This is a genomic window from Enterobacter sp. BIDMC92, assembly GCF_001030225.1.
Classification (GTDB): domain Bacteria; phylum Pseudomonadota; class Gammaproteobacteria; order Enterobacterales; family Enterobacteriaceae; genus Enterobacter; species Enterobacter sichuanensis.
Genome location: NZ_KQ087598.1, coordinates 1665006 through 1720522, shown reverse-complemented (window position 1 = coordinate 1720522; position 55517 = coordinate 1665006). Strand labels below are relative to the sequence as shown.

The window sequence follows — 55517 nt, the reverse complement described above, 5'->3', positions numbered from 1 at the left end:
TGGTAGCTGGTACCAAAGCTGACCACCAGAAGCGCCTTTTTCATCACTATCTCCTTAAGCAACGGCCATCCAACGCGCTAAACGCCCGGCGAATGCGGCCTGACTTTCCAGTAACTCGTCTCCCGTCACCAGCGGTGCCGGGCGTGTAATCACGATGCAGGGAATGCCCGCATCCAGACAGGGTTGAACCTTTTCCCGATAACCGCCTTCCGCACCGGACGCTTTGGTTATCATCACGTCAGCCCGGCACTGGCGATAAAACGCCGCGTTAAACTCAGCGCTGAATGGTCCGCACAGGGCGAAAATCTCGGTAACACCAAAGCCAAGCCCGACGCATTGCTCAAGGACCTCGGGCACCGGCAGTACCCGGGCCAGCAGCGTTTTCTCCGGCAGCGCGGTACGCCAGCGCGCCAGATCTTTACTCCCGGTTGTCAACAGCACGCGTTCGCCAAGACGCCGCGCGATGTCGCAGGCCTCTTCAATTCCCGGCACGCTGTAGAGCAGCGGATGCGTCAGTTCACTGAGCTGTTCGGGGCGCTGATAGCGGCTAAGCAACACGCCCACCGTCTCACAGGCCGTCAGGATGTTGCGGCTGACCACTTCAGCGTAGGGATGCGAAGCGTCAATCACCCAACGGGTCCTGTTTTCCGTAAGCCAGTCAACCATCTGTTGCGGCTCCAGACGACCACAGCGCACGCGCCCCTTAATGTCGCCCGCCAGCCGCTGCCCGGTGGGCGTCGCCACCGACAGGGTGTAGGCCACGTCAGCCGCATCCAGCTGGTGGCAGATCGCGCGGGCATCGCTGGTGCCCCCCAAGACCAGCACGTCGCCATATTTCACAGCACATAACCCCGCGGTGTGATCATCAGCCCCTCCTGCACATACGTGGCTTTATTTCCGACAATCACCAGACTCGTCATATCGACCGGCTCAAAGTCCATGTCACCCAGCGTGGTTAGCCACTTCTCCTGCTTTTTACGCCCGGCAGATTTCACTACCCCTACCGGCGTTTGCGGACTTTTACTGGCGCGCAGCAGCTCAAATGCGCGTGCCAGATGGCCCTCGCGACCCCGGCTGCGCGGGTTATAGAAACAGATGACAAAGTCCGCTTCTGCCGCGGCGACAATGCGTTTTTCGATCAGGGGCCACGGCGTCAGCAGATCGCTTAAGCTGATGTGGCAAAAATCGTGCATCAGCGGTGCGCCAAGCAGAGAGGCGGCGGCGATACTGGCCGTCATCCCGGGGATCAGGCGAACCTCAACGTCCAGTTTCTGTTTGCTGACCAGCTCCAGCACCAGCCCCGCCATGCCATAAATACCGGCGTCGCCGCTGCTGATAAGCGCGACATTATGCCCGGCCTGCGCCAGCTCAATCGCCGCCTGGCAGCGTTCAATCTCCTTACACATACCGGTTTTGATGACCTGTTTGTCGCCCGTGAACGCCTTCACCAGATGGGTGTAGGTTTTGTAGCCAACGATGATTTCTGCCGCCTGTAACGCGTCTACGGCCTCCATAGTCATCATGGCCTGCGAGCCCGGGCCGATTCCAATTACGGTTAACATCAGTGTGAAACTCCCAAAGTGATAGTGACGCCCTGTTCGCGCAGGGTTTCTCCTCGTAGTTGCCCATGGCTCAGCAGCCACGCTGCCGGACCCGAGACGCTCCCCACCCCAACCGTCTGGCGTACAAAGGATGAGGCCGCAAAGCGATGTTCGTGCTCACGCAGCGCGTCAGCGGTAAAGGTTTCAAAAGGAACACGCCAGCAGGCGGCAAGCTGAAGCAGGCCCGCTTCGTCTTTTTTAAGGGAGACGCTGCCAATCGCTTTCAGCGCCAGCGGATCGAACTGCTGCGCCTCAAGCTGACGCGACAGCAGCGTCGCCAGTAGCGAATACGGCGTGTTGCGTCGACAGCCGATGCCTGCCACAACCCGCTGCGGGACCAGCTTCCAGTGCGGCAGCGGCAGTTCCGGCAACGTATTTCGCAACGTAATACACACCAGCGCATCCAGTTCAGGGAGGTGCTGCAGGTCGCTCACGGTAATAAATCCGCGCCGATCGCACTGACTGACGTCGCTATCGAGTTCGACATCCCACCACAGCCCTACCCGCTGGTGGCTCACCAGCATCTGGTTGACGATTTTTACCGTCGTTCGGAAATCGCGCATTCGGGCATTGAGCTGAATGGCAAGGGTATCCAGCGCGGCCATCTCGTTGACGTCCGTGGCGGTGGTTATCACCGGGTCAGCCCCCAGTATTCCCGCCAGGTAGCGAGTCAGCGCATTCGCGCCGCCAGCATGGCCGGAAAGCAGGCTAATCACGTGCTGCCCACGCTCATCGATCACTACCACCGCCGGGTCGCTCAGTTTGTCGTCGATCAAAGGCGCCAGGACGCGAACCGCAATGCCGGTTGCGCCGATAAAAATCAGCGCCGGGTAGTGCGTGAACGCTTCGCGAAGCGCCGGGGCAAAGCCGCCGTTGAAGGAGACAAAGCCCTCTTCCTGCAAATGCTCGCTGGCAAAGCAGGTTACCGGCAGCATCAATGCCAGGCGTTTCGCCAGCTGCACGCCACCCGGCGTCAGGCAAAACAGCGCGATGGACTCAGGCCTGGCGGTATTCATGGCTAAAATCCGCAGCATAGAGTTTTGAGTAGTGATACTCCTCGCCCAGGAACTTCCCGACCAGAATGAGCGCCGTTTTGCGGATCCCCGCCTCGCGTACCTTGTCGGCGATATCCGCCAGCGTGCCGCGTACGGTGTGGCTTTCTGGCCAGGTCGCTTTATAAATGACGGCTACGGGCGTGGTGTCCGGGTATCCACCTTCTATCAGACGTTCCGCCACCCGGTGAATACGCTGGACCGAGAGATAAATCGCCATAGATGTCTGATGGCTGGCAAATGACTCCAGCTGTTCACGCGCCGGTACCGGCGTACGGCCTTCGAGGCGGGTAATAATCAGGCTTTGTGAGACTTCAGGAACGGTGTATTCGACCCCAAGCTCCGCCGCGGCGCCGAGGAAGGCGCTGACGCCGGGCACCACCTGCCAGGCAATGCCGCGTTTGGTCAGCTCTTCGCCCTGCTCACGGACGGAACCGTAGAGCGAGACATCACCGGTTTGTAAACGTACCACCGTTTTTCCGGCCTTCACGCCTGCCGCCATCAGGTCAAGGATCTGTTCTAAATGGAGTTCCGCGCTGTCGTGGCATTCGGCCTCCTGCGGGCAATAGGCCAACAGTTCGGTATTGATAAGCGAACCGGCATAGATAACCACCTGCGCCTGCTGCAGCAGCCGATAACCCTTGAGCGTGATGAGCTCACGATCGCCGGGACCTGCACCGACAAACCACACACAACGGGAATCAAACGTCTCAGACATGGTGTTCTTCCTTCTGACAGGCGATAACATAAACAGGATTATTCGGTTTGAAATAGTGGCCGCTGCCGAGCGAGGTCAGCGCGGAGCTCTGCATTTGCAGGCAATCAATGTCCTGCACGCCGATCTGCTGCAAATGGGTCAGCGCGGTGGTGAGGTTTTCCATCAGGATAAAGGTCATGACCAGACGTCCGCCTGGATGTAACTGGCGCATGGACCAGTCAATAAGCGATGTCAGATGGCCACCGCTGCCGCCCATAAATACCGCATCGGCCTTATCCGCCACCGGTAACGGTGCAACGCCCGGCAAAATCGTGATATTGCGACAGGCAAAATGCTGGCAATTTTCCGCAAGCAGTTGCAGAGCCGCAGGGTTACGCTCAATGGCCGTTACGCGCAGAGAGGGAAACAGCAGCGCAGCCTCTATCGACACGCTCCCGGTCCCCGCGCCTACATCAATCAGATGGCTGACGCGGTGCAGCTCCAGTTTCGCGAGGGCAAGCGCGCGTACCGCCTCTTTGGTCATCGGCACCGTTTCGCCGCGCAGAAACAGTTCATCTTTCATCGAGTATCACCAGGGCATTCATTTCATAGTCAGCGCTGACCTCACTGACGGTAAGCCAGTGGATCCGTTCGTTTTCCATCGCCAGGTTTTCACCAATCACCATCCAGCGATGCCCCTTACCGCGTGCGATCAGCTGCGCGGCAATCTCTTTCGGCCCACACTGGCTATCGGTAACCATCGCCACTTTGCGATGCCGTACCAGTTCATCAATATTCACGCTGCGACCATGGCTGCTGGTGAGCCATATCTCATTCATATCAATGCCCGCCTGCGCGCACAGGTACTGCACCGCGCTGATGCCGGGAATCACGCGCACGCGCGCAATACCAAAATGCGCCACCATCCGCGATCCGATGCCGTAAAACAGCGGATCGCCGGAGGCGACAATCACCACCTTTTTCTCCTGACGCGCCTCAACCCAGGCCAGCAGCTCCGGAATGTTGGCGCCGAGGACAAACGTCTCGCCGCCAAACGCCGGAAACGCCTGCAGGTGGCGTTTTCCGCCAACCAGCGCATCGGCGTGCTCAACGGCGTCTCGCGCAGCGGGCGTCATCAGGGACAGTCCCGCTGGCCCCATTCCCACGACCGTTAACATTGCAGCTCCCGGGCTATCGCCTCGACCGGGCGGTTGCTGCCCAGCACCTGGTTATCAAAGGAAAACAGAATGGCGTCACAGGCCGGCGGATTTTTGGTAAAGCGCAGCATCTGCATCACGCGCAGGCAGATACGTTCGGCAAGGTGGCTGTAAAGAACCTGAAAACCCCAGGTTTCGATATGTTCCATCGCCGCTTCGGTGGTATCGCAATCGCTGACGGCGGTCAGTAATTCCAGCGGCGCGCCGAGTAGCGCCAGATGCGCCACCAGCGTTTCCATGCGCGCATCAGCGATATGGCTGTGGGTGTGGAAAATCCCGGCGGCAACTTTGATCAGTTTGCCAGGATGGCCGACCAGCACTATCTGGCGAAATCCCAGCCGCACCGCCTCTTCGATCATGTAGCCGACAAAATTGCTCATGGTGACCACGACATCTTCATCGATGCCCATCTGCTCACGCACAAAACGCTCGCCATGATTGCCCGGTACCAGCACGACCCGTTCCAGCCCGGCCGCGCGTTTAATCTCCAGATCAAGAGAAAGCGATCGTTTCCAGCTCTCCTCTGACATCGGAGTCACAATGCCAGTTGTGCCGATGATCGAAATGCCGCCCAGGATCCCGAGGCGTGAGTTGTAGGTTTTCCGGGCCCGCTCTTCCCCTTCAGGCGCAAAAATTGTTATGTCGGCCCCGCGGGTCGGGCCAATCGCCTCACGCACCGCAGTTTCAATGGTGTGACGCGGTGTGCGGTTGATCGCCGCGCTGCCGAGGGGCAGGCCAATTCCTTTGCGCGTCACGGTCCCTACGCCTTCGCCGCCCGACAGCGTAATCTCGCCGCTGTCGTTGAGCGTCACGCGAGCAAAAATCAGCATGCCGTGCGTGGCGTCGACGTCATCACCGCCGTCTTTGCGGATGGCGGCAATCGCCTGCTGTCCTTCAATGTGCGGCGATTCCACGTTCAGACACAGCGTAACGCCGGAGGGCGTGACAATGGAGACCTGATGAATGAGGTGCTGGCGCAGCACCATCAGCGCGGCGACTTTCGCTGCCGCGGTCGCGCAGGAACCGGTGGTGTAGCCTTTGCGTAACGCCTTCCCGTTATGCCATACCGGGGCATCGTAGGTTGAATCGCTCATCGCGCCCCCTGCAGGTAATAGAGCATGGCGTTCACAATCGCTGCTGCCACATTGCTGCCGCCTTTGCGCCCGAGTGCCGCAATAGCGGGCAAATGGCTGTGCGTCAGCGCCTCTTTCGACTCCGCCGCCCCCACAAACCCCACCGGGACGCCCACCACGCCGCTGACGGCAACATCATGCTCAAGCAGGCGAAACAGTGCCGTTGGCGCATTGCCAAAGACGAAGATCTTCTCACTCCCTTCCGTCACCGCGATATCAACGGCCGCCATCGAGCGGGTTATTCCCTGTGCTTTTGCCTGTGCTACCACCCGCGGGTCGCTGATATAGCAACGACATTCGCCCCCGAATGTGGCCAGCAGCGTTTTGTTGATCCCGGAGAGCGCCATCGTGGTATCGGTATAGATGACGGAGGGGCGACGGAGCGCCGCGCAAAGCTGCTCTATGGCGTCATCTGAAAACCAGAGAATATCCAGCCAGTCAAAATCTGCAGTGGTATGGATTACCCGCTTGACGATCGCCTCATGCAGCGGGCTGGCGAACCGGTACTCCGGCCGCGTTTCGCGAATGATCTCGCCAATGATGTCGAAACTTTTGGCTTCAATCGCCTGGGGGTGCTGGATGTATTGCATTGTCTCTTGTCCTCAGGCCACGCCAACCGTCAGCCAGCGTGCTGCGATAAACAGCACCAGCGCCAGGGTGGAGGAAACCCACATCAGTCGAATCGTTCGGGAAATGTCGTCTACCGCAATCGGGCGCAGCGCGTCGCCAATCCAGGGCTTTTCCACGCGCTGGCCAAAATAGGTGTTGGGTCCGCCAAGCCGGACGCCCAGCGCACCGGCAACCGTCGCTTCAGCCCACGCGCAGTTGGGGCTGCTGTGGTTGTAGCGGTCGCGCCAGCCGACGCGCAGCGCGCGGGAGGATCCCTCGCGGCATAGCCATGCCGCAATGCTCAGCAAGAGCCAGCTCAGGCGCGCGGGAATTGCGTTCGCCACGTCATCCATACGGGCGCTGACCATGCCGATCGCGCGGTATTTTTCGTGCCTGTAGCCCACCATTGAATCGAGGGTATTCACCGCTTTATAGGCCATCGCCAGCGGCGCACCGCCCAGCAGAAGGAAAAACAGCGGGGCGATAATGCCGTCGACCGTGTTCTCCGCGACGGTCTCTACCACCGCCCGGTTGATCTGTTCCGGCTGAAGCTGAGAGGTATCGCGCCCCACTATCCAGGAGAGTTTTTCGCGGCTTTCATCAAGGTCGCCCGCTTGCAAAGGGCGTTGAACGTCCCGTGCGGCATTTGCCAGACTGCGTCCGGCCAGCACGGTAAAAATCATCCACACCTCAATGGCCCAGCCCAGCCAGGGATGCACCATCCGTCCGAGCGTCAGCACGCCCCAGGCCACGCCCCAGGTCAGCCCCACCACCGCCAGCCACATTACGCCGCCGCCAATGCGTAACGCCGCGTCACTATGGCAGCAGTGGCGTATGCCGCGCTGCACCGCATTAATCAGGTTGCCTATCCAGCGCACCGGGTGCGGCCAGTTTTGTGGGTCGCCGATGATGACATCAAGCAGCCACGCGACGCACCATGCCAGCAGAGTCATCGCGCCCCCCTCGCCGCCGCCAGCCAGCGGCTGAGCATCATGGGACGTTGGGCAAAGTGGAGGTGAAGGTAGCTTGCGAACGTGTTGCCAACCTGCCAGCCGCCCGCCCATTCCTGCATCGTCACGCCATCGCGCACTTTTCGGCACGCCAGCACCGCTGGGGTATCGGGGAAGAAGTCGGAATAGTGGAATTCATGCCCACGCAGCACCTCCCCGCCATCGGCCAGCAGCGTGGGCTGGCGCGCCTGCGCCTCACAATAGCCAAAACGGGTCAGCCGTTTACCCATCCGGCTGTAGCCGGGGAGAATGTCGGCCATCCGGTGGGTCACCCCTTCGCTATCTTCCAGCGCGCTGCCGAGATACATCAGCCCGCCACATTCGGCGTAGATCGCCACGCCGCGCCGGTGCGCCTCCTGCAGGCTGGCGAGCATTGTGGTGTTTTCCGCAAGCCGTGCCGCATAAAGCTCCGGGTAACCGCCCCCGAGCCAGACCATCTGGCAGTCAGGTAAACGGCTCTCCCGGAGCGGACTAAAGCGGATTATCTCGACCCCGGTACGTTCGAGCAGCATGATGTTATCCGGATAATAGAAGTTGAAGGCGTCGTCGTCAGCCATCGCGAGCGTTAACCCGCGCCCGGCGTCCCCATCAGGCAGCGCAGGCCAGGCGCCCTGCGGCAGCGACGCCATCTGGCTGAGCGCGAGAAGTTGTTCGATATCCAGCGTACGTTCGAGAATGGCGGCAAAATTCTGCCAGGTCTGCGAGTCCGCAACCGACTCCCGGGCAGTGACCAATCCCAGATGGCGCTCGGGTAAACTGACACCCTCAACGCGAGGCACATAACCCAGGACGGGTACCGTGCAGTAGTGTTCAATTGCCGCTTTGAGCAACTGATAATGTGATTCGCTGTTAACTCGATTAACAATCACCCCGGCAATATTGAGGGTGGGATCGAATCGCTGAAAACCCATTACGGTCGCGGCAATCGACGTAGAAACCGCCTTGCCGTCTACCAGCAGAATCACCGGACAGCCCAGCTGTTTTGCCATCGCGGCGGTGCTGCAATAATTCGGATCGGTGCCGTAGCCATCATACAGCCCCATCACGCCTTCAATGACCGCGATATCCGCCTGCTGCATATGCTCGCAAAACAGCGTGTTGAGGATCGGTTCAGGTAGCATGAAGCTGTCGAGGTTGCGGGAGGCGGTACCGCTGACTTTGGTATGCCAGCCGGTATCAAGATAGTCAGGGCCCACTTTGTACGGCTGGACGCGTAACCCACGCTGTTTTAACAGACTCAACAGGCCAAGCGTCACCGTGGTTTTACCACAACCGCTTCCTGTACCTGCCAGAACAAACGCGTACTGCTTTGGCTCCATGACCCTGATCCTGTTCAGGGTGGATGAGTGGTATAGATACACGTAGCCCCAGTCTTTCGACTGTATGCATCAGTACAACCCACTTCCCACCGAAGTTGTTGAACGTTCCCGACAGGCAGGTCTTCTGGCTTAGCGTCCTCCTCGCCCGTCCTTCCCAATCTCACGATCAGTGGTCATTACGGGGTCGTCAGCATCACAGCAGCGGGGGCTGCGGGGGATTGTCACCCCCTTCCCTGCCACAAATGTGGCAAACCTGTCGGCTTACATTATGAGAAAAAAAACAGCAATGCTATTTACGGCGTTTCAATTCACCTTAGGTAATTACTTAACCGTAAGAAAAATACCTGCTGAGTAAAACGTGGCATCAGAGTAATTGACGCCTTTCTCAATAACTCAACGTTTTATCACAAAAAATAAAAAGCAAAGATAATTACGCTTAAAATCTCGATATTTATTGCGCTACGACAAGTTATTGCATCACTTGATATTTTTTCATTTTATCGTGATCAAAATTCATTAAGATATTAAAAACTGGCAATACCATAATATGGCTATTAAACGTAAGCCCGTACGATTTTATTGATGCATTACGCGTTCAGCGGGATCGCAGAATAATATGTAGGTTATCCAGAAAGGGAATTTGCGGTATATCAAGGTAAGAGGAATATCCTCATGACACTATGTTTCAGAAATGACTGACCAGAAAGGTGAGAACGTGGCTGTTGCGCAATGCCCCGCGTCGTGCGGTGAGCTTATCCAGGGCTGGATTTTGGGCAGTGAAAAGCTGGTCTCCTGCCCTGTCGAATGGTACAGCACTGTTGAGGTGAGCCACGGCTCACCTCTGGCGGATGAACGCCCGCTGTCGCGCGCGATGGTTGAACGGTTATTGCAGTACTGGCACTACCCGGCGCAGTTGAGCCAGGAGATTCGCATTGATGTGCATTCGACCATCCCGATTGCCAAAGGGATGGCCAGCAGCACCGCAGATATTGCCGCCACCGCCGTCGCCACCGCCCACCATCTGGGGCATCAGCTCGACGAAAGCACGCTGGCAACGCTTTGCGTTTCGCTCGAACCCACCGACAGTACCGTGTTTCGCCAGTTAACCCTTTTCGATCATAACGACGCCTCTACCCAAATTCCCTGTGACGCCCACCCCACTCTCGACCTGCTTGTTCTGGAAAGTCCGCAAACGCTGCGCACGGCCGATTACCACCGCATCCCGCGTCAGGCGGGGCTACATGCCGGTGCGCCAGCGCTGAAACGCGCATGGGAAAAAGTACAGGAAGCCTGTATGACGCAAAACCCTTACCGGCTGGGCGAAGCGGCCACCCTCAGCGCCATCGCCAGCCAGACGCTGTTGCCAAAACCGGATTTTGACGCTCTGCTCTCACTGGTGGAGGAGTGCGGTATCTACGGGGTCAACGTGGCGCACAGCGGCAGCGTCGTGGGGCTGATGCTGGACAGAAATAAAGACGATGTCGATTATGTGAAATGGCTGTTAGCGAAAAAACAGCTCACCCGCCATTGGCCAGAACAACACCTGCTGCGGATGGTAAAAGGCGGCGTGACGCTACTCTGAGAGCAGCCTGTGCTGAATGAGCCACTCCACCTGCTGCCTGACCTCGTGTTCGTGTTCCTGCGCTAAGGCCTGTTGCAGCGGAACATGCCGGAAGAACGCGGCCCAAAATGCACGCTTGCGCTCCCGGTCGCTGCACATACCGTTTACCCTTTCACGAAGCGCTCCCGCCAGCCGCACGCTATTCTGCATACCCGGAGGAAGATGCGCGGCGACATGCGCTTTGAGTATCTTACTGTACACCGGCGCGTTGCCCCCGCAGCTGAGCGCAATAATAACCGGCGAACGGTCAATAATGGCCGGTGAAATAAAGGTGGCAGCAGAAAGGTCGTCTGTGACATTGCAAAACAGATGCCTCGCGCTGGCAGCCCCGGCGACCTGACGGTTCACCTGCGGATCGCTGGTCGCGGCAATGACCAGCCAGCAGGCGAGCAGATACTGCGGCGCAAACGTTGCCGGGAACCATTCGATGTCACCGCACGCGTGCAGGCCGGCAAGTTCTGGCGTCAGGGTGGGCGCAACCAGACGCAGCACTGCCCCGGCTGCCAGCAAACTCTTCGCCTTATGCGTCGCCACCTGCCCGCCACCGACGATCAGGCAGCGTTTACCCTTCAGGTTGCAAAAAATCGGAAAATAGTCCATCGCCTTAGCCTTCTAAAACCTGACTCAGCGCGGCAATAAACCGGCGGTTCTCCGCTTCGGTACGCACGGCAATTCTATAGTAGTCACGATCGAGCCCCGGGTAGTTTTCACAGTGGCGGATAAGGATGTGATGGCCGAGCAGCGCTGCCTTCAGGTTGAACCCCTGACGCAGGCAGCGGAAGAAAATAAAATTGGCTTGCGGCTCCCAGACCACCAGCGATGAAAAGCGCGTCATCGCCTGCCACAGGAAATCCCGCTCCCGGGCGATAAAGGCATGGCTGCGAGAAATATAGTCCTCATCCAGTAACAAATGCTGCCCCACAAGCGCCGATAACGCATTCACGGACCAGGGTTCACGGGTGCGTTTCATCTGGCGAATAGTGTGCGTATTTCCGCTCAGCAGATATCCCAGGCGCAGTCCGGGAATGGCAAAAAACTTGGTCAGGGAACGCAGCAGGTAAAGATAGCGTGACTCAGCCAGCCGTGGTGCCAGCGTCGAGCCCTGCGGCATAAAATCGATGAATGCTTCATCAACAATCAGCGCAATCTGCAGCGCTTCGCACAGCGAGACCAGGCGGTCGAGTAGATCGGCATCAGGCATTAACCCGGTAGGGTTGTTTGGGGTCGCGATGAACAGGCAATCGGGCCGGTGCGCGCGAACGGCATCCAGTAGGGAAAAATCCACCTGGAACCCGTTCGACTCACTCAGTACATAATCGATTATCTGGCATCCCTGCTGCTGCAATGCCCGGCGATACTCGGCAAACCCCGGCACCAGCAGCATTGCCCGGCGGGGGGCAAGCGTTCGCACCAGGCCATAGATCAACTCCGTTTCGCCATTCCCGGCAATCGTCTGGTCATAGTCACACCGACTGGCGCTGGCCAGCGCCTGATGAAGATGGCGGTATTCAACGTCCGGATACTGCATGATGATATCCAGATGGGACACAATGAGCGACCTGACGCGCTCGGGTAGCCCTAACGGATTGATGTTCGCGCTAAAGTCCAACAGCAACCCGGGATCGATCCCCAACTGCAGCCCCGTTTCCAGAACGTTACCACCATGCTCACTCATTCGTTTCACTCGGCTATTTCGCTAGATGTGAGGATAACATCAGACAGCAACCTCATTCAGCGCAAGATGTGATGCGGAAAACGCCAGTATCTCCTGCAGGTTGACGACCTCACCGACGACAATAAGCGCAGGGGCATGCAGTTTTTGACGTTCAACCTCAAGATGGATATCGGTCAGCGTACCTTTGGCGATCTGCTGACGAGACTGGCTGGCATACATCACCACCGCTACCGGCGTCGCAGCGGACATGCCTCCCTCGATCAGCTGCTGGCAGATTTCCGTCAGCCGGGTCATTCCCATCAAAACGATCAGCGTTCCGTTGATTTTCGCCAGCGCATGCCAGTTTTGCGGGTCGTTCCCCTGGCACATATGACCGGTCACAATATGAAAACTGGAGGCGTAATGACGGTGCGTGACCGGGATCCCGGCATAGGCCAGCCCGCCAATCGCAGAACTGATCCCCGGCACAATTTCGAACGACAGACCGTCTTTCGCCAGCTGCTCGGCCTCTTCACCCCCGCGACCAAAAACGTAAGGGTCCCCGCCTTTCAGGCGCACCACCTGCCGTCCCTCCCCGGCATGCCTGACCAGCAGGGCATTGATTTGTTCCTGAGGAACCGGATGATGGCTCGGGGTTTTACCGACATCAATAATCAAACAGCCTGCCGGAGCCTGCGCCAGGAGTTCGGGGTTAACCAGGCGATCGTGGACAATCACTTCCGCGTGGCGGATACAGTGCAGACCTTTTACCGTTATCAAAGACGCATCGCCAGGCCCTGCCCCTACAAGCCAAACTTTCCCTTTACTCATCATTATATCCTCAGATTAAATATTCAAAGACGCAAGAAAACGGATAATTAAAATTAGCGCTGAATTATATATCCCCTCCACAGGTCAAAAAGTTGATGTGTTTATCACTCTCCCTTAATTGTACGAATGGTATTTATGACCAATATCAATAAAACCGCAAATAACCTCCCCGCCCTGCCCGCACGACAATATCGCGATGCCTGTCACGCTTAAAAACAATATTAAACGCCTTCAGCAATAAAACAGGTGCGCGATCACAAATATTACAATGGTTTTGTCAGTAACGTTTACAGATAAATATCAAGACAAAAATAAACCACAGCCAATTATTTGATTTAAAAGGATTTATAATAGCAAAACATCACCATCATCGTTTTAGGAAGGATTTTTTGAAAATAGATCAATTGCTTCCCTTTCCTCTTCCAAACACACTTCAACACCATTAGCAGACCCTGTGTACATTATTCATTTTTAATACCCATTGTATTTTCACAAGCAGCCCTACAGAGGATTACCCATGAAGAAATCAACACTTGTCATTGGCGTCATTGGTGCTGACTGCCATGCGGTAGGCAATAAAGTTCTGGACCGCGTTTTTACTTCTCATGATTTTCACGTTATCAATCTTGGTGTCATGGTAAGCCAGGATGAATATATTGATGCGGCCATCGAAACAGGTGCTGATGCTATTGTCGTTTCATCCATCTACGGCCATGGCGACATCGACTGCCTGGGGCTGCGTGAGCGCTGCATCGAACGCGGTATCGGCGACATTCTGCTTTTTGTTGGCGGTAATCTGGTCGTGGGTAAGCACGATTTTGCCGATGTCGAAGCCAAATTCAAAGAGATGGGTTTCAACCGCGTGTTCGCCCCGAGCCACGACCTGGAAGACGTCTGTCAGCTGATGGCGAATGATATCCAGCAGCGTCAGCGCGTTGAAGAGCTCTGTCTTGAAGAGGGCTTCTGATGCAAATCGTCTCAGTCGACATTGGCTCGACGTGGACCAAAGCCGCACTCTTCACGCCGGAGGGTGATGCGCTTACGTTGGTCAACCACGTGCTGACCCCAACGACGACCCACCATCTGGCTGAGGGCTTCTTTACCAGCCTGAACCAGGTGCTTAACGTTGCCGATGCGCGACCGTTGCTGAACAGCGGGGACGTTACGCTGAAATACTCTTCGTCGGCAAAAGGCGGCCTCGCCGTTGCCGCAATGGGGCTGGTGCCGTCGATAACCCTGGAGTCGGCCAAAGTCACCGCCCATTCAGCGGGCGCCAAAATCGCTCAGTACTACTCCTACAAACTGAACCGCCACGATATCCAGGCGCTGGAGGATTCCCCGCCGGACATCCTGCTGTTCACAGGCGGTACGGACGGCGGAGAAGAGAGCTACGGACTTGCCAATGCCCGCGCGCTGGCAGCGTCCTCGCTGGATTGCGCCATTATTTACGCCGGAAATCGCGATATTCAGGACGACGTGCAGGCCATTCTTGGCCATAAGGATTTGATCACCGTCGACAATGTGTTGCCTGACCTCGATCACCCGAATCCTTATGCCGCCCGCAAGGCCATCTGCGATGTGTTTCTTTCCCGCATCGTGAAGGGGAAAGGACTGGACGTTATCGTCGGGGAAACCGGCGAAGAGCCGATGCCCACACCGTGGACCGTCTACGAACTGGTGAAAGCGATCAGTGAGGTCGACAGCGCGTGGAAAGAATTCATGCTGATCGACATGGGCGGTGCCACCACCGACGTCTATTCCGCCAGCGCCAATACGCTCTCGCCGGATACCGTTCTGCACGGCGTGCCTGAGCCATTTGTGAAACGCACCGTAGAGGGAGACCTCGGCATGCGCGTCTCGGCGGTCGTGGTCGGTGAGAGTACACAGGAACTGGTGAACGCGGTGTTCGCCCATCAGCCTCAACGCAAGGACGCGTTTTATGGCTATCTGCGTCATCTGGTCGCACATCCGGATTATCTGCCTGTCACCGAAGAAGAAAAACATTTCGACACGCTACTGGCCGGGCTGTGCGTGGGGTACGCCAGCGAACGCCATGCCGGCACCAAAAAACAGGTCTGTACCTGCGTCGGCAACGTCGATTTGCAGGTGGGGCGCGATCTCACCACCGTGCGCAAAGTGGTGGGTTCCGGGGGATGGCTCTCCCGCGCCAGCCAGTTCGATGTGCACCGCTGGCTGAAGTACCGCGAGCTGGACGACAGCAGCAGACGCGTTCTTTTACCCGGGCAGTTTGATTATTACCGCGATGCAAAAGGTCTGCTTCCTCTGCTGGCGAATGTCGCCAGGCTGGACCCGCAGGCGGCGGCTCGCACCAGTATTCATTGTTTAACCCTATAAAACCTAAGGCAGCAACGAATGGAACTTCGAAATAAAAAGCTAACCCATGACGAATTCATGACTGAGCGGCAACAGGTCTTACAAACCTGGCATACCGGCAAGGACGTTGAGAACTTCGAAGATGGCGTGAAGTACCAGCAAACCATTCCTGAGCAAAAACGCTTTTCTCACGCACTACTGAAGGCCGACCAGGAAGGTAAAACCCTGAGCCAGCCGCGCGCAGGCGTAGCGCTCATGGATGAACATATCGCCCTGCTGAAAACGCTGCAGGAAGAGTGTGATTTGCTGCCCAGCACCATCGATGCCTATACCCGTCTGAATCGCTATGAAGAGGCCGCGGTAGGGATCCAAAAATCCATCGAAGCGGGTACCTCCAAACTCAACGGCTTACCGGTCGTCAACCACGGCGTCGCCGCGTGCCGACGCATGACCGAAGCGCTGGAGAAACCGATTCAGGTACGTCACGGCACGCCGGATGCGCGCCTGCTGGCGGAGATCGCTATGGCCAGCGGTTTTACCAGCTATGAAGGCGGCGGTATCTCTTACAACATTCCGTACGCTAAGCGCGTCACCCTGGAAAAATCCATTCGCGACTGGCAATACTGCGACCGTCTGATGGGTCTGTACGAAGAGAACGGTATTCGTATCAACCGTGAACCGTTTGGCCCGCTGACCGGCACCCTGATCCCGCCGTTTGTCTCCCACTCGGTGGCGATTATCGAAGGTCTGCTGGCGCTGGAACAGGGCGTGAAGTCAATCACCGTTGGCTACGGCCAGGTGGGTAGCCTGACGCAGGATATTGCTGCTATTCAGGCTCTGCGTGAACTGTCCCACGAATATTTCCATAACCACGGTTTTGACGATTACGAGCTGAGCACCGTCTTCCACCAGTGGATGGGGGGGTTCCCGGAAGATGAGTCGAAAGCGTTTGCCATTATCTCCTGGGGCGCAGCGGTGGCCGGTATGTCCGGAGCGACCAAAGTGATCACCAAGAGCCCGCACGAAGCATTCGGAATACCCACCGCCGCCGCCAACGCCCAGGGACTGAAAGCCTCGCGTCAGATGCTCAACATGGTGAGCGATCAGAAATTCCCGCCGTGTGCCGCCGTCGAGCAGGAAGTCGAGCTGATTAAGAGTGAAGTCCGCGCCGTGCTGAAGAAAGTCTTCGAGCTGGGCAACGGGGATGTCGCGCGCGGTACGGTGCTGGCGTTTGAAGCTGGCGTGCTGGACGTGCCGTTTGCCCCCGCCTCCTGCAACGCGGGCAAAATTCTGCCGGTTCGTGATAACGCCGGTGCCATTCGCGTGCTGGAAGCCGGCGCGGTTCCGCTGCCGAAAGATATCCTCGACCTGCATCACGATTACGTCGCCGAGCGCGCGCGTTTTGAAGGACGTAAACCCTCATTCCAGATGGTTGTTGATGACATCAACGCGGTATCCCACAGTAAATTAATAGGAAGACCATAATGAAAATTAAACAGGCCCTTTTCACCGCAGGCTACTCCTCATTCTATTTTGACGATCAGCAGGCAATTAAAAACGGTGCCGGGCATGACGGATTTATCTATACCGGCAACCCGGTCACGCCTGGGTTTACGTCAGTTCGTCAGGCGGGTGAATGCGTCTCCGTACAGTTGATTCTGGAAAACGGCGCGGTGGCGGTGGGCGATTGTGCAGCGGTGCAATATTCAGGTGCAGGCGGTCGCGATCCGCTGTTCCTGGCTGAACACTTCATTCCGTTCCTTAACGATCACATCAAGCCGCTGCTGGAAGGCCGCGACGTTGACCGCTTCCTGACGAACGCCCGATTCTTTGACGAACTGCGTATCGACGGCCATCTGCTGCATACCGCCGTACGTTATGGTCTGTCGCAGGCGCTGCTCGACGCGACGGCACTGGCGACCGGTCGTCTGAAAACGGAAGTCGTTTGTGATGAATGGCAGCTGCCGTGTGTCCCTGAAGCCATTCCGTTATTCGGACAGAGCGGCGACGACCGTTATATCGCCGTCGACAAGATGATCCTCAAAGGCGTTGACGTACTGCCGCATGCGCTTATCAACAACGTGGAAGAGAAACTGGGCCTGAAGGGGGAAAAACTGCGTGAGTATGTGCGCTGGTTATCCGACCGCATCTTAAGCCTGCGCACCAGCCCGCACTATCGCCCGACGCTGCACATCGACGTGTACGGCACTATCGGTTTGATTTTCGATATGGACCCGGTACGTTGCGCTGCCTATATCGCCAGCCTCGAAAAAGAGGCCCAGGGCCTGCCGCTCTATATTGAGGGACCGGTGGATGCGGGTAATAAACCGGATCAAATCCGCCTGCTGACCGCCATCACCCACGAGCTGATGCGTCTGGGCTCTGGCGTGAAAATCGTTGCCGATGAGTGGTGTAACACCTATCAGGACATTGTGGACTTCACCGATGCGGGCAGCTGCCACATGGTGCAGATCAAAACCCCGGATCTGGGCGGTATTCACAACATCGTTGATGCGGTGCTGTACTGCAACAAACATGGCATGGAAGCCTATCAGGGCGGTACCTGTAACGAAACGGAAATCAGCGCCCGCACCTGCGTGCACGTGGCTCTGGCTGCTCGCCCGATGCGCATGTTGATTAAACCGGGCATGGGCTTCGATGAAGGCCTTAACATCGTGTTTAACGAAATGCACCGCACCATCGCATTGTTGCAAACTAAGGATTAAATGATGGCACGTACATTTAAGATCTTATCGCCAACGGCAATCCTGGGTTATGGCTTCCCTGAAGAGAGTTTTCGTAAGGCCATGGAAGCCTCGCCGGATCTTATTGCTGTTGACGCGGGCTCATCCGACCCGGGTCCCCACTACCTGGGGGCAGGTAAGCCTTTCACCGACCGGGCGGGGGTAAAACGCGATCTGCGCTATATGATTGTGGCTGGCGTTAAGCACAACATCCCGGTGGTGATCGGTACCGCCGGAGGGTCCGGTGCCGCGCCGCATCTGGAGTGGTGTCGGCAGATAATCCTTGAGATTGCTCAGGAAGAGAAGCTCTCATTCTCTATGGCGCTGATCCCATCGGATGTCGATAAAGCCACGGTGCATCAGGCGCTGGATAACGGGAAAATCACAGCCCTGGATTTCGTCCCGGAACTGACCCACGAGGCCATCGAAGAGAGCACCTATATCGTGGCGCAGATGGGCATTGAGCCTTTCCAGAGGGCGCTGGCGGCCGGGGCACAGGTGGTGCTGGGCGGACGGGCGTACGATCCGGCCTGCTTTGCCGCACTGCCCATTATGCAGGGCTTCGATGAAGGTCTGGCGCTGCACTGCGGTAAGATCCTTGAGTGCGCGGCGATTGCCGCTACGCCAGGATCCGGTTCCGACTGCGCGATGGGCATCATTGACGAGCACGGCTTTACGCTGAAAACGTTTAATCCGAAGCGTAAATTCACCGAAACGTCGGCCGCGGCGCACACCCTTTATGAGAAATCCGACCCGTACTTCCTGCCGGGGCCGGGCGGCGTGCTGAACCTGAAAGGGTGCAGCTTCAAAGCGGTCAATGAGGGCGAAGTGTACGTCAGCGGTTCCCGCCACGAAGAAACGCCGTATGCGCTGAAGCTGGAAGGCGCTCGACGGGTCGGCTTCCGCTGTCTGACCATTGCCGGTACGCGCGACCCGATCATGATTGCCGGGATCGATAACATCCTCGAAGAAGTGCAGGTCAGCGTGAAGCGCAACCTCTCGCTGAATGACGACAGTATCCGCATGACGTTCCACCTGTACGGAAAGAATGGCGTGATGGGCAACCATGAGCCGGTGCAGTCAGCCGGGCACGAGCTGGGTATTTTGCTGGATGTGGTGGCTCCCACCCAGGATATCGCCAACAGCGTCTGTTCGCTGGTGCGCTCTACCCTGCTGCATTACGGCTATGAAAACCGGATCGCCACAGCGGGTAACCTCGCGTTCCCGTTCTCCCCTTCCGACATTCAGAGCGGCCCGGTGTATGAGTTCTCAATCTATCACCTGATCGAAGCGAGCGACGCGCTGCGATTTGATTTCCACCTTGAGCAGGTCACGCCAGAAGGGGTTCAGTTATGAAACAGAGTATTCGCTCACTGGCGCAGGTCATTCGCTCAAAAAACGCCGGACCGTATGAGCTGGTTCTGGATATTTTATTTAAAACGCATGAAGACTATCAGCGGGTAAAAGCCTCGAAGCAATTAACGCCACAGCTTATCGCCCGTTTATATAACGTGAAGCCTGACTTTATACATCGCATTGTCTGGTTCGACCCGGCCAATGCGGTCAAAATCGTCATGCCTCGCGATATTATCTCCGGCAACATTGGTGATAATGATGTTTATGGTGCCCAGCAGCATGCACCGTTATTAAGCATTGAGTTTGATCTGTAACACTACAAATACAACAACGTCCATTGGGATATAGATATTTGCTGTATCACTGTATTCCAGATAATTCATGCGGTTGGTCACAACAAACGTGCGTCTGAGCGGTTCGTCAGGGCTCAGGCGCACGCGGCCCTACACCTTAACCAACCTTTATCCGATGGAGTAAACATGAAAAAAATAAGCTTAACAAAAATGATCATATTAGGTTTGATACTCGGCATGATAGCCGGGGTGGTCATTAATAATATGGCATCAGCAGATACAGCAAAATCGTACGCACAGGATATTTCTATTTTCACCACGATATTCTTACGCATGGTGAAAATGATTATCGCCCCGCTGGTTATTTCAACCCTGGTGGTCGGCATAGCCAAAATGGGTGATGCGAAAACACTCGGCCGTATATTCTCCAAAACCTTTTTCCTCTTTATTTGTGCTTCGCTGCTGTCGATCGCGCTGGGGCTGGTTATCGTCAATATCTTCCAGCCTGGCGCAGGCATTAACTTTGTGGCTCATGACGCCGGGGCCGTTGCGGCCGTTCAGTCCGAACCGTTTACGCTGAAAGTGTTTATCTCTCACGCGGTACCGACCAGCATCGTTGATGCCATGGCCCGTAACGAGATTCTGCAAATCGTGGTGTTCTCCATTTTCCTGGGCTGCAGCCTGGCGGCCATTGGCGAGAAAGCCGAGCCCATCATTAAGGTGCTCGACTCTCTGGTACATGTGATGCTCAAGCTGACGGGCTACGTCATGCTGTTTGCACCCCTGACCGTGTTTGCCGCGATCTCCGGGCTGATTGCCGAACGCGGTCTGGGTGTGATGGTCAGCGCCGGTATTTTCATGGGCGAGTTCTACATGACGCTCGGCCTGCTGTGGGCGATTCTGATTGGCCTGTCCACCATGATTGTCGGTCCGTGCATCAGTCGTCTGACAAAAGCGATCCTCGAACCTGCGCTGCTGGCTTTTACGACTTCAAGTTCAGAAGCGGCTTTCCCTGGCACGCTGAACAAACTGGAAAAATTCGGCGTCTCCTCCAGGATTGCCAGCTTTGTCCTGCCGATCGGCTACTCCTTTAACCTCGTCGGCTCAATGGCCTACTGCTCGTTTGCTACCGTGTTTATCGCCCAGGCGTGCAATATCGAACTGAGCATTGGGGAGCAGATCACCATGCTGCTGATCCTGATGCTGACCTCGAAAGGGATGGCGGGCGTGCCGCGTGCATCAATGGTGGTTATTGCCGCCACGCTCAACCAGTTCAACATTCCGGAAGCGGGCCTGATTCTGCTGATGGGCGTCGATCCGTTCCTCGACATGGGCCGTTCCGCCACCAACGTGATGAGTAACGCGATGGGTGCCGCTATCGTCGGTCGCTGGGAAGGCGAGCACTTCGGCGTCGGCTGCCGCGGCAAGGTTCCAGCCAAAGAAAGTACCGCTTCAGATACAGAAATCGCCATGTATTGATTACAAAGGCCAACGGTCGTTGGCCTGTCGTTTTTCGATTTACAGGATAGCCCATGAAGATAAACATTTTCGGCGTCAGCCTCTTATCGGTCAGCCTGTTTTTTAGCGCCGCCACACTGGCGCAACCCGCGCCGGATTACACGCAGCTGCTGGAGCAGGCTCATCAAAAATTTAAAGATAATTTTGAGGGAAAAGTCGCCGACTACATTCCCGCCCTGGCGACCTATAGCCCCAACAATTTCGCCATCACCCTCGCCACCGTTGACGGCAACATTTACCAGGTTGGCGATGTGAAAAAAGCATTTCCCATGGAGTCGCTGAGCAAAGTTTTCACCCTGGCGCTGGCGATGGAGCAGCGTGGCCCACAGGAGGTCCTGGATAAACTCGGCGCCAGTGCGACCGGTCTGCCCTTCAACTCCGGCCTGGCGGTTGAGCTGACCAAAGGGGCGCCGGAAAACCCGCTGGTTAATGCAGGGGCGATGAGCACGGTAAGCCTGATTGAGGCGAAAGATAAGTCCGACCGCTGGAACAAAATTCTCGATAACCTCAACGCGTGGGCGGATGCCTCGCTGACCGTCAACGAGCCGGTGTTCAAATCAGAAATGGAGACCAATCAGCATAACCAGGCGCTGGCGATGCTGATGGCGTCCTATAACAGCTTTTATGGCGATACCCGGGATGCCGTCGAAATCTATACCCGCCAGTGTTCTGTAGACATCACCGTTGAGCAGCTCGCCAAAATGGGCGCAGTGCTGGCGAACAGGGGCAAATCGCCTTTCAACGGTAAGCAGTTGCTGAATGAACGCTACGTGCCGCAGGTTCTGGCGGAAATGGCGATTGCCGGGTTGTACGACGGCAGCGGCAAATGGCTGTACACCGTTGGGATCCCGGCGAAGAGCGGCGTCGGCGGCGGCATGGTTGCCATCGTGCCCGGCCAATACGCCATCGCGGTCTATTCGCCACCGCTGGATGCCGCCGGGAATAGCGTCCGCGCCCAGCAGACGATTGCGTATGTCGCTGAGGCGACGCAGGCCAGTCTCTTTTTAGCCCATTGAACCCAACCGACTGTGATTCTGTAAGCCGGGCGCGGCAGTTGCGCCAGTGCCCGGTAAAAACAACCACAAAGTGAGAAGTACTATGTCTAAACCATTTGTCTGGCAGGACCTGTTTGTTCAGAGTAAAGATACGACGGAATATGAACTCCTCAGCGCGCAACACGTTACGGTGACGGAGCTGGAGGGCGAGGAGGTCATTAAAGTGGCGCCTGAGGCATTGACCCTGTTGGCCCAGCAGGCATTTTATGAAGCCTCATTTTTCCTGCGCGCCGGACATTTAAAGCAGATAGCCAGCATTCTGCACGACCCGCAGGCCAGCAGTAACGATAAGTATGTCGCCCTGCAGCTGCTGCGCAACGCCGAAGTATCGGCAAAAGGCATACTGCCAAACTGTCAGGATACCGGCACGGCCACCATTGTGGCGAGCAAAGGCCAGCACGTCTGGACCGGTGGTGACGATGCCGAAGCGCTGAGCAGAGGGATTTACGCCACCTTTAGCGAGTGTAACCTGCGCTATTCGCAAAACGCACCGCTGGACATGTATACCGAGGTTAATACCCAAACCAACCTGCCGGCGCAGATAGACATCAGCGCCACACCGGGGAGCGAATACCGCTTCCTGTTTGTCAATAAAGGCGGCGGTTCTGCTAACAAAGCCGCGCTGTTCCAGGAAACGAAATCCATTTTACAGCCGGAGAAACTCACCGCGTTCCTGATCGAGAAGATGAAGTCGCTCGGTACTGCAGCCTGTCCACCGTATCACATTGCCTTTGTGGTCGGCGGCCTCTCTGCCGACCAGGCGCTGAAGGTCGCGAAGCTGGCTTCAACAAAATACTATGACAATCTGCCCACCAGCGGGAACGAGCTGGGTCAGGCGTTCCGCGACACGGCGCTGGAAACCACGCTGCTCAACGCCAGCCGCGAATTCGGCATCGGCGCCCAGTTTGGCGGCAAGTACTTCGCCCACGATATTCGCGTCATCCGCCTGCCGCGACACGGCGGTTCCTGCCCTGTCGCCATGGCACTTTCCTGCTCCGCTGACCGAAATATCAAAGCGAAAATCAACAAGCAGGGTATCTGGCTGGAGAAGCTGGAACATAACCCAGGGAAATACATCCCGGACGCCTGCCGTGAGGAAAACGACGCCCGGACCGTACAGATCAACCTGAACCGCCCGCTGCGCGAGATTCTGCGCGATATGTCCATCCTGCCGATCGGCACCCGGTTGTCATTAAGCGGCCCGATCGTGGTCGCCCGCGATATCGCTCACGCCAAAATCAAAGCGCGGCTGGATAACGGCGAACCGATGCCGGAGTATATGAAAAACCATATCGTCTATTACGCTGGCCCGGCGAAAACACCGGAGAATCAGGCCTGCGGTTCCCTCGGCCCGACCACCGGCGGGCGCATGGATGGCTACGTCGATGCTTTCCAGGCCGCGGGTGGAAGCCTGATCATGCTTTCCAAAGGCAACCGCGGCCAGCAAGTCACCGATGCCTGCCATAAGCACGGCGGCTTCAACCTCGGCAGTATCGGCGGTGCGGCGGCTCTGCTGGCGCAGCAGTATGTGAAAAGCCTGCGCTGCCTTGAGTATCCCGAACTGGGCATGGAGGCGGTGTGGATGATGGAGGTCGAAAATCTGCCGGCCTTTATGCTGGTTGACGACAAAGGAAACAATTTCTTCAGCCAGTTTGAGCAGCAGCATCGCTGCGCATCCTGCCCTGCCGGACATTAAGGAGCCATTATGGAAGCGCGAGCTAACGCAGACAGACACCGCCAACGGCAGCAAAAGCGTAAAGAGCAGGTTGAGAGCCGCGTAGCGGCGGCAACGGAGAAGAGAGGCATTCTGATCGTCTTCACCGGCAACGGAAAAGGAAAGTCCACCGCCGCCTTCGGCACGGCGACGCGTGCCGTCGGGCACGGTAAAACTGTTGGCGTCGCGCAGTTTATTAAAGGTCAGTGGGATAATGGCGAATACAACACCCTGCATCCGCTCGGCGTCGAATTTCACATTATGGGCACCGGTTTTACGTGGGAAACACAAAACCGGGAAACGGATATTCAGGCCGCAACGGCGGTGTGGCAGGAGAGCAAACGCATGCTGGCTGACCCACGTTATGACCTGGTGGTTCTGGATGAGCTCACCTATATGCTGGCTTATCACTATCTGGACAGTCAGGAGGTGATCGCGGCGGTGGAGAACCGTCCGGTACAGCAGACCGTGATTGTCACCGGACGCGGCTGTCACTCGCAATTACTGGCGCTTGCCGACACGGTCAGCGAAATGCGCCCGGTTAAACACGCATTTGACAGCGGTATCCAGGCACAGGAGGGCATCGACTGGTAAGCGTGTCTGCACCGGATGGCGCGTTGCACTGCCGCCATCCGGCATTATGACTCAACCGGGGATACCACTGATTTTTGCAACAGCCACTCGCGGAAGACTTGTAACGGCTGTGCCTGAGACTTTTCTTCCCGCCATGTCATGATAAAGCGGTTGCCGGTGCGGATAGGCACATCACAGGGGATTACCATCTCGCCGCAGTCCAGGTCATGCTGGATGGCGAAACGGGGAAGCAGCGCGACCCCAAGATTCGATCGTACTGCGGCAATCAGCATCGAGAGGAGGTCAAAACGCGGGCCCAGATTCACGTCCGGACTGGTAATACCGGAAAGCGCAAACCACTCCTGCCAGCCATTGATGCGAGTGCTTTGATGTAACAGCGGGAACTCCCTTAGCAACTCCTCAACCCCCAGCTTCTGCTCCGCATGAGGAAGCAAGCTGCGGCTGCAGACCGGCAGGATCTCCTCTTCAAATAAATAATCGACTTCCGACCACGGAGAACAAAAATCTGCGCGCATAATAGCCGCATCATATTCACGATTCAAAAAATCGCCGATATTGGCCAGCGAGTGAATATTAACAATAATATCAGGATTTAATTTATTAAACTCCCATAAATTGGGGATCAGCCAATGCGTACTGAAGGTTGGATTGACAGCCAGCTCCACTACCTGAACAGCAGGCTGCCAATTCATTATCATATTGGTATCGCGTTCCAGCTTATTCAGCGTCTCTTTGACGATATTCAGATAATGCTTTCCTGCCGCATTCAGAAAAATCCGTTTTTTGGCATGGTTAAATAATGAGGTGTGTAAAAACTCCTCCAGGGCCGTCACCTGTCTGAACACTGCACTCTGCGTTAACGCCAGCTCTTCTGCGGCGCGGGTATAGCTTTCGTGACGTGCCACAACTTCGAACGTCACCAGCAACTCGCTCTTGGGGATTTTTCCTCTCATCATGTCTTCCATTCATGGTGGGTAACAGTATTTTTTTGAAGCGAATAAACATGCTTCAGAACGATACCGCCATTATATTTTAGTTAGGCTTTGTCGGCAGTGATCCATACCATGATTTAATCAGTTTTGCGGCTCAGGCCAAACTACTTGCAGAAAATGAAATGAAACATGAAAGATTATTAAGAACCTGTTCACTTTTGTGTCTCGGGTAATAGAGGCAGCGGTTTATTATACGAAAAAACGTATGGCCATTAAAATCAGGAATAACCAGGGAGTGGATGTTAAAAAATATAAAACAACCCGTTGAGCTATAAATAGAGCAGGGTTTTGTGTGTCCTGCTGATAACGCTTTTCGCTCCCTGACAGCGCCAGCGTGACGGGTACCAGAACGCCGTTCCTGCGCCTCGTCAGCATGCATGCTGAAACCGACAGAAAACAAAAAACCCAGGTCGCATAACGACCTGGGTTTCGAATTTGGCGGAAGCGTAGAGATTCGAACTCTAGAACCCTTTCGGGTCGCCGGTTTTCAAGACCGGTGCCTTCAACCGCTCGGCCACGCTTCCAAAGTGAGGCGCACTATAAACATCTATTAGCGCCTTGTAAAGCAGGAATTTTTCTATTTTTGACTACGGAGGGTTGATTGCTCAAAAAGCCACCGGGCCGGGGTCCCCGTTCTTTCTTCGCCCCCTTGTACATACCGTTACACAGCAACGCTCATCCTTTTAAAACACTCTGGTATAGAATGCCCAAAAAAAATAGACCGCCATTTGTTGTGTAATTGTTATGAATTTGATTACCCACAGATTGTAGAAATTAATGCCATGTAGTCTTACTGGTTGATGATGAAAATCAAAAATACGCTTTGCTTACATATCCTGATGGCGACCCTGGCCATGTTGTTCCTTTGTGTTCATCCGTTCGTGTCGGGCGTTAATCCGCCCCTCACCTTCCAGCCGCTGATTAAATCAATGGCGGGCACGCCGAAAGAACAAGCGGAAAAAATAGCGACTATTTCCCATGCCTTAGAAGGGAATGCGATTTTTTTCATTGGTGCGTCTGAGGTTGCGACCTCGGAAGATGAACATTACGCGGTATATAATTACTTTAATAAGCAATTGCACCAACCCGTTGTGGCGTATGGCGATGCCTTTGTCGATGACGAAACGCAATTTTTGCTGCTCTCACGTTTTAAAAATAGCCTTAACGCAAACAGTAAAGTTGTTTTGCTTCTGGCACCGGACAGCTTTTATTCAAAAGGTTTGCCTCCTGCTATCTATGCCGATAATTTCCCGGCCTCTGTTTTTAATCCGCTGATGCAGAATCCGCAGGCGCGCCCGTTGCTGGTAAATTACTTAAAGCATATTGATGCTCAAGAAATAAGTCATTTAACCTTTGGTCAAATGCGCGTCTTTGGCTGGCACCCCGGTCTGATGTGGGACGAGCTGAGTTACCAGTTTGCCAATATCTGCATCCTGATTAAAAACGACTGGCTGGCGCTGCTCCACGTCACGCCCGGGACGGCGCAGCCCTGGCCGCAGCAGCCCACAACCCACATCACCCCGGACTGGGATAAAGAGCTGGCTCATGCACGCGAGCTCAATAAAAAACGCCAGCAGAGCGCGGCCACTCTGTGGATGGACAAAACGATTTACGAGGAGGACGGTACGCGACAGCAGTGGGATGACACGCCGGTCGTACCTGCGCAAATCGACGCGTTCAGAAAAACTGTCCAGTTGCTGAAAGACCGTCACGTGCAGGTGATTGCTATCGTCGACCCGGTGAATCCCTGGGCGCTTTACAATACCGATACCTTCCGTCCGGTTGATAAGCAAATTCAAACCATTCTGGAAGCGAACCAGATCCCTTATTTCGATATGTACGCCATGCCTTATCAGAATGGCTGGAACTGGGATCGTTTGCACCCTTCCGAGCTGGCCTGGGTTCCTATGATTCGCTTTATTGCACAGAGTTTTAAATAATGAAAATTGCGATCCGTCTTTTTTTCCTTTATCTCCTGCTGGCGATCACCATCGTCGCGTGGACCTCTGTCGATGACAGCATGAGTATGCAGCTGCATTTTGAATATCAAAAGTTCTGAGGCGGAATGATGTATAGCTCAGGCATGTTTTTTGTCTATTTATTTTCCTCCGCGCTGGTATTTGCGCTGGTTAATCGCGTATTACGTCATCGCCTGACGTATTTATCGGCGTTATCCGTCCTCGCTGCATTAGGCTGGGGCTATATTTTTCAGGGTGATTACCGTGTTCCCGCGGTCGTTTTTTTCAGTTTTTACCTTGTCGCCACGTTAAAAGAAAAAGGCTGGTTAAAAACCTGGCAGGCGATTGTGTTAACGCTGCTGCCTTTATTTTTGGTGAAACTGCATCTTAATCATCATCTCGGCATGATCGGCCTCTCTTTTATGACGTTCCGCGCGGTGGACGTGCTGCTCTATCGCAGTAAAAAAGAAGGACAGAATTTCCTGCATTATTTCTGCTATCTGTTTATGCCCTTTATTATTCTGGCGGGCCCCATGTACCGCTGGCGGACATGGATGAGCGACGTCAGTAAGCCCGTCTTTGCCCTTAACCGCGAACAGTTTTTAGTGGCGCTGGAGCAAATCATTACCGGCATTGTCCAGAAGTTCCTGTTTGCCATGCTGGTTGATACGCTCGTTGTGCAGCCCTGGAGCCATAAGCCGTTTACGCTGACCGTGGGCGTGGTGATGTCACTGGCCTATAGCGCCTATCTCTATTTTGATTTTGCGGGTTACAGCAATATGGCCATCGGCGCAGGCCGCCTGTTTGGGTTGAACATTCCGGCAAACTTCAATATGCCGCTTCTGGCAAAGAATCCGCAGGATTTCTGGCGTCGCTTCCACATTAGCCTGTCTGAATGGCTGCGTGATGTGGTCTTTATGCCCGTCTATATGAACCTGATGAAGTTTACTTTTTTCCGTCAGAACAAAACGCTGGCGCAAAATATCGGCATTTTTTGCACCCTGTTCTGCATGGGCGCGTGGAATGGTCTGGAACGCCATTATGTCATCAGCGGCGCGCTGTTTGGCGCGATTTCGGTGGCCCATAACATGCTGCTGTGGTCAGCCAAACGCAGCCCGGCATTACAGCGCGGATTGCAGTATCCGGCTGTTGCATTTTTGGGGCGAATTCTGACGCTGGGAAGCGCGGCAGGGTCCCTTTACATCTTTAGTGGAATGTCACCTCTATGAATAATCACGCCGACCTTCAGGCACTGCAGGATTTCTTACGTGCGGCATTATGCGATCCCGCGCGTCCGCAACAGCTGGCCATCAGCGGCAGCGACGAATCTCTAAGCTGGGAACAGCTTTCCACGGCCGTGACGGACTGGGCGCAGCGCTATCAGCGTTGCCAGCCTGTTGCAGGTACGCCGGTCGTCTTGTACGGACACCAGCAGGCGGAATTTGCCGTGGCGATTTATAGCTGCCTGCTGCATAACATTCCGTATATCCCGGTCGACTGCATCTATCCACAGGAAAGGCTGAAGGAGATCTGCCATCTGGCCAGTGCCCCTTACTATTACGACGTGGCGACCCGGCAGTTCATCGCTACCGGTGAGACAGGCAAGGTGCTGGAGGAGCAAAATCTGGCCTATATCATGTTTACCTCGGGCAGCACCGGCAAACCTAAAGGCGTGCAGATTGGGCGTGAAAGCGTATGGCACTTCATGAAATGGGTCAGCAAAGATTTTTCACTGCCGGAACAACCGGTGCTGATGAACCACGCGGTATTCAGTTTTGACCTCTCTCTGATCCCGTTACTGGCGAATCTGGCGATGGGGGGACACATAGTACTGAACGCCAAAGAGGATATTCAGAAAGCGAACTGGCTGGCGCGGCTGAAAAGCAACGCGGTTTCCGCCTGGGTTTCCACCCCCTCTTTTGCTTACCAGCAGCTGCTGTCCCCGCAGTTTAACAGCGAGTATTTGCCAGCACTCAAGGTCTTTATCTTCATTGGTGAGGTGTTAAATAAAGCACTGGTTAAGCAGCTACGCCGCCGTTTCCCGCAGGCCAACATCATTAACGCTTATGGCCCGACGGAAGCGACCATTGCGACAACCGTGGTGGAAATAACGGATGAGATCCTCAACAGCGACAGCGCCGTGCTGCCGGTGGGGGTCATGATGCCAGAGAGCAAAATGGAAATTACCGCCGAGGGCGAGCTGATTATCTGGGGTAAGAACGTTATGCGCGGCTACCTCGGCCTGCCGCAGGAGAATGCGGCAAAATTGCTCCACCGTGAAAATGAAGCCTTTCGCGGCTACCGTACCGGCGATCTGGGTTATGAAGCGGGGCTCATCTATTGTCAGGGCCGCAATGACAGCCAGATCAAACTGAATGGTTACCGTATTGAAATCAACGAGATCGAAAACCGCCTGCTGGCCATGTCCGGCATTAACGAAGCGGTGGTACTGCCGCTGATGAAACCCTGCGGCAGCGTGCTGCGCATTGCCGCCTTCTGCGTGACGGAGCTGGCACCGGATACGATCAAAACCGCCCTGTCGAAGGTGGTTCCACCCTATATGGTACCGTCACAAATTATCATCAAAGACGCTTTGCCGTTGAATCCTAACGGCAAAATTGACCGCAAACTGCTGGACGCTTACGCCCGCACACATTAATGACACCAGGAAAAAATGATGGAACAAGAAATTCTCGCCCTGTTCGAAAACGTATTATCCCGTAAGGTCGGTTTCCACGATGAACTGATTGACTCAGACATTCTCGACTCCATTCTGGCGGTCGATATGGTACTGGAAGTGCAGGACGTTTACGGCTGTATGATCCCGCCAACAGACGTGGCGACGGTGCTGAAAACCCCGGCGGACCTGGCCCGCTATATTGAAGAACACCGTTAACCCGGCAGGTACAAAAAGTTATCTAAGGCTCCATAATGGATGAGTGCTTAACTTTTTGACAGGAAGAGAATATGCCGCCACGTACCGCCAGTGACCTGTGCTCAGAAATGAAAAAGATGTCTGTTGAAGAACGGATCCGCTTTTTCTCTCTTTCGCTTGAGGAAATGCACCGCGAACTGCAGGAGAGCATCCGCCAGATTGAGTCGATGAAGCGTGCGCTGGAAGAGAGTGAAGAGTACCATCGCCAGCTGGTTGAGACCGCCCAGGATGCTGTGATTACCATCGATCAGGCTGGCGTCGTTGTGAACTGGAACCAGGCCGCAGAACGCATGTTCGGCTGGACAGCCGGAGAAGCGATAGGCAACAGCCTTGGCGAGATGATTGTACCGCAAGCGTTTCGCGAGCAACACGCGCGCGGCCTGATGCGCTTTAAGGCCGCGCAACCATCGAATATTCTCAACCGCACTATCGAGATCGCTGCGCTGCATCGCACCAAAGGTGAGTTCCCTATTGAACTGTCGATATGGCCGCACCAGCAAGGGGGGAAGCAGATATTTTCGGCATTTATCCGCGATATTACCGATCGCAAACAGCGCGAACACATCGCCTGGCTGCATGCCAACTTTGATGCCCTGACCGGATTACCGAACCGGAGATTACTCGTTAACCGTCTGGAACTGGCAATCACTCAGGCTATCGCCAACAGCATAGAAGTGGCGCTGCTGTTTATCGACCTCGATCGGTTTAAACCGGTGAACGATCTCCACGGTCATGCCGTCGGCGATGAACTGCTACGGCTTGTGGCATTTCGTCTGCAAAGTCTGCTGCGCGAAGGTGACACGATTGCCCGCCTCGGTGGCGATGAGTTTGTCGCCCTCCTCCCCGATTTAGCTGCCAGCGATCCCTTACCCACACAAACGGCCGAAAAGATCAGCGCTGCACTGGCGCAGTCATTTTTGATTAACGAACAGGTGATTACTATCTCGGGCAGTATTGGTATCGCCCGCTTCCCTCATGACGCCGTAGATGCCGATACGCTGCTCAATAGCGCTGACAAAGCGATGTATACCCGTAAACGGGTAGCGGAGCGGTGATGACGTGCATGCGTGCCTTTCACAGAAATGAAACCGCCTGCTTTTATGCTTTCTCCTACACTTAAGGAGTACTGTCGGTACGGTAAACAGAAAAAATCTAACTTAATTAAGGCATTACTGATCCGCTCTGTGTTCAGTCCGCAATCGTTTTGCCTTTAACAGAGGAGTCTGCGGTATGGCATTCGTCACAACGAAAGATGGCGTCAACATTTACTACAAAGACTGGGGTCCAAAAGAGGCACAGCCCATCGTCTTCCACCACGGCTGGCCGTTAAGTGCCGATGACTGGGATAATCAGATGCTCTTCTTTCTTGCGCAAGGCTATCGCGTTATCGCGCTCGATCGCCGCGGTCATGGACGTTCGGATCAGGTGAGCGAAGGGCATGATATGGATCACTATGCGGCCGATGCGTCAGCCGTTGTTGAAAGCCTGGACTTACGCAATGCCGTGCACGTCGGTCACTCCACCGGCGGCGGTCAGGTCGCCCGCTATGTGGCGAAGTACGGCCAGCCGCAGGGACGCGTCGCCAAAGCGGTGCTTGTCAGCGCCGTCCCTCCTCTGATGGTCAAAACGGACGCTAACCCCGGCGGCACGCCGATTGAGGTTTTCGATGGTTTTCGCCAGGCGCTCGCGGCTAACCGCGCCCAGTTTTACCTCGACGTCGCCAGCGGTCCTTTCTACGGTTTTAATCGCGATGGCGCCGAGGTTTCGCAGGGAACGATTCAGAACTGGTGGCGTCAGGGCATGATCGGCAGCGCCAAAGCGCACTACGAAGGGATCAAGGCGTTTTCAGAGACCGACCAGACGGAAGATCTGAAAGCCATTACGGTTCCCGTTCTGGTGATGCAGGGCGACGACGATCAGGTCGTGCCGTATAAAAATGCCGCCCTTCTGCAGGACCAGTTGCTGGCGAACAGCGTACTGAAAATTTATCCGGGCTTCCCACACGGGATGCATACCACCCACGCGGATACCATCAACGCGGATATTCTGGCTTTTATCCGCTCTTAACGCCGCGTTTCTTGCCGGGTGGCGCTGCGCTTACCCGGTCTACATTCCGTTCAATGTATGAACGCCACCCGAGGGTGGCGTGATTTCTTCCGCTTAGCGATTGTCCAGCTGGGCGCGAACGTTATTCAGCCCGGTGGTATTGATGCGATAAGGCTGCCCGTTCACGGAACGGATCAGCTTTTTAGTGCGGAGTTTTTTGAAGACGCTGAGCGTGCAGTCGCTCAGCACCAGCCCTTCACGGGTATAGCACTCAACGGACGTGACGCGGCCAGAGCTGTCGCGGACGTGCACAATACGTCCACCTTTGGCGAGAACGTGTAAGGTACGTTGTTCCTGACGGGATAAATTCATACTGGAAAACCTGTGTAATCATCATGCGTAAAAACGAGCCCACACCAGCAGGTGCGTGCGTAAGGTTTAAGCGCAGCGATAACCAGTCCGTCCTGAGAAGGGCGGGAAGCTGATTATCTGATGAAAACATTCTCCAGCATCAAAGCCTCGGTAAGAGATGAAAAGGTATTTACGGGGTGAATGATAACGCCTGATTTTGACCGGAAAACAGCGGAAGCTGAAAAGTGTGACCTGAATCATTCAATCCAAAAGAAAAACCCCAGGTTAACAAGTAACCTGGGGTTTATATCTGGCGGAAGCGCAGAGATTCGAACTCTGGAACCCTTTCGGGTCGCCGGTTTTCAAGACCGGTGCCTTCAACCGCTCGGCCACACTTCCTGATTGAGGCGAACTATAAACACCTCACCGCGCGCTGTAAAGAGTCGCGGCATTCGTTCGCTGTAAAAATAGTCAAAACGTGTTTAATCGGTTGAACTGACAACACATCGACGATTTTATCAGCACAGGCTTAGTGTTTTTTGATGTACATGTCCTTCGTGTAATAGTACCCCAGCTTATCCGGCGTAAATCCGCCCACCCACGGTTTGACCAGATGCGTACGGACGTAGTGATACACCGGAATGGCGGGCACATCACGTCCCAGCAGATCTTCCGCCTGCTGGTAGAACTTACCCCGCTCTTCCGTTGTTTTGGCTTTTGCGGCATTCATCAGCGCCTGGTCGTATTCCGGATTGCTGTACTGACTGGTGTTTTCGCTGTCGCCGGTGCGGAAGTTGTTCAGGAAGGTCGCCGCGTCGTCGTAGTCGGCAATCCAGGCGTAACGCACCGCGTCAAAGTTGTGGGTATGCATGGTATCCAGCATGGTTTTCCACTCCTGATTTTGCAGCTTCGCCTCCACGCCGAGGTTCTTTTTCCACATGGAGCTGGCGGCAATCGCGATACGCTGGTGCGATTCAGAGGTGTTATAGAGCAGGTTGAAGCGCAGAGGATGGCTGGCGTTATACCCGGCCGCTTCGAGCAATTTTTTCGCCTCAGCGATGCGCTTGTCCTGCGGCCAACTGGCGTAATCCGGGTTCTGTAACTTAACGCCACCGATATCCGGCTGGCTGATGAGCCACGCAGGACGCTGCCCCTGCCCTAAGACTTTCCCGGCAATGATGTCTTTATCGAGCGCCATGTTCAGCGCCTTGCGCACGCGGACATCGTTGAACGGCGGCCGGGTGGTATTAAATTCGTAGTAATAGGTTGCCAGCTGCGGAGAGACATCCAGCTCGCTGCCGAGCGTTTTTTTGAGCTGAGCGAACTGGTTGATCGGCACTGTGTAGACAATATCAATTTCGCCCGCTTTATAGCGGTTCACATCTGCGGCCTCGGAGGTGATAGGCAGATACGTCACCTTATTAATCACGGTATGGTCATTATCCCAGTAGCGCGGGTTGCGCTCCGCCACAATGCGTTCGTTGACCACCCACTGGGACAGCTTATAGGCCCCGCTGGTGACGATATGTTCAGGCTTGGTCCACTTGTCGCCAAAGCGGCCAATCAGCACTTTGTCCACCGGCACCAGTGACGGGTGCGCCAGCATGGCCAGGAATGCCGCATTAGGCTGCGTCAATGTGACTTCCAGCGTGGTGTCGTTTATCGCTTTCACGCCCAGCGTATCGGGGGCTTTTTTCCCCTGCGCAATATCCGCACCATTCACAATGTGCATGTTGCCGGGATAGCTGGCATACGGTGAAGCGGTTTTAGGATCAACCAGACGCTGCCAGCTCCAGACCACATCTTCCGCGGTGATGGCAGTACCGTCGCTCCAGGTGATGCCCGGGCGCAGATGGAACGTCCAGACGGTGTTGTCCTTGTTCTCCCATTTTTCCGCCAGCCGTGGCTGAATGTCCCCCGCCGGGGAGACACTGACCAGCCCATCGAATAAATCACTGATAATATTGAATTCGACGTCGCTTTCGACTTTATGCGGGTCGAGCGAGGCCGGCTCATTACCGTTGTTCCTGACCAGTTCCTGCTTATCGGCCAGCTGCGTTCCTGCCGGCACGTTCGCCGCCCAGGTTGCCGTGCTGGCGCACAGGATCCCTGCGGTAAGTAAAGAGAGCGTAAAGCGCGTGCGTGTTTGTGGTTTCATTTCCTTCGCCTTATTGTCTGTTTTTGTGACGATCCGGAAATAACTCTTAGCGGCCTTATGGTAATAACGCAATAATTTTCAGTAACCTATAAGAGGTTGATCTGATTAATCGCGTCAAACCGCTGTTCATACTGGTGAAACGTATTTATGCAGAAGAAACAACCAGCTCCCGCCCTAACCTGCTGAGTAAAGATGGGTAAAACCACTTTGAGAGTGACGCGCCGTTTCCTATTCTTTCCGTTAATTACATCTGTCATAAGAGAGTGACTCATGGATCGTATAATTACTTCTTCGCGCGACCGCACATCGCTACTCAGCACCCACAAGGTGCTGCGCAATACCTATTTCATGCTCAGCCTGACGCTGGCGTTTTCGGCGATCACCGCCACTGCCAGCACCGTGCTGATGCTGCCGTCCCCGGGGCTGATCCTGACGCTGGTGGGGATGTACGGTCTGATGTTCCTGACCTACAAAACCGCTGATAAACCGGTCGGTATTCTCTCCGCGTTTGCCTTCACCGGCTTCCTGGGCTACATCCTGGGGCCGATCCTGAACGCGTACCTGTCTGCCGGCATGGGTGACGTGATTGGCATGGCGCTGGGCGGCACCGCGCTGGTGTTCTTCTGCTGCTCGGCCTACGTGCTCACCACCCGCAAGGACATGTCCTTCCTCGGCGGTATGCTGATGGCGGGTATCGTGGTGGTGCTGGTTGGTATGGTGGCTAACATCTTCCTGCAGCTCCCTGCTCTGCACCTGGCGATTAGCGCGGTGTTTATCCTGCTGTCATCCGGCGCAATCCTGTATGAAACCAGCAACATCATTCACGGCGGTGAGACCAACTATATTCGCGCCACCGTGAGCCTGTATGTCTCGCTGTACAACATCTTTGTCAGCCTGCTGAGCATCCTGGGCTTTGCCAGCCGGGATTAAGCCGCAACGCTGTGAATCTGGCCCCGCTTATGCGGGGCTTTGTTTTTTGCTACACTGCAGCGTTTTTGACTGACGCGTGAATGACTATGTTGAGTTTTGAAGGCAAAGAGATCGAGACCGATAACGACGGTTATCTGAAAGAAAGTGGCCAGTGGAACGAAGCGCTGGCAGAAGTCATTGCTGAGAAAGAAGGCATCGCCCTCTCCCCCGAACACTGGGAAGTGGTGCGTTTTGTGCGCGAGTTCTATCTCGAATTCAACACCTCTCCGGCCATCCGCATGCTGGTCAAAGCGATGGCCAATAAGTTCGGTGAAGAGAAAGGCAACAGCCGCTATCTCTATCGCCTGTTCCCGAAGGGCCCGGCAAAACAGGCCACCAAAATTGCCGGCCTGCCTAAACCGGTGAAGTGCATTTAATAGCGAATACCGAAGTTAACGTACTCCCGGCCGGGTTGATGCGGTTCCGTTAAGACCTTATCAACCCGCGCGCTGCGCGGCCCACCCGCTTTCAGCCACGCCACCAGCTTGTCGACCTGCTCCGCTTCGCCACAGGCGACCACCTCAACGCTGCCGTCATCCATGTTACGCGCATATCCCGTTAACCCAAGCTGAACGGCCTCGCGCTGAGTGCTGTAGCGGAAACCCACGCCCTGAACGATGCCGTGAACCCAGGCAATAGTGCAGACTTTTGCCATTTTTTCTTCTCCTTAACGTAGCGTTTTCGGTAAACAGCCGTAGTGTTGCCGAAAACGGGCGGTGAAACGAGAGCTGGAAAGATACCCACATTGTAATGCGATTTCGCCAATCGGTAATCGGGTTGACTGTAGCTGTGACAACGCCACGGCCATCCTTACCTCCTCGCGGGCGGATTTTTCCACGCCAGCTGTGGCGAGGTATTCCCACCGTGGCAACCAAATCCCTCAAACACCTGCTGTGGCGCTAACCGCCGTTCGCCGGAAATGTCCGGGCTGGTCATGCTGAAAGGCGTTGCGGCGAAAACCTGAAAACTCATTGCCGTCAGAGCGGCTATTGCTATTACACTGTGCTTTTTCATGGGGGCTCCCTTTGCTGTACCGGAAGCCCCACTGTATATCCCTCGGCAATCTTGTAATGTGCCTAAGCGATTTGATTTTGTGCCGAAACGCTCAAGGGTATCCGCAGATGATTGCGCCCTGCTGAAAGTTCTACTCTACGCGCAGTGAGTCTGTTCGTGAACAAACAGTAAATGGAATGCTATGCGCGAAAGGAAAACGATATGAATGTTACTGATGAAGACCTGTTGCGTTCTGGTTTTACACTGTCTGATTTGCAGAAGATAAAAAATAACGTTGAGAGGTACGGGGGAACGCCTGAAGAAGCAGTTTACGATCTCGCCCGTCGATTCAATACCCTACTCTGGGTAATCAGCGTATGCTTCATGTTCCTGATTGTTCTTGTCGTTTTCAGTTCACCTGTCAAGGCATTGGCGTGGGGGCTGGCGATCATCGTAGGGGTTAGCATTATGACTCTCGCACAACCTCCTGTACTGTCGTATAAATCCTGGCGTTATCGAAAAATCATCAGAGATTTTGAGAAGCTCTGATCCGTTTTGATGTGCTACTCTACGCGCCATTTCCCTGAAATTGACAGAACAGCAAATTATGAGTGTACGTTTAGTGTTAGCCAAAGGGCGCGAGAAGTCTTTACTGCGCCGTCATCCCTGGGTCTTTTCCGGCGCGGTTGCCCGCATGGAAGGCAAAGCCAGCCTCGGTGAAACCATTGATATTGTTGACCATCAGGGGAAATGGTTAGCGCGAGGCGCCTACTCGCCAGCGTCCCAAATCCGTGCCCGCGTCTGGACCTTCGATAAAGATGAAACCATTGATATCGACTTCTTCGTTCGTCGTCTGCAGCAGGCGCAACAGTGGCGGGACTGGCTGGCAAAACGCGACGGGCTGGACAGCTACCGCCTGATTGCCGGTGAGTCCGATGGTCTCCCGGGCGTCACCATTGACCGCTTCGGCAACTTCCTGGTGCTGCAGCTTCTGAGCGCCGGGGCGGAATATCAGCGTGCCGCGCTGATTAGCGCCCTGCAGACGCTGTTCCCACAGTGCGCCATTTACGACCGCAGCGATGTGGCGGTGCGCAAAAAAGAGGGCATGGAGCTGACGCAAGGCCCTGTGACCGGTGAACTGCCGCCTGCCCTGCTGCCGATTGAAGAGCACGGCATGAAGCTGCTGGTGGATATTCAGGGCGGACACAAAACGGGTTATTACCTCGACCAGCGCGACAGCCGCCTGGCGACGCGTCAGTACGTTGCCGACAAACGCGTGCTGAACTGCTTCTCCTATACCGGCGGGTTTGCCGTTTCAGCGCTGATGGGCGGTTGTGCCCAGGTGGTGAGCGTGGACACCTCACAGGAAGCGCTGGACGTGGCGAAACAGAACGTCGAGCTGAATAAGCTTGATCTGAGCAAAGCCGAATTTATTCGTGACGACGTCTTTAAGCTGCTGCGTAAATATCGCGATCAGGGCGAGAAGTTCGACGTTATCGTGATGGATCCGCCGAAGTTTGTAGAAAACAAAAGTCAGCTGATGGGCGCCTGCCGCGGCTATAAAGATATCAACATGCTGGCCATCCAGCTGCTGAATCCGGGTGGCGTCCTGCTCACGTTCTCCTGCTCTGGCCTGATGACCACCGATTTATTCCAAAAAATCATCGCCGATGCCGCAATAGATGCTGGTCGTGATGTACAATTTATAGAGCAGTTCCGTCAGGCAGCCGATCACCCGGTGATTGCTACCTACCCGGAAGGGCTCTATCTGAAAGGGTTTGCCTGTCGCGTCATGTAACTTGAAAAGAGAAATATTGCCCGCACATAACGTGTAAGTCGTATTTCCCGGGAGGTGACTATGATTGCCAGCAAATTCGGTATCGGCCAGCAGGTCCGCCACACTTTGCTAGGGTATTTGGGTGTGGTCGTGGATATCGACCCGGAGTATTCCCTTGTAGAGCCGTCAGCAGACGAGCTGGCGGTGAACGCCGAGCTTCGCGCCGCGCCCTGGTACCATGTGGTAATGGAAGGTGATGACGGACAACCCGTTCACACCTATCTTGCTGAAGCGCAGCTCAGCAGTGAACTGCGGGAAGAACATCCGGAGCAACCTACGATGGATGAACTGGCTCAGACTATCCGCAAACAGTTACAGGCTCCGCGCCTGCGGAACTAAGCGTGTAAAAAAAGCCCGATGAACGGGCTTTTTTTTATTACTTCGCCAGCCCCAGACGGGGGATTTCAATGGCCGGGCAGCGGTCCATGACCACCTTCAGACCCGCCTCACGCGCCAGCACCGCGGCCTGCTCGTTAATCACACCCAGTTGCATCCACAGCGTTTTTGCCCCAATCGCAATGGCTTCCTGAGCCACGCCCCACGCTGCTTCCGAATTACGGAAAACATCCACCATATCGATTTTTTCCGGTACGTCGTTGAGCGTGGCGTAGCCCTGCTGGCCCAGTAAACTTTTACCGGCTACTTTCGGCGAGACAGGGATAACGTGATAACCCTGATCGAGAAGGTATTTCATGACCCGATAGCTTGGACGATCGGGTTTATCGCTCGCGCCCACCAGCGCAATGGTGCGCGTGGATGTCAAAATCTCGGCAATATCGTTCTCTTTCATGGTTTTTCTCCTGGCTTTTTTCAAAGTGTACGCCAAAGGGCACAACTCAACCATCCATCCCATACAGATGTATGAGGGCAAAACGGCCAAATATGTCTATATGTTAGTAAACGTGATTATCGAAAAATTTAGATACATTCATGCGCCGACAGAATTTCTGACAGGAGCCTTCTATGAAAACCGGTATTGCCACTGCTCTGATTGCATTAGTGATGCCGGTCTGCGTCTTTGCTACCACGCTTCGGCTCTCTGGCGATATTGATCTCCTGGTGCTGGATGGAAAAAAGGTCTCCAGCTCCTTATTGCGTGGTGCCGACAGCATCGAGCTGGATAACGGCCCGCATCAGCTGGTATTCCGGGTAGAAAAATCGATCGGCCTCGCCAATCATGAGCAAAGGATGTACATCTCCCCGCCGCTGATTGTCAGCTTTAATACCCGGCAAATCAGTCAGGTCAATATTACCCTGCCGCGTATTGAAACAGAGAAAGAGAGTGCGACCTTTGACGCGTCACCGCGTATTGAACTGCTGGACGGGGATGCAATGCCGATTCCGGTAAAACTGGATATTCTGGCGCTGACTACCTCACCGAAAGGACCGGATTACGAGGCCGCGGCCCAGGCCTATAACAAAGCAGGTAAACGCGCCTCGCTTCCGCAGTTTGCCACCATGATGGCTGACGACAGTACGCTGCTATCGGGTGTCTCTGAACTGGACGTTATTCCTCCTCAGTCACAGACCCTGACGGAACAACGCCTCAAATTCTGGTTTCAGCAGGCCGATCCTGATACGCGCGCCCGGTTTTTACAATGGGCAAAACAACAACCTTCCTCATAAGCCACATTTTTTACGCCTTGCTCTTGCAGCGTCAGGCGGTTCCCGTCATCGTGTAGTCAGTTAACCTGATGGATATGATTATGGAACTGACAACACGCACGCTACCGGAACGTAAACACATTGCTCTGGTTGCGCACGATCACTGTAAACAAATGCTGCTTAACTGGGTTCGCCGCCATCAGTCTTTGCTGGAAAAGCACGCCCTGTCGGCGACCGGCACAACCGGTAACCTGATTCAGCGCGAAACGGGTCTGGAGGTAAATGCCATGCTGAGCGGCCCGATGGGCGGCGATCAGCAGGTCGGGGCGCAGATTTCCGAAGGAAAGATTGATGTGCTGATCTTCTTCTGGGATCCGCTGAACGCGGTTCCGCACGATCCGGATGTCAAAGCGCTGCTGCGTCTGGCGACGGTGTGGAATATCCCGGTGGCGACCAACCTGTCGACGGCGGATTTCATTATTGAATCCCCGCAGTTTAACTCCCCGGTTGAGATCCTTATTCCGGATTATCAGCGTTATCTTTCTGAAAGACTGAAGTAGCTTTTTTTGCCGGGTGGCGGCTACGCCTTACCCGGCCTGCTCCTCTTTGCCCGTCGTCGTTATGGCTTTCTCGCCACCGGCACATCAATACTCTTCAGGATATCCACAAATACGGATGGCTCTTCTTTGTTGAACAGCAGCCACACGCGGTGACGCGCGCGGGTCATGGCCACATACAGCAAACGCCGCTCTTCGGCGTCCGGGAAGTCTTCCGGTTCCGGCAGTAAGGCCTCCTCCATCACCGACTCGCGAGCCGGGGCCGGGAAACCATCGCTCCCCTCTTTCAACCCTACCACGATGACATAATCGGCCTGCTGCCCTTTGCTGGCGTGAATGGTCATAAATTCAATCTGCAGCTTCGGCCAGCGGGTGGCGGCTTTTTCCAGCGCCGCAGGTTTGAGGTGATGGTAACGCGCCAGCACCAGGATACGTTCATCGGGCTTCGCATAGCCGCTGAGCTTGTCCAGCAGCGGCTCCAGCTGGTCATCCGCCAGCAGAGTGACGGCTTTTTTATCACCAGACCGCAGGCTATTGAGCGGCTTGGACAGCTGATGCGGGTTCTGCTGGATAAAGCGGTTAGCAATCTCACCGATTCGGGAATTGAAGCGGTAGGTCGTGTCCAGATCGCTGCGATCCCCTTCGCCAAAATAGTGGTGGAACGCGGTCGTCAGGGAGAGCTGCGCGCCGCTGAAGCGATAGATTGCCTGCCAGTCGTCCCCCACCGCAAACAGTGAGGTATGTTTATTCTGCGCCCGCAGCGCCGAGAGCAGCGCGGCACGCTGCGGGGAGATATCCTGAAACTCATCCACCAGAATATGTTTCCACGGGCTGACAAAACGCCCTTTCTCAAGAATGATAATGGCCTGGTGGATTAACCCGGAGAAGTCGACGGCGTTTTCCTCCTTCAGCGCCGTTTTCCAGGCTTTCAGCAGCGGCGCCATCAGTTTGACGCGCTTTGAAAACAGATCGCGGATCCCCTCCGGCGCGCTCTCTATCATCTCCGCCTGCGACCCACCGTGCATTCGCATCAGACTTACCCATCGGTCAAGCCGCGACCCCAGCCGGCGCGCCAGTTTGTCATCCTGCCAGAAACTGCCCTCTGGCACCGTCCAGTTGAGCTCTTCCTCCAGCCACTGACGCCATCCTTTCGCCTGCGCCTTTTTCTCGCTGCACTGCTGGCGCCAGGTTTTGATAAACAGCGCCTGACGCGCCTGCGTATCGTTTTCCAGTTTACTGATGGAAGGCACTTTTTTACTGCCCTGCTGAATAATATGCAGCGCAAGCGCATGGAAGGTTCTGGCGGTGATATCCCGGGTATGCAGGCGCGCCTGAATACGCTCGTCCATCTCCTCAGCCGCCTTGCGGCCAAAAGCCAGAAGCAGAATTTGATCGGGTACGGCTTCTCCGGTCGTCAGCAGCCAGCCTGCACGCGCCACCAGCACCGACGTTTTACCGCTTCCGGCGCCCGCAAGCACCAGCAGCGATTGCTCACCATTCACCACCGCACGCGCCTGCGCCGGATTGAGGGGGGAAGATTCCACCGTACTAAAGAAATCAACGTATTGGGTAAGCATGGCGTCCGTCCAGGCCTGGTTATGGGCAAGCCGGCTTTTATCCACGTCATTCAGCCAGGCCTGACACTGGCGCCAGGCGTCACGACAATTGTCAAACTCATCGAGACGCGTCACGGATATCGGCAGCGCCGAGAGTGCCTGCCTGATCTTTTGCTGTAGCCCGGCCGTCTGCTGACGGGTCAGCCAGGTTTGCTGTGCGTTGCTTTGCGCGATGTCGTCCAGCACCTGCTGCAGCACCTGGGACGCAACCACGCTCATCTCCTGGCTCCACTGCTGCCAGAGCGCGTTCAGGTGATGATGAAAGCGCTGGGTTTCCGCCCACTCGGTGCCGTGAAGTCGCACGACTTTATCGTCTGGCAGAACGAACTCCAGTTCGCCCCACACCAGCCCGCGTTTGCAGTGGATAGCCAGAAGCTGATTAAACGGAATAAGGTATTCGTGGCGTTCTCCGGAGACTTTCACCCCGGCATTAAGGAGAACCACCCTATCGTAAGGGTGTTGCGCCAGGCGTTTGCCCATTGAAGTTGCTTTCAGTTCCATGTCCCGCCAAATCCACGAAGAGATAATTTGTCTGATAGTTTAACTGCCAGTTTTAAGGTGCTCCAGCCTAAAAAAACGTTACAATCATTGGGCGTTAATTTATCGAAAGGAAGTGAGGGTTTATGCGTACCGTTCTGAATGTGTTGAATTTTGTGCTGGGCGGTTTTGCCACCACCCTTTCCTGGCTTTTTGCCACGCTGGTGAGCATCGTTCTGATTTTCACGCTTCCCCTGACCCGTTCCTGCTGGGAGATCACCAAACTCTCGTTTGTCCCCTACGGGAATGAGGCCATCCACGTTGACGAACTGAATCCGGAGAGCAAAAACGCCCTGATGAATACGGGCGGGACCCTGCTGAATATTCTGTGGCTGATCTTCTTCGGCTGGTGGCTGTGCATCATGCATATTTTTGCGGGGATTGCGCAGTGCGTCACGATTATCGGTATTCCGGTGGGACTCGCGAACTTTAAGATCGCCGCGATAGCTCTCTGGCCCGTCGGGCGCAGGGTGGTTCCGGTAGAAGTGGCTCAGGCCGCGCGTGAAGCAAATGCTCGTCGTCGTTTTCAGTAAATAAGGACTGGCCGCATTTATGCTAAGCCCACTGCTTCGCCGTTATACCTGGAACAGTACCTGGCTTTATAACGTCAGGATTTTTATCGCCCTTTGCGGCACGGTTGCCCTGCCCTGGTGGCTGAATGATGTCAAACTCACCATCCCGCTCACGCTGGGCGTGGTGGCCGGGGCGCTGGCGGACCTGGACGATCGTCTGGCCGGGCGTTTACGTAACCTGGTCATTACGCTCATCTGCTTTTTTATTGCTTCCGCATCCGTTGAGCTGCTTTTCCCGTGGCCCTGGCTGTTTGCCCTGGGTCTTACGCTCTCCACCAGCGGGTTTATTTTGCTGGGCGGCCTTGGGCAGCGCTATGCCACCATCGCGTTTGGCGCATTGCTGATCGCCATCTATACCATGCTGGGCGTGTCGCTTTACGATCAGTGGTATCAACAGCCTGTCCTGCTGTTGCTGGGCGCCATCTGGTATAACCTGCTGACGTTAACCGGCCATCTGATCTTCCCGGTTCGCCCCCTGCAGGATAACCTTGCCCGCAGCTTCGAGCAGTTAGCCCACTATCTGGAACTGAAATCCCGGCTGTTTGACCCCGATATCGAAGAAGAAAGCCAGGCGCCGCTCTACGATCTGGCGCTGGCGAACGGTCAACTGGTCGCCACTCTTAACCAGACCAAAGCCTCGCTGCTGACCCGTCTGCGCGGGGATCGTGGCCAGCGCGGAACGCGACGAACCTTACACTACTATTTTGCCGCCCAGGATATTCATGAGCGCGCCAGCTCCTCGCACGTTCAGTATGCCGCCCTGCGCGAGAAGTTCCGCTACAGCGATGTAATGTTCCGCTTCCAGCGCCTGCTCTCCATGCAGTCCCAGGCGTGTCAGCAACTCTCGCGCTCTATTCTGCTGCGCACGCCCTATCAGCATGACCCACGCTTTGAACGCGTATTCAGCCACCTGGATGCGGCGCTCGACCGCGTTCAGGCCAGCGGAACCTCACCGGAACACATCAAAGCCCTGGGTTTCCTGCTGAACAACCTGCGGGCGATTGATGCTCAGCTGGCGACCATTGAGTCCGAACAGGCGATGGCACAGCCGGGCAGTGAGGTAGATAACCAGCTCGCGGATGACAGCGTGCACAGCGTGAGCGATATGTGGCTACGGCTGAGCCGCAACTTTACGCCCGAGTCGGCGCTGTTTCGCCACGCGGTGAGAATGTCCCTGGTGCTGTGCGTAGGTTATGCGCTTATCCAGATTACCGGGTTACATCACGGTTACTGGATCCTGCTCACCAGTCTGTTCGTCTGTCAGCCCAACTATAACGCCACCCGGCACCGGCTGGCGCTGCGTATTATCGGTACGCTGGTGGGCGTCGCGATTGGCCTGCCGGTGCTCTATTTCGTGCCGTCCATTGAAGGTCAGTTGATTCTGATCGTGATCACCGGCGTATTGTTCTTCGCGTTTCGCAACGTGCAGTACGCGCATGCCACCATGTTCATTACGCTGCTGGTGCTGCTCTGCTTTAACCTGCTGGGCGAAGGGTTTGAGGTCGCCCTGCCCAGGGTGATCGATACCCTGATAGGCTGCGCCATCGCCTGGGCGGCAGTCAGCTTTATCTGGCCGGACTGGCGTTTTCGTAATTTGCCGCGCGTGATTGAGCGGGCGTTGAACGCCAACTGCCGATACCTTGACGCCATTCTGGAGCAGTACCACCAGGGGCGCGATAACCGCCTGGCCTACCGGATTGCACGCCGCGATGCACACAACAGCGATGCTGAGCTGGCTTCTGTTGTCTCGAACATGTCAACGGAGCCTCGCGCCACCGCAGAAATTCGTGAGACAGCCTTCCGCCTGCTGTGCCTGAACCATACCTTTACCAGCTACATTTCGACGCTGGGTGCCCACCGCGAGAAGCTCACCAACCCGGGTATTCTCAACCTGCTGGACGACGCCGTATGCTACGTCGATGACGCACTTCATCACCGACCGGCGGATGAACCGCGGGTGCAACAGGCACTGGATGAACTGGCTCAGCGCATTGCGCATCTTGATCCGGGTAACGACAGCAAAGCGCCGCTGGTTCTTCAGCAAATCGGCCTGCTCATCGCTTTGCTGCCTGAAATTTGCCGGCTGCAGCAGCAAATCGCTACCTGGAGGAGTGATTATCCTGTGCCTCAGGTAGCGCATTAAACCACTCCGTCAGCTCCCGGCGAATACCTGCCGGGAGCGCCGCCTCATGCAGCCCCTCAATCGCCCCTTCCAGCGCGAAGAGCACTTTTATACTCAGCGCTTTATTTTTCGCCCGCATCTTCAGCCAGCTGGCTCTGGCACCCAGCGCCCGGAGTGTCTCTTCATTGGTGATACCAGCTTCAAACAGCAGGACTTCAAGCTGAAAAGTCAGGTTCGGCAGATCCTTAAGCCGGTTTCGTTGATGCCGCAGGTTGCGCTCTTTTCTGGCGGCACTGAGGGCATACGAGGAGAGCTGAAGCAGCCGCTCCCTGTCCTGCCATAAGCCGTCGTCCACACGATAATAGTTGAGCAGTACCGGACGACCTCGCTTCATCAGCGTTAAAAACGAGGCGGCATTTCTTACACAGTATTTTGCACTTTCCTCACACGCACGAAGATAAAGTTCGCCGTCTGACACCATGGCAAAGACCGCATCATCCACCGCCAGGGTGTAACCGCCAAACAGCGCACGATGATGGATTTCGCCCAGCGGAGAGAGGTATTCCTGGGATTGATAAATCCGTTCATAAGATATCTTTTTCATGATATTTCCCTTGAAAATCATATGCTAACCACGACTTTTCTTACTAACGGATCCGTTAGCAGGAAAATAGGCAACTTGTCGCCGTTGAGCAAGATGATTTTTCGAGGGGCATCAAGATTGAATGAATTTTGCGAGTCGCTTTCCGAAAATGAGGTTGATCTTTATGCACACAGGGGTTACTGTATATTCATACAGTAACTACAGGGCTGGAATGAATATGTACACTTCAGGCTATGCAAATCGCTCAACCTCTCTCTCTTCTACCGCAGGCAATGTCGCGCAGAATTCCGTCGAGCGTGTGTCCACGGGGCTTATCAGTGAAGTGGTTTATCGTGAAGACCAGCCCCTGTTGACGCAACTTCTGTTGTTGCCGTTATTGCAACAGCTCGGCCAGCAATCGCGCTGGCAGCTCTGGCTCACGCCTCAGCAAAAGCTGAGCCGTGAGTGGGTTCAGTCCGCGGGCCTCCCGCTGACAAAGGTTATGCAGATTAATCAACTCTCGCCTTGCGATACCGTTGAGTCGATGATCCGTGCGTTACGCACTGGAAATTACAGCGTGGTGATTGGCTGGTTGCCAGAAGAACTGACGGAAGAGGAACATTTCCGTCTGACGGAAGCGGCCGAAGAGGGGAACGCGATCGGGTTTATTATGCGTCCGGTTCGTTCGGATTCTTACCGCAGAGGACAACTTTCTGGGCTAAAAATTCACTCAAATTTGTATCATTGAGTGAAATTAAGATTATTCCTGGAAATTTTTTTGACAGCGAGATGGGATTTTAGTTCCCCACCTCAAAACTGCGGCAAGGCTTGTCTGGTGCGGTTCTCCTTAATTTTATTGCACAAAATTCGTTCAGAAAATGTTAAATATTAGGTATACGGAACTTTTTTTTTCATATGCCTGACGGACTTCACACTTGTAAGTTTTCAGCTACGTTGTAGACTTTACATCGCCAGGGGTGCTCGGCCTAAGCCGAAGATATCGGTAGATTTATATTTGACCACGCCCCCCGGTGAAGGATTTAACCGTGATTCTCTCTTGAGACTTTCATGGCGAATTTTGGATGATAACGAGGCGCAAAAAATGAAAAAGACAGCTATCGCGATTGCAGTGGCACTGGCTGGCTTCGCTACCGTAGCGCAGGCCGCTCCGAAAGATAATACCTGGTATGCAGGTGGTAAACTGGGCTGGTCTCAGTTCCACGACACCGGCTGGTACAACAGCAGCCTGAACAATGATGGCCCAACTCACGAGAGCCAGCTTGGTGCAGGTGCGTTCGGTGGCTATCAGGTTAACCCGTATGTTGGTTTTGAAATGGGTTACGACTGGTTAGGTCGTATGCCATACAAAGGCGACACCGTAAACGGCGCTTTCAAAGCACAGGGCGTTCAGCTGACCGCTAAACTGGGTTACCCAGTAACCGACGATCTGGACGTGTACACCCGTCTGGGCGGCATGGTATGGCGCGCTGACTCCAGCAACAGCATCGCTGGCGACGACCATGACACCGGTGTTTCCCCAGTATTCGCTGGTGGCGTTGAGTGGGCTATGACCCGTGACATCGCTACCCGTCTGGAATACCAGTGGGTTAACAACATCGGCGACGGCAACACCGTTGGTGTTCGTCCAGACAACGGCATGCTGAGCGTAGGTGTTTCCTACCGTTTCGGCCAGCAGGAAGAAGCAGCACCAGTTGTTGCTCCAGCGCCGGCTCCAGCTCCAGAAGTACAGACCAAGCACTTCACTCTGAAGTCTGACGTTCTGTTCAACTTCAACAAAGCTACCCTGAAACCAGAAGGTCAGCAGGCACTGGATCAGCTGTACACCCAGCTGAGCAACCTGGATCCTAAAGACGGTTCTGTAGTGGTTCTGGGCTTCACCGACCGTATCGGTTCTGACGCTTACAACCAGAAACTGTCTGAGAAACGTGCTCAGTCTGTTGTTGATTACCTGATCTCTAAAGGTATCCCAGCTAACAAGATCTCCCCACGTGGTATGGGCGAAGCTAACCCAGTTACTGGCAACACCTGTGACAACGTGAAAGCTCGCGCTGCACTGATCGACTGCCTGGCTCCAGATCGTCGCGTTGAGATCGAAGTTAAAGGCATCAAAGACGTTGTAACTCAGCCAGCGGCATAAGTTATCGTCTTATAAAAAAACCCCGCAATGCGGGGTTTTTTATTGTCCGAAGAAAGTAAAATCTACTTTTTGCCCAACAGAGCCTGAAGATCATTCTTCAGTGACGACATCTGGTTGGCGTACTTCTCTTTATGTTCGGCATCCTCAATCAGCTGCACGATGGTTTCCGACAGCGTTTTGCCCCGGCGCTGTGCCAGCCCTGCCAGGCGTTGCCAGACAACAAACTCCAGATCGATTGATTTTTTGCGCGTGTGTTGATGCTCAGCATTAAAATGCCGTTTTCGTCGCGCGCGGATAGTTTGCTTCATCCGGTTTAACAGCGCAGGATTAATGTGTTTTTCAATCCAGCCGTTAACCTGTACCGGTTCATTTTCGAGGGTCAGCAAAATATCCACGGCTTCTTGCGCCGCGCTGGCTTCGATATAGCAGGTGATCAGCTCCCCTTCACGGTGCTTTTTGACCAGGTACTTCCATTTCCAGCCGCTTTCGAGATTTTCCAGTTGTTGATATTTCATTGCGATCTCAGTGTTACCACGTAACTCTGTTCAGAATATCAGTTTTTTAGCAATCTGCTGAAAAGAAATCATATCCTGTGATGGAATGCAGCCCGTCCCGCATTCGAAATCCCCAATCCTGCTTGGGTAGAGCCCCCCGCTTACGGTATACTCCCCCCTTTTACATCTGACTAAAAAACATCAACTTTGACCATTACGAAACTTGCATGGCGTGACCTTGTTCCGGATAGCGAAAGCTATCAGGACGTGTTTGCACAGCCAGATCTCGCAAAAGAACACGAATTCATCCTTAGCGATACGCAGCCACGTTTGCATTATGCGCTGGAGCAGGTGTTGAGCCCATGGGCAACAGCGCCCTTCATGTTGCTCAAAGCCCCGGAAGAAGCGGAATACCTGACGCTGATTGGGGATGCTGTGCGCCAGTTACAGCCGGAATCGAACGCAGTCTTTGGCGGCCAATATCGTATCGCGGGACATGATGTCACTTTCGAACCCTCAACCCAGGCTGATGACCGTTTTGCCGCTAAGGGCGAGGTGATTACCGCTAACTGGGTCGAGGCTGAACAACTCTTTGGTTGTCTGCGCCAGTTTAACGGTGAGCTGTCCCTGCAGCCTGGGCTGGTGCATCGCGCAAATGGCGGTGTCCTCATCATCTCACTGCGTACCCTGCTCTCGCAGCCGCTGTTGTGGATGCGTCTGAAAACCATCGTACACCAGCAACGCTTCGACTGGGTTGGCTATGATGAGTCTCGTCCCCTGCCGGTCGCTGTGCCATCTATGCCGTTGACGCTGACCGTCGTGTTGACGGGCGACCGTGAATCGCTGGCGGATTTCCAGGAAATGGAGCCGGAGCTGGCTGAGCAGGCGGTGTATAGCGAATACGAAGATAACATCCAGATTGCCGATGCCGATGATATGACCCAGTGGTGTCAGTGGGTGATGACGGTGGCGGAACGTTTTGCGTTGCCAACGCCTGCGGCCGACGCGTGGCCGGGCTTAATGCGCGAAGCGGTGCGCTATACCGGCGATCAAGAAACCCTGCCTCTCTGCCCGCTGTGGATCAGCAAACAGCTGCGTGAAGTGGGTGTTATCAGCGGTAACGGTACGTTCACCGGAGAACAGCTTGCTCAGATGCTGGCGCAGCGCGAGTGGCGAGAAGGCTACCTTGCTGACCGTATGCAGGATGAAATCCTGCTGGAACAAATTCTGGTGGAGACCGAAGGCGAACGCGTCGGGCAGATTAACGCCCTGTCGGTGATTGAGTTCCCTGGCCACCCACGCGCGTTTGGGGAGCCTTCCCGTATCAGCTGCGTGGTGCATATTGGTGATGGTGAATTCACCGATATCGAACGCAAAGCCGAACTGGGCGGGAACATTCATGCGAAAGGCATGATGATCATGCAGGCGTTTTTAATGTCTGAGCTGCAGCTTGAGCAGCAGATCCCCTTCTCCGCCTCGCTGACGTTTGAGCAGTCCTACAGCGAAGTGGATGGCGATAGTGCCTCTATGGCAGAGCTGTGTGCCTTAATCAGCGCCCTGGCGGACGTGCCGATCAATCAGAACATCGCAATCACTGGTTCGGTGGATCAATTTGGTCGTGCTCAGCCTGTAGGAGGCCTCAATGAAAAAATCGAAGGCTTCTTTTCCATCTGCCAGCAGCGTGGTTTAAACGGCAAACAGGGTGTGATTATTCCTGCGCCTAACGCACGCCATTTAAGCCTCAGTCAGGATATTCTGGATGCGGTTGAACAAGGGCAATTCACTCTCTGGGCCATCGAAGGGATTGAGGATGCACTACCCTTACTGACAAACCTGGTTTGGGATGGCGAAGGGCAAACAACCCTGATGCAGACCATCCAGGAGCGAATTGCTCAGGCGACACAACAGGATGCTCGTCATCGTTATCCATGGCCGTTACGCTGGTTAAGCTGGTTTAGTTCGAACTGATCGGACTTGTTCAGCGTACACGTGTTAGCTATCCTGCGTCCTTCACTATAATAAGGCTTACTGAGAACATGGTAGATAAACGCGAATCCTATACAAAAGAAGATCTTCTTGCCTCTGGTCGCGGTGAACTGTTTGGCGCAAAAGGCCCGCAGTTACCGGCCCCGAACATGCTGATGATGGACCGTGTCGTGAAAATGACCGAAACCGGCGGCAACTTCGATAAGGGTTACGTAGAAGCAGAACTCGATATCAACCCGGACCTGTGGTTCTTCGGTTGCCACTTTATTGGCGATCCGGTAATGCCTGGCTGTCTGGGCCTGGATGCTATGTGGCAGCTGGTTGGCTTCTATCTGGGCTGGCTGGGCGGCGAAGGTAAAGGCCGCGCGCTGGGCGTGGGCGAAGTGAAATTCACGGGTCAGGTGCTGCCTACCGCGAAGAAAGTGACCTATCGTATTCACTTCAAGCGCATCGTGAACCGCCGCCTGATTATGGGCCTGGCAGATGGCGAAGTGCTGGTAGACGGTCGTCTGATTTACAGCGCGAGCGACCTGAAAGTGGGTCTGTTCCAGGACACCTCCGCGTTCTGATAGTGCGTTTCGCAACGCCAGACCAGAAAGGCGAAACCTCCGCATTGCGGAGGTTTCTTTTTTTAAAGAGACGTTATCAGGCTATGAGTGCCCTGTCGCCGATGGCTTCTCGCCAGCCTCCAAGCCATTGTGACCTTTGATTTATCGTCTGATAAGGACACATTTCTTTAGAACGTCCAGCGATGCCGGCCTGATAACCACGTTGATGAGCCCGTTCCAGGCGATCTCGTTTCTGTCTCTTCATGCCTCGTTTCCCTCATTCTTTTGTCTGGTGGAAAGAAAACAGTGTCTGCACTCTATGTACAGGCACAGATAACGAATACCCCGAATTAGTCGCAGCGTCAATGTTCAAAATTCATACGGGTGTCATATTTGTGAGCTAGCCAGAAGATAATTTGTACAAAAAATGTGATGCGGCACAAGTAACAAACTGAAGTGAAAACGAAAAAAAACCGCAATCAGCGACGGGCCGGTTGCGGTTTTTGATGATGAATTTTACTTATGGCAGCCGAGAAATTTCCCTGGCGATACTGGCCGACTCCTGTGCCCAACCCTGAGCCAGGACTTTCACCATTTCGTCATAACCATCTTTCTGCTGTTTCAACTCCAGATGGAAAGGACGCTTGATCAGTTGCCCCTGATGATTCAGCAACCACTCCCCGCTGATCACCACCGCACCGTCATAACGGCCATGGAAGCCCGTTACTGTAACATTCAGCGTATCCTGATCGTTACCCAGCGGCTGCGATGCGACAACCCAACCCGGAAGCTGGCTGCCCAGATTGGCCACCAGCGTGTTGCGCAGCTGCTGATCCAGCGGGCTGGCCCACAGATTGTTCGTCGCAATCACGTATTTAACGTCGCTGGTCTGATAAACCACGCCGTTTCCGGCGAGGTAATCCGGCACGTTAACCTGCTCAACCCACAGCTGGCGGCTTCCCAGACTTGCCGTGCTTTGCCCGCCACTCTGGGTCGCCACAGGAAGCTGATAGTAGCTTTTGTTATCTACGCCTGAACTGCATGCCGTTAACAGCAGAGCACTCACCATCACTAGCCACTTATTCATTCTTTTGCCCTCTTCGGCTCAGGATCCTTTTTATCTTTCGCTTCGAATACCAGCGCGTTGCTCTTCTCGTTGAGCGTTTTCAGTACGGGCTGCAGTTCACGCAAGACCTGATCAAGACGCTGCATATCCGCCACCATCTTGTTATAGGCCGCTGAGCCAGGCTGGAAGCCCTGCATACTGCGGTTCAGCTCACGCAGCGTTTTCTGCATGTCCTGCGGCAACTGCTGCATACTCTGGCTGGCGGTGATCTTGTTGATATTATCCAGCGTGGTCTGCAGACGTTGCATTGTCTCCTGGCTCTGGTGTAACGAACCGGTCGCCGCTTCAATCATCGGATTCAGTGGCAGATTGTTAATCTTATCCAGGGTTTCCATCAGACGCTGCTGGATCTGAGCCAGACCGCTGCTCACCGTTGGGATAATTTTGTAGCCACCGAATTCACGGATACCGGTAATCGGCGGCGCTTTCGGATAGAAGTCCATATCCACATACAGCGCACCGGTCACCAGATTGCCGGTTTTCAACGATCCACGCAGACCGCGTTCCATCAGCTGGGTGATATGGGCAACAATATCTCGATTTTCGCCAATCTGGTTAAGCAGACGCTCCGGTTCGATGCGGATCAGCACCGGAATGCGGTAATCATCATCCAGTACCTGCTGAAGGCCCGGGACGAAGAACGGAACTTGCCCCACCGTACCGAGACGAATGCCGCGGAACTCAACAGGCGCCCCCGGCTGCAGGCCGCGAACGGAATCTTTAAAGAACATCAGGAAGTCAACGTGATCGGTATAGAGCGCATCCTGAATACTTTTTTGATCGTCAAAGAGTCGGAAGGCGGTGTTCTCTGTAACCGGCTGCCCCAGATCGAGGCCTTCCGGGACGTCAAAGCTTACGCCTCCGCCAAACAGCGTGGTCAGCGAACCCATTTCAACGCGCATGCCTGCCGACGTCAGATCCACTGCGATCCCGCTGTCTTTCCAGAAACGGACGTTGCTGGTGACCAGTCGATCGTTTGGCGCATTAATGAAGAGCTGATAGCTGATCGCTCTTTTCTGCGGATCAAAGGTGCTTTTCTCAACCGACCCGACGCGATAGCCACGGAACAGTACCGGGTCTCCCGCCGTGAGCTGGCCTGCTTTCTTGCTGTCGAGGATCACGCGGATACCCTTGGCATCAGGCGGCGCAAGCGGTGGCGAATCCAGAAGCTGGTATTTGGCTGGCTGGTTACCCTTAGCGCCGGGCTGAAGCTCAATATAGGCCCCCGATAGCAGCGTCCCTAAACCGCTGATCCCTTCACGCCCCACCTGCGGTTTAACGACCCAGAACACGGAATCGCCATGCAGCAGTTTTTCCATGCCGGCATTAAGGCGCGCCTTAATCTCCACATGGGTCAAATCGTCGGTCAGGGTTGCGCTTTCAACCACCCCCACATCCACGCTACGGCTTTTGATGGTCGTTTTACCGCCCTCAATCCCCTCGGCATTGGTGGTTATCAGCGTCACTTCCGGTCCCTGATGACTGTAATGATAAAACAGGATCCAGGCACCGATCAGCGCCGTCACGATGGGAAAAATCCACACCGGTGACCAGTTTTTGACCTTCTGCACTTTCGCCTCTCCACTCTTATTTTCCATGCTCTTACTCTTCCTCATGGCTTGATTCAGGCTCACGATCCCACGATAAACGAGGGTCGAAGGTCATGGCCGCAAACATGGTCATAATCACAACCAGCGCAAACATTAAAGCCCCCATCGCGGGATAAATACTCATCAGACCGCCCATCCGCACCAGCGCAGAGAGAACGGCAATCACAAACACGTCAATCATTGACCAGCGTCCGACAAACTCGACCACTTCATAAATCAGATGCATGCGTTCACTGTCGCGTTTTCCGTGGCCTTTCGCATCCCAGCAGAGCCAGGCGATGGCGATCATTTTTAACGTTGGCACCATAATACTGGCGATAAAGATAACGCCGGCGACCGGGTAGGAACCCTCCCCCCACAGCAGTATGACCCCGGCGAGGATCGTCGAGGGCATTTTATCCCCGAGCAAATCAGTGATCATGATCGGCAGAATATTGGCCGGCAGATAGAGCATGATGGAGGTCACCAGCAGCGCCATCGTCCACTGCAAGCTATTTTTACGGCGTACATGACCTTTCGTTTCACAGCGCGGACAAACGTCAAGATCGGCGGGCAGCACAGCGGTACAGCACGGGCACGAACGCAGCCCCTGCCGAATACCCGGTACGCCAACTTTCACCGTCTGCGCAAGCGTCGGTGCCGGCGCGATATCGTCCCACACCCAGCGCCTGTCGACGCACTGGAAGGCGCGCAGCTGCAGGACGCAGTACAGACACCAGGGAATAAAACTGCTGCCGATCCCCACGTCACCGTACGCCATCAGCTTCACGAAACTGACCAGAATGCCCGCCAGGAAGATCTCGGCCATCCCCCAGCTTTTGAGCTGAAAAAGGATACGCGCGAGTTTGATTTTCAGTGATGGTGGCATCCTGACGCGGTTTACCAGCATCAGGATAACGACCAGACAAAAAGCCGGGACTATCTGAACGAAGAGCAGAAAAAAGGTGCCGAGGCTGGCGTAATCTTCTGAGAACATCACGCCCGGAATTTCAAGCAAATCCACCTGGCTGGTCATCCCCCCCACCTTCATATAGATGAACGGGAAGAGATTGGAGAGCAGCAGCATGAACAGTGCCGCCAGTGCGTAAGCGGTGGGACGCTGCCGCGGCGCGTCCCACTCGGTTGTCAACGTCGTACCGCAACGTGGACACAGGGCTTTATGTCCGTGACCAAGCTCTGGCAACGCCACGAGCATATCGCATTGCGAGCATAATATATGCCTGTCGGCATGGTGCTGGTCACACATATGTTATCCCTGTTTATGCGCCGTTTTTAAGAGACTCAAGGTACTCCCAGCGCTCAAAGGCGTCTTCCAGGGCTTTTTCAGCCGCGGAGAGTTCAGCCAATACTTTCTGAGTATAGTCATGCGATTGGGTAAAGAATGACGCATCAGCAACCTGTTTTTGCAGATC

The 55517-nt window shown here is 55.0% G+C and carries 58 protein-coding genes, 2 tRNA genes, 1 pseudogene and 1 riboswitch (2 of these 62 cut by a window edge); of the genes and pseudogenes, 30 read left to right on the top strand and 31 right to left on the bottom strand.

All coding sequences use genetic code 11. The features are described from left to right. The 11 genes in view from cbiK to SP99_RS07775 are tightly spaced (at most 12 nt apart) and all read right to left on the bottom strand, a layout consistent with a single transcriptional unit that may run on beyond the window. Positions 1–44: the start of a sirohydrochlorin cobaltochelatase gene (cbiK, locus tag SP99_RS07825; protein ID WP_047958205.1), read on the bottom strand. The gene continues 751 nt to the left of window position 1, outside the view; only the first 44 of its 795 coding nucleotides appear in the window; it begins with the start codon at positions 42–44; its stop codon lies off the left edge, out of view. A 10-nt stretch (positions 45–54) separates the two neighbouring features. Then, entirely contained in the window at positions 55–840 is a 786-nt protein-coding gene (locus SP99_RS07820; RefSeq protein WP_047958204.1) for a cobalt-precorrin-6A reductase, read from the bottom strand. Further along, positions 837–1562 (bottom strand): precorrin-3B C(17)-methyltransferase, encoded by a 726-nt coding sequence (locus SP99_RS07815; RefSeq protein ID WP_047958203.1) that lies wholly within the window; start codon positions 1560–1562, stop codon positions 837–839. The genes SP99_RS07820 and SP99_RS07815 overlap by 4 nt, the downstream gene beginning before the upstream one ends. Continuing rightward, positions 1562–2617: a cobalt-precorrin 5A hydrolase gene (cbiG, locus tag SP99_RS07810; protein WP_047958202.1), complete on the bottom strand. Its 1056-nt coding sequence runs from the start codon at positions 2615–2617 to the stop codon at positions 1562–1564. The genes SP99_RS07815 and cbiG overlap by 1 nt, the downstream gene beginning before the upstream one ends. Continuing rightward, a complete protein-coding gene (locus SP99_RS07805) occupies positions 2598–3371 on the bottom strand; it encodes a cobalt-precorrin-4 methyltransferase (protein WP_047958201.1) in 774 nt (257 codons plus the stop codon). Before SP99_RS07805 ends, cbiG begins: the two co-directional genes overlap by 20 nt. Continuing rightward, entirely contained in the window at positions 3364–3933 is a 570-nt protein-coding gene (locus tag SP99_RS07800; RefSeq protein WP_047958200.1) for a decarboxylating cobalt-precorrin-6B (C(15))-methyltransferase, read from the bottom strand. Before SP99_RS07800 ends, SP99_RS07805 begins: the two co-directional genes overlap by 8 nt. Further along, complete coding sequence (locus SP99_RS07795; protein ID WP_047958199.1) at positions 3923–4528, bottom strand: cobalt-precorrin-7 (C(5))-methyltransferase; 606 nt, start codon at positions 4526–4528, stop codon at positions 3923–3925. The genes SP99_RS07800 and SP99_RS07795 overlap by 11 nt, the downstream gene beginning before the upstream one ends. Then, positions 4522–5661 carry a cobalt-precorrin-5B (C(1))-methyltransferase CbiD gene (gene cbiD / locus SP99_RS07790; protein ID WP_047958198.1) on the bottom strand — a complete coding sequence of 380 codons (1140 nt, stop codon included), beginning with the start codon at positions 5659–5661 and terminating at the stop codon, positions 4522–4524. Before cbiD ends, SP99_RS07795 begins: the two co-directional genes overlap by 7 nt. Beyond that, complete coding sequence (locus tag SP99_RS07785; protein WP_047958197.1) at positions 5658–6290, bottom strand: cobalt-precorrin-8 methylmutase; 633 nt, start codon at positions 6288–6290, stop codon at positions 5658–5660. Before SP99_RS07785 ends, cbiD begins: the two co-directional genes overlap by 4 nt. A 12-nt stretch (positions 6291–6302) precedes the next feature. Beyond that, positions 6303–7262, bottom strand: coding sequence for an adenosylcobinamide-phosphate synthase CbiB (gene cbiB, locus SP99_RS07780; protein ID WP_047958196.1), 960 nt, complete (start codon positions 7260–7262; stop codon positions 6303–6305). After that, a complete protein-coding gene (locus tag SP99_RS07775) occupies positions 7259–8638 on the bottom strand; it encodes a cobyrinic acid a,c-diamide synthase CobB (protein ID WP_047958195.1) in 1380 nt (459 codons plus the stop codon). The genes cbiB and SP99_RS07775 overlap by 4 nt, the downstream gene beginning before the upstream one ends. Positions 8639–8735: 97 nt before the next feature. After that, a riboswitch (cobalamin riboswitch) is annotated at positions 8736–8910 on the bottom strand. 443 nt (positions 8911–9353) lie between these two features. Between SP99_RS07775 and SP99_RS07770 the strand changes: the two genes are divergently transcribed. Further along, positions 9354–10220, top strand: a complete 867-nt coding sequence (locus SP99_RS07770) for a GHMP family kinase ATP-binding protein (protein ID WP_047959787.1) — start codon at positions 9354–9356, stop codon at positions 10218–10220. Here SP99_RS07770 and SP99_RS07765 read toward each other — a convergent pair. Genes SP99_RS07765 through cobA form a run of 3 tightly spaced genes read right to left on the bottom strand, consistent with a single transcriptional unit; the run spans position 10212 to position 12744 of the window. Beyond that, on the bottom strand, positions 10212–10859 hold the full coding sequence (locus tag SP99_RS07765; RefSeq protein ID WP_047958194.1) for a precorrin-2 dehydrogenase/sirohydrochlorin ferrochelatase family protein: 648 nt from the start codon (positions 10857–10859) through the stop codon (positions 10212–10214). The genes SP99_RS07770 and SP99_RS07765 overlap by 9 nt on opposite strands. A gap of 4 nt (positions 10860–10863) precedes the next feature. After that, entirely contained in the window at positions 10864–11934 is a 1071-nt protein-coding gene (gene cobD, locus SP99_RS07760; RefSeq protein WP_047958193.1) for a threonine-phosphate decarboxylase CobD, read from the bottom strand. Positions 11935–11973: 39 nt separating this feature from the next. Continuing rightward, positions 11974–12744, bottom strand: a complete 771-nt coding sequence (cobA, locus tag SP99_RS07755) for a uroporphyrinogen-III C-methyltransferase (RefSeq protein WP_047958192.1) — start codon at positions 12742–12744, stop codon at positions 11974–11976. Between the two features lie 517 nt (positions 12745–13261). Here cobA and glmS point away from each other — a divergent pair. From glmS to cobO, 10 genes are all read left to right on the top strand, one after another. After that, positions 13262–13711 (top strand): methylaspartate mutase subunit S, encoded by a 450-nt coding sequence (gene glmS / locus SP99_RS07750; protein WP_024907732.1) that lies wholly within the window; start codon positions 13262–13264, stop codon positions 13709–13711. Then, positions 13711–15099 carry a methylaspartate mutase accessory protein GlmL gene (gene glmL, locus SP99_RS07745; RefSeq protein WP_045284685.1) on the top strand — a complete coding sequence of 463 codons (1389 nt, stop codon included), beginning with the start codon at positions 13711–13713 and terminating at the stop codon, positions 15097–15099. The genes glmS and glmL overlap by 1 nt, the downstream gene beginning before the upstream one ends. Positions 15100–15117: 18 nt before the next feature. Beyond that, a complete protein-coding gene (locus tag SP99_RS07740) occupies positions 15118–16563 on the top strand; it encodes a methylaspartate mutase subunit E (RefSeq protein ID WP_025755948.1) in 1446 nt (481 codons plus the stop codon). Continuing rightward, positions 16563–17804: a methylaspartate ammonia-lyase gene (locus SP99_RS07735; protein WP_047958191.1), complete on the top strand. Its 1242-nt coding sequence runs from the start codon at positions 16563–16565 to the stop codon at positions 17802–17804. Before SP99_RS07740 ends, SP99_RS07735 begins: the two co-directional genes overlap by 1 nt. 3 nt (positions 17805–17807) lie before the next feature. Beyond that, positions 17808–19178 carry an acyclic terpene utilization AtuA family protein gene (locus SP99_RS07730; RefSeq protein WP_047959786.1) on the top strand — a complete coding sequence of 457 codons (1371 nt, stop codon included), beginning with the start codon at positions 17808–17810 and terminating at the stop codon, positions 19176–19178. Then, entirely contained in the window at positions 19175–19492 is a 318-nt protein-coding gene (locus SP99_RS07725) for a DUF4387 domain-containing protein (protein WP_025755951.1), read from the top strand. Before SP99_RS07730 ends, SP99_RS07725 begins: the two co-directional genes overlap by 4 nt. 165 nt (positions 19493–19657) lie before the next feature. Then, complete coding sequence (locus tag SP99_RS07720) at positions 19658–20950, top strand: dicarboxylate/amino acid:cation symporter (protein ID WP_025755952.1); 1293 nt, start codon at positions 19658–19660, stop codon at positions 20948–20950. A 53-nt stretch (positions 20951–21003) separates the two neighbouring features. After that, entirely contained in the window at positions 21004–22005 is a 1002-nt protein-coding gene (gene glsA / locus SP99_RS07715) for a glutaminase A (protein ID WP_047958190.1), read from the top strand. A gap of 82 nt (positions 22006–22087) precedes the next feature. Further along, entirely contained in the window at positions 22088–23740 is a 1653-nt protein-coding gene (locus SP99_RS07710) for a class I fumarate hydratase (protein ID WP_047958189.1), read from the top strand. Positions 23741–23749: 9 nt separating this feature from the next. Beyond that, the gene (gene cobO / locus SP99_RS07705) at positions 23750–24352 is read left to right on the top strand and encodes a cob(I)yrinic acid a,c-diamide adenosyltransferase (protein ID WP_045284690.1); all 603 of its coding nucleotides are present in this window, start codon (positions 23750–23752) and stop codon (positions 24350–24352) included. 44 nt (positions 24353–24396) lie between these two features. Here the strand turns inward: cobO and SP99_RS07700 are convergent, their stop codons facing one another. After that, complete coding sequence (locus tag SP99_RS07700) at positions 24397–25305, bottom strand: LysR substrate-binding domain-containing protein (RefSeq protein ID WP_025755956.1); 909 nt, start codon at positions 25303–25305, stop codon at positions 24397–24399. Between the two features lie 475 nt (positions 25306–25780). Further along, positions 25781–25868: transfer RNA gene (locus SP99_RS07695), tRNA-Ser, on the bottom strand. Between the two features lie 279 nt (positions 25869–26147). On the opposite strand from SP99_RS07695, the gene SP99_RS07690 reads away from it, so the two are divergent. From SP99_RS07690 to SP99_RS07665, 6 genes are all read left to right on the top strand, one after another. Beyond that, a complete protein-coding gene (locus tag SP99_RS07690; protein ID WP_047958188.1) occupies positions 26148–27284 on the top strand; it encodes a D-alanyl-lipoteichoic acid biosynthesis protein DltD in 1137 nt (378 codons plus the stop codon). Positions 27285–27412: 128 nt separating this feature from the next. Beyond that, positions 27413–28531 (top strand): MBOAT family O-acyltransferase, encoded by a 1119-nt coding sequence (locus SP99_RS07685; RefSeq protein ID WP_047958187.1) that lies wholly within the window; start codon positions 27413–27415, stop codon positions 28529–28531. Then, a complete protein-coding gene (locus tag SP99_RS07680; RefSeq protein ID WP_047958186.1) occupies positions 28528–29961 on the top strand; it encodes an AMP-binding protein in 1434 nt (477 codons plus the stop codon). Before SP99_RS07685 ends, SP99_RS07680 begins: the two co-directional genes overlap by 4 nt. Positions 29962–29979: 18 nt before the next feature. Beyond that, positions 29980–30198 carry an acyl carrier protein gene (locus SP99_RS07675; protein ID WP_025755960.1) on the top strand — a complete coding sequence of 73 codons (219 nt, stop codon included), beginning with the start codon at positions 29980–29982 and terminating at the stop codon, positions 30196–30198. A gap of 71 nt (positions 30199–30269) precedes the next feature. Continuing rightward, positions 30270–31292, top strand: coding sequence for a diguanylate cyclase domain-containing protein (locus tag SP99_RS07670; RefSeq protein ID WP_047958185.1), 1023 nt, complete (start codon positions 30270–30272; stop codon positions 31290–31292). Between the two features lie 175 nt (positions 31293–31467). Next, positions 31468–32304 carry an alpha/beta fold hydrolase gene (locus SP99_RS07665; RefSeq protein ID WP_047958184.1) on the top strand — a complete coding sequence of 279 codons (837 nt, stop codon included), beginning with the start codon at positions 31468–31470 and terminating at the stop codon, positions 32302–32304. A 93-nt stretch (positions 32305–32397) separates the two neighbouring features. On the opposite strand, the gene SP99_RS07660 is transcribed toward SP99_RS07665, so the two are convergent. The 3 genes from SP99_RS07660 to SP99_RS07650 form a co-directional block, all read right to left on the bottom strand. Then, positions 32398–32655 (bottom strand): YjhX family toxin, encoded by a 258-nt coding sequence (locus tag SP99_RS07660; RefSeq protein ID WP_021240841.1) that lies wholly within the window; start codon positions 32653–32655, stop codon positions 32398–32400. A 290-nt stretch (positions 32656–32945) separates the two neighbouring features. Then, positions 32946–33033 (bottom strand) — tRNA-Ser (locus SP99_RS07655). Positions 33034–33163: 130 nt separating this feature from the next. Beyond that, positions 33164–34792: an ABC transporter substrate-binding protein gene (locus SP99_RS07650; protein WP_047958183.1), complete on the bottom strand. Its 1629-nt coding sequence runs from the start codon at positions 34790–34792 to the stop codon at positions 33164–33166. Positions 34793–35062: 270 nt separating this feature from the next. Between SP99_RS07650 and yccA the strand changes: the two genes are divergently transcribed. Both yccA and tusE read left to right on the top strand, forming a co-directional pair. Next, complete coding sequence (gene yccA, locus SP99_RS07640) at positions 35063–35722, top strand: FtsH protease modulator YccA (protein WP_047958181.1); 660 nt, start codon at positions 35063–35065, stop codon at positions 35720–35722. Positions 35723–35808: 86 nt separating this feature from the next. Then, the gene (gene tusE / locus SP99_RS07635; RefSeq protein ID WP_025755964.1) at positions 35809–36138 is read left to right on the top strand and encodes a sulfurtransferase TusE; all 330 of its coding nucleotides are present in this window, start codon (positions 35809–35811) and stop codon (positions 36136–36138) included. Here the strand turns inward: tusE and yccX are convergent. The 3 genes and pseudogenes from yccX to SP99_RS07625 all read right to left on the bottom strand — a co-directional run bounded on the left by yccX (position 36135) and on the right by SP99_RS07625 (position 36775). Continuing rightward, on the bottom strand, positions 36135–36416 hold the full coding sequence (yccX, locus tag SP99_RS07630; protein WP_025755965.1) for an acylphosphatase: 282 nt from the start codon (positions 36414–36416) through the stop codon (positions 36135–36137). The genes tusE and yccX overlap by 4 nt on opposite strands. Before the next feature lie 12 nt (positions 36417–36428). Further along, a pseudogene (locus SP99_RS23640) lies at positions 36429–36581 on the bottom strand (helix-turn-helix domain-containing protein); the annotation flags it as partial. Continuing rightward, positions 36572–36775 carry a YbhB/YbcL family Raf kinase inhibitor-like protein gene (locus tag SP99_RS07625; protein ID WP_231584294.1) on the bottom strand — a complete coding sequence of 68 codons (204 nt, stop codon included), beginning with the start codon at positions 36773–36775 and terminating at the stop codon, positions 36572–36574. The pseudogene SP99_RS23640 and the gene SP99_RS07625, both read right to left, overlap by 10 nt. A gap of 201 nt (positions 36776–36976) precedes the next feature. Here SP99_RS07625 and SP99_RS07620 point away from each other — a divergent pair, with 201 nt between their 5' ends. The 3 genes from SP99_RS07620 to hspQ are packed head-to-tail and all read left to right on the top strand — an operon-like array spanning position 36977 to position 38930. Next, positions 36977–37303, top strand: coding sequence for a hypothetical protein (locus tag SP99_RS07620; protein WP_025755967.1), 327 nt, complete (start codon positions 36977–36979; stop codon positions 37301–37303). Positions 37304–37361: 58 nt separating this feature from the next. Next, on the top strand, positions 37362–38552 hold the full coding sequence (gene rlmI / locus SP99_RS07615; protein WP_021240853.1) for a 23S rRNA (cytosine(1962)-C(5))-methyltransferase RlmI: 1191 nt from the start codon (positions 37362–37364) through the stop codon (positions 38550–38552). 60 nt (positions 38553–38612) lie between these two features. Then, a complete protein-coding gene (gene hspQ / locus SP99_RS07610) occupies positions 38613–38930 on the top strand; it encodes a heat shock protein HspQ (RefSeq protein ID WP_047958180.1) in 318 nt (105 codons plus the stop codon). Positions 38931–38967: 37 nt separating this feature from the next. On the opposite strand, the gene SP99_RS07605 is transcribed toward hspQ, so the two are convergent. Next, a complete protein-coding gene (locus SP99_RS07605) occupies positions 38968–39381 on the bottom strand; it encodes a CoA-binding protein (protein ID WP_025755969.1) in 414 nt (137 codons plus the stop codon). Between the two features lie 173 nt (positions 39382–39554). On the opposite strand from SP99_RS07605, the gene csgI reads away from it, so the two are divergent. Then, complete coding sequence (gene csgI, locus SP99_RS07600; protein ID WP_047958179.1) at positions 39555–40217, top strand: curli synthesis inhibitor; 663 nt, start codon at positions 39555–39557, stop codon at positions 40215–40217. Between the two features lie 80 nt (positions 40218–40297). Next, positions 40298–40756, top strand: a complete 459-nt coding sequence (mgsA, locus tag SP99_RS07595) for a methylglyoxal synthase (protein ID WP_025755971.1) — start codon at positions 40298–40300, stop codon at positions 40754–40756. 59 nt (positions 40757–40815) lie between these two features. Here mgsA and helD read toward each other — a convergent pair whose 3' ends face one another. Continuing rightward, the gene (helD, locus tag SP99_RS07590; protein ID WP_047958178.1) at positions 40816–42870 is read right to left on the bottom strand and encodes a DNA helicase IV; all 2055 of its coding nucleotides are present in this window, start codon (positions 42868–42870) and stop codon (positions 40816–40818) included. Between the two features lie 122 nt (positions 42871–42992). Between helD and SP99_RS07585 the strand changes: the two genes are divergently transcribed. Both SP99_RS07585 and yccS read left to right on the top strand, forming a co-directional pair. Continuing rightward, positions 42993–43439, top strand: a complete 447-nt coding sequence (locus SP99_RS07585; protein WP_047958177.1) for a YccF domain-containing protein — start codon at positions 42993–42995, stop codon at positions 43437–43439. Between the two features lie 19 nt (positions 43440–43458). After that, on the top strand, positions 43459–45621 hold the full coding sequence (gene yccS / locus SP99_RS07580) for a YccS family putative transporter (RefSeq protein WP_047958176.1): 2163 nt from the start codon (positions 43459–43461) through the stop codon (positions 45619–45621). Here the strand turns inward: yccS and SP99_RS07575 are convergent. Continuing rightward, positions 45578–46204 (bottom strand): TfoX/Sxy family DNA transformation protein, encoded by a 627-nt coding sequence (locus SP99_RS07575; protein WP_047958175.1) that lies wholly within the window; start codon positions 46202–46204, stop codon positions 45578–45580. The genes yccS and SP99_RS07575 overlap by 44 nt on opposite strands. Positions 46205–46421: 217 nt before the next feature. On the opposite strand from SP99_RS07575, the gene sulA reads away from it, so the two are divergent. Next, a complete protein-coding gene (sulA, locus tag SP99_RS07570; RefSeq protein ID WP_025755976.1) occupies positions 46422–46931 on the top strand; it encodes an SOS-induced cell division inhibitor SulA in 510 nt (169 codons plus the stop codon). A gap of 354 nt (positions 46932–47285) precedes the next feature. Beyond that, positions 47286–48341, top strand: a complete 1056-nt coding sequence (gene ompA / locus SP99_RS07565; RefSeq protein WP_023292865.1) for a porin OmpA — start codon at positions 47286–47288, stop codon at positions 48339–48341. A 62-nt stretch (positions 48342–48403) separates the two neighbouring features. On the opposite strand, the gene matP is transcribed toward ompA, so the two are convergent. Beyond that, a complete protein-coding gene (gene matP, locus SP99_RS07560; protein ID WP_023332611.1) occupies positions 48404–48856 on the bottom strand; it encodes a macrodomain Ter protein MatP in 453 nt (150 codons plus the stop codon). Positions 48857–49042: 186 nt separating this feature from the next. Between matP and SP99_RS07555 the strand changes: the two genes are divergently transcribed. Both SP99_RS07555 and fabA read left to right on the top strand, forming a co-directional pair. Continuing rightward, on the top strand, positions 49043–50803 hold the full coding sequence (locus SP99_RS07555) for an AAA family ATPase (RefSeq protein ID WP_047958174.1): 1761 nt from the start codon (positions 49043–49045) through the stop codon (positions 50801–50803). 68 nt (positions 50804–50871) lie between these two features. Next, positions 50872–51390, top strand: a complete 519-nt coding sequence (gene fabA, locus SP99_RS07550; RefSeq protein ID WP_008499931.1) for a 3-hydroxyacyl-[acyl-carrier-protein] dehydratase FabA — start codon at positions 50872–50874, stop codon at positions 51388–51390. Between the two features lie 76 nt (positions 51391–51466). Here the strand turns inward: fabA and rmf are convergent, their stop codons facing one another. The 5 genes from rmf to SP99_RS07530 all read right to left on the bottom strand — a co-directional run. Further along, positions 51467–51634: a ribosome modulation factor gene (gene rmf, locus SP99_RS23080; protein ID WP_013097261.1), complete on the bottom strand. Its 168-nt coding sequence runs from the start codon at positions 51632–51634 to the stop codon at positions 51467–51469. A gap of 255 nt (positions 51635–51889) precedes the next feature. Further along, complete coding sequence (pqiC, locus tag SP99_RS07545) at positions 51890–52456, bottom strand: membrane integrity-associated transporter subunit PqiC (protein ID WP_025755979.1); 567 nt, start codon at positions 52454–52456, stop codon at positions 51890–51892. Continuing rightward, positions 52453–54093, bottom strand: coding sequence for an intermembrane transport protein PqiB (gene pqiB, locus SP99_RS07540; RefSeq protein ID WP_047958173.1), 1641 nt, complete (start codon positions 54091–54093; stop codon positions 52453–52455). Before pqiB ends, pqiC begins: the two co-directional genes overlap by 4 nt. 4 nt (positions 54094–54097) lie before the next feature. After that, the gene (pqiA, locus tag SP99_RS07535) at positions 54098–55351 is read right to left on the bottom strand and encodes a membrane integrity-associated transporter subunit PqiA (protein ID WP_025755981.1); all 1254 of its coding nucleotides are present in this window, start codon (positions 55349–55351) and stop codon (positions 54098–54100) included. Positions 55352–55364: 13 nt separating this feature from the next. Further along, positions 55365–55517, bottom strand: the final stretch of a protein-coding gene (locus SP99_RS07530) for an ABC transporter ATP-binding protein (protein ID WP_047958172.1). It continues 1755 nt past the right edge of the window; only the last 153 of its 1908 coding nucleotides appear in the window; its start codon lies off the right edge, out of view — the gene reads right to left on this strand; its stop codon occupies positions 55365–55367.

What these genes read in the sequence shown, in the direction of transcription:
- SP99_RS07815 (WP_047958203.1), bottom strand. Translation starts at nt 1,562, where the DNA reads ATGTTAACCGTAATTGGAATCGGCCCGGGCTCGCAGGCCATGATGACT.
- cbiG (WP_047958202.1), bottom strand. Translation starts at nt 2,617, where the DNA reads ATGAATACCGCCAGGCCTGAGTCCATCGCGCTGTTTTGCCTGACGCCG.
- SP99_RS07805 (WP_047958201.1), bottom strand. Translation starts at nt 3,371, where the DNA reads ATGTCTGAGACGTTTGATTCCCGTTGTGTGTGGTTTGTCGGTGCAGGT.
- SP99_RS07800 (WP_047958200.1), bottom strand. Translation starts at nt 3,933, where the DNA reads ATGAAAGATGAACTGTTTCTGCGCGGCGAAACGGTGCCGATGACCAAA.
- SP99_RS07795 (WP_047958199.1), bottom strand. Translation starts at nt 4,528, where the DNA reads ATGTTAACGGTCGTGGGAATGGGGCCAGCGGGACTGTCCCTGATGACG.
- cbiD (WP_047958198.1), bottom strand. Translation starts at nt 5,661, where the DNA reads ATGAGCGATTCAACCTACGATGCCCCGGTATGGCATAACGGGAAGGCG.
- SP99_RS07785 (WP_047958197.1), bottom strand. Translation starts at nt 6,290, where the DNA reads ATGCAATACATCCAGCACCCCCAGGCGATTGAAGCCAAAAGTTTCGAC.
- cbiB (WP_047958196.1), bottom strand. Translation starts at nt 7,262, where the DNA reads ATGACTCTGCTGGCATGGTGCGTCGCGTGGCTGCTTGATGTCATCATC.
- SP99_RS07775 (WP_047958195.1), bottom strand. Translation starts at nt 8,638, where the DNA reads ATGGAGCCAAAGCAGTACGCGTTTGTTCTGGCAGGTACAGGAAGCGGT.
- SP99_RS07765 (WP_047958194.1), bottom strand. Translation starts at nt 10,859, where the DNA reads ATGGACTATTTTCCGATTTTTTGCAACCTGAAGGGTAAACGCTGCCTG.
- cobD (WP_047958193.1), bottom strand. Translation starts at nt 11,934, where the DNA reads ATGAGTGAGCATGGTGGTAACGTTCTGGAAACGGGGCTGCAGTTGGGG.
- cobA (WP_047958192.1), bottom strand. Translation starts at nt 12,744, where the DNA reads ATGAGTAAAGGGAAAGTTTGGCTTGTAGGGGCAGGGCCTGGCGATGCG.
- glmS (WP_024907732.1), top strand. Translation starts at nt 13,262, where the DNA reads ATGAAGAAATCAACACTTGTCATTGGCGTCATTGGTGCTGACTGCCAT.
- glmL (WP_045284685.1), top strand. Translation starts at nt 13,711, where the DNA reads ATGCAAATCGTCTCAGTCGACATTGGCTCGACGTGGACCAAAGCCGCA.
- SP99_RS07740 (WP_025755948.1), top strand. Translation starts at nt 15,118, where the DNA reads ATGGAACTTCGAAATAAAAAGCTAACCCATGACGAATTCATGACTGAG.
- SP99_RS07735 (WP_047958191.1), top strand. Translation starts at nt 16,563, where the DNA reads ATGAAAATTAAACAGGCCCTTTTCACCGCAGGCTACTCCTCATTCTAT.
- SP99_RS07730 (WP_047959786.1), top strand. Translation starts at nt 17,808, where the DNA reads ATGGCACGTACATTTAAGATCTTATCGCCAACGGCAATCCTGGGTTAT.
- SP99_RS07725 (WP_025755951.1), top strand. Translation starts at nt 19,175, where the DNA reads ATGAAACAGAGTATTCGCTCACTGGCGCAGGTCATTCGCTCAAAAAAC.
- SP99_RS07720 (WP_025755952.1), top strand. Translation starts at nt 19,658, where the DNA reads ATGAAAAAAATAAGCTTAACAAAAATGATCATATTAGGTTTGATACTC.
- glsA (WP_047958190.1), top strand. Translation starts at nt 21,004, where the DNA reads ATGAAGATAAACATTTTCGGCGTCAGCCTCTTATCGGTCAGCCTGTTT.
- SP99_RS07710 (WP_047958189.1), top strand. Translation starts at nt 22,088, where the DNA reads ATGTCTAAACCATTTGTCTGGCAGGACCTGTTTGTTCAGAGTAAAGAT.
- cobO (WP_045284690.1), top strand. Translation starts at nt 23,750, where the DNA reads ATGGAAGCGCGAGCTAACGCAGACAGACACCGCCAACGGCAGCAAAAG.
- SP99_RS07700 (WP_025755956.1), bottom strand. Translation starts at nt 25,305, where the DNA reads ATGAGAGGAAAAATCCCCAAGAGCGAGTTGCTGGTGACGTTCGAAGTT.
- SP99_RS07690 (WP_047958188.1), top strand. Translation starts at nt 26,148, where the DNA reads ATGAAAATCAAAAATACGCTTTGCTTACATATCCTGATGGCGACCCTG.
- SP99_RS07685 (WP_047958187.1), top strand. Translation starts at nt 27,413, where the DNA reads ATGTATAGCTCAGGCATGTTTTTTGTCTATTTATTTTCCTCCGCGCTG.
- SP99_RS07680 (WP_047958186.1), top strand. Translation starts at nt 28,528, where the DNA reads ATGAATAATCACGCCGACCTTCAGGCACTGCAGGATTTCTTACGTGCG.
- SP99_RS07675 (WP_025755960.1), top strand. Translation starts at nt 29,980, where the DNA reads ATGGAACAAGAAATTCTCGCCCTGTTCGAAAACGTATTATCCCGTAAG.
- SP99_RS07670 (WP_047958185.1), top strand. Translation starts at nt 30,270, where the DNA reads ATGCCGCCACGTACCGCCAGTGACCTGTGCTCAGAAATGAAAAAGATG.
- SP99_RS07665 (WP_047958184.1), top strand. Translation starts at nt 31,468, where the DNA reads ATGGCATTCGTCACAACGAAAGATGGCGTCAACATTTACTACAAAGAC.
- SP99_RS07660 (WP_021240841.1), bottom strand. Translation starts at nt 32,655, where the DNA reads ATGAATTTATCCCGTCAGGAACAACGTACCTTACACGTTCTCGCCAAA.
- SP99_RS07650 (WP_047958183.1), bottom strand. Translation starts at nt 34,792, where the DNA reads ATGAAACCACAAACACGCACGCGCTTTACGCTCTCTTTACTTACCGCA.
- yccA (WP_047958181.1), top strand. Translation starts at nt 35,063, where the DNA reads ATGGATCGTATAATTACTTCTTCGCGCGACCGCACATCGCTACTCAGC.
- tusE (WP_025755964.1), top strand. Translation starts at nt 35,809, where the DNA reads ATGTTGAGTTTTGAAGGCAAAGAGATCGAGACCGATAACGACGGTTAT.
- yccX (WP_025755965.1), bottom strand. Translation starts at nt 36,416, where the DNA reads ATGGCAAAAGTCTGCACTATTGCCTGGGTTCACGGCATCGTTCAGGGC.
- SP99_RS07625 (WP_231584294.1), bottom strand. Translation starts at nt 36,775, where the DNA reads ATGAAAAAGCACAGTGTAATAGCAATAGCCGCTCTGACGGCAATGAGT.
- SP99_RS07620 (WP_025755967.1), top strand. Translation starts at nt 36,977, where the DNA reads ATGAATGTTACTGATGAAGACCTGTTGCGTTCTGGTTTTACACTGTCT.
- rlmI (WP_021240853.1), top strand. Translation starts at nt 37,362, where the DNA reads ATGAGTGTACGTTTAGTGTTAGCCAAAGGGCGCGAGAAGTCTTTACTG.
- hspQ (WP_047958180.1), top strand. Translation starts at nt 38,613, where the DNA reads ATGATTGCCAGCAAATTCGGTATCGGCCAGCAGGTCCGCCACACTTTG.
- SP99_RS07605 (WP_025755969.1), bottom strand. Translation starts at nt 39,381, where the DNA reads ATGAAAGAGAACGATATTGCCGAGATTTTGACATCCACGCGCACCATT.
- csgI (WP_047958179.1), top strand. Translation starts at nt 39,555, where the DNA reads ATGAAAACCGGTATTGCCACTGCTCTGATTGCATTAGTGATGCCGGTC.
- mgsA (WP_025755971.1), top strand. Translation starts at nt 40,298, where the DNA reads ATGGAACTGACAACACGCACGCTACCGGAACGTAAACACATTGCTCTG.
- helD (WP_047958178.1), bottom strand. Translation starts at nt 42,870, where the DNA reads ATGGAACTGAAAGCAACTTCAATGGGCAAACGCCTGGCGCAACACCCT.
- SP99_RS07585 (WP_047958177.1), top strand. Translation starts at nt 42,993, where the DNA reads ATGCGTACCGTTCTGAATGTGTTGAATTTTGTGCTGGGCGGTTTTGCC.
- yccS (WP_047958176.1), top strand. Translation starts at nt 43,459, where the DNA reads ATGCTAAGCCCACTGCTTCGCCGTTATACCTGGAACAGTACCTGGCTT.
- SP99_RS07575 (WP_047958175.1), bottom strand. Translation starts at nt 46,204, where the DNA reads ATGAAAAAGATATCTTATGAACGGATTTATCAATCCCAGGAATACCTC.
- sulA (WP_025755976.1), top strand. Translation starts at nt 46,422, where the DNA reads ATGTACACTTCAGGCTATGCAAATCGCTCAACCTCTCTCTCTTCTACC.
- ompA (WP_023292865.1), top strand. Translation starts at nt 47,286, where the DNA reads ATGAAAAAGACAGCTATCGCGATTGCAGTGGCACTGGCTGGCTTCGCT.
- matP (WP_023332611.1), bottom strand. Translation starts at nt 48,856, where the DNA reads ATGAAATATCAACAACTGGAAAATCTCGAAAGCGGCTGGAAATGGAAG.
- fabA (WP_008499931.1), top strand. Translation starts at nt 50,872, where the DNA reads ATGGTAGATAAACGCGAATCCTATACAAAAGAAGATCTTCTTGCCTCT.
- rmf (WP_013097261.1), bottom strand. Translation starts at nt 51,634, where the DNA reads ATGAAGAGACAGAAACGAGATCGCCTGGAACGGGCTCATCAACGTGGT.
- pqiC (WP_025755979.1), bottom strand. Translation starts at nt 52,456, where the DNA reads ATGAATAAGTGGCTAGTGATGGTGAGTGCTCTGCTGTTAACGGCATGC.
- pqiB (WP_047958173.1), bottom strand. Translation starts at nt 54,093, where the DNA reads ATGGAAAATAAGAGTGGAGAGGCGAAAGTGCAGAAGGTCAAAAACTGG.
- pqiA (WP_025755981.1), bottom strand. Translation starts at nt 55,351, where the DNA reads ATGTGTGACCAGCACCATGCCGACAGGCATATATTATGCTCGCAATGC.